Source organism: Desulfatitalea alkaliphila, assembly GCF_022968795.1.
Lineage (GTDB): Bacteria > Desulfobacterota > Desulfobacteria > Desulfobacterales > Desulfosarcinaceae > Desulfatitalea > Desulfatitalea alkaliphila.
Window position 1 is genome coordinate 57672 of record NZ_JALJRB010000014.1, and the last position, 57671, is coordinate 115342.

Annotated in this window: 44 protein-coding genes (1 of these 44 only partly in view); 28 read left to right on the top strand and 16 right to left on the bottom strand. The window is 59.6% G+C overall.

Annotated features, from left to right (window positions below; all coding sequences use genetic code 11):
• The 4 genes from MRX98_RS13070 to MRX98_RS13085 all read left to right on the top strand — a co-directional run.
• Positions 1 to 177: the 3' end of a mercuric reductase gene (locus MRX98_RS13070; RefSeq protein ID WP_246909401.1), read on the top strand. Its footprint begins 1356 nt before the window's first position; only the last 177 of its 1533 coding nucleotides appear in the window; its start codon lies beyond the left edge, outside the window; the stop codon is at positions 175 to 177.
• Positions 178 to 257: 80 nt separating this feature from the next.
• On the top strand, positions 258 to 413 hold the full coding sequence (locus MRX98_RS13075; protein ID WP_246909403.1) for a hypothetical protein: 156 nt from the start codon (positions 258 to 260) through the stop codon (positions 411 to 413).
• A 105-nt stretch (positions 414 to 518) separates the two neighbouring features.
• Positions 519 to 1055, top strand: coding sequence for a carboxymuconolactone decarboxylase family protein (locus MRX98_RS13080; protein ID WP_246909406.1), 537 nt, complete (start codon positions 519 to 521; stop codon positions 1053 to 1055).
• Positions 1056 to 1071: 16 nt separating this feature from the next.
• Entirely contained in the window at positions 1072 to 1977 is a 906-nt protein-coding gene (locus MRX98_RS13085; RefSeq protein WP_246909414.1) for a DUF547 domain-containing protein, read from the top strand.
• Positions 1978 to 2090: 113 nt separating this feature from the next.
• Here the strand turns inward: MRX98_RS13085 and MRX98_RS13090 are convergent, their stop codons facing one another.
• The 5 genes from MRX98_RS13090 to MRX98_RS13110 form a co-directional block, all read right to left on the bottom strand.
• Positions 2091 to 5228, bottom strand: a complete 3138-nt coding sequence (locus MRX98_RS13090; protein WP_246909422.1) for an NAD-glutamate dehydrogenase domain-containing protein — start codon at positions 5226 to 5228, stop codon at positions 2091 to 2093.
• A 104-nt stretch (positions 5229 to 5332) separates the two neighbouring features.
• Positions 5333 to 5875 carry a 2-oxoacid:acceptor oxidoreductase family protein gene (locus MRX98_RS13095; protein WP_246909424.1) on the bottom strand — a complete coding sequence of 181 codons (543 nt, stop codon included), beginning with the start codon at positions 5873 to 5875 and terminating at the stop codon, positions 5333 to 5335.
• Positions 5876 to 5911: 36 nt separating this feature from the next.
• A complete protein-coding gene (locus tag MRX98_RS13100; protein ID WP_246909425.1) occupies positions 5912 to 6721 on the bottom strand; it encodes a 2-oxoacid:ferredoxin oxidoreductase subunit beta in 810 nt (269 codons plus the stop codon).
• A 3-nt stretch (positions 6722 to 6724) separates the two neighbouring features.
• On the bottom strand, positions 6725 to 7876 hold the full coding sequence (locus MRX98_RS13105; RefSeq protein WP_246909427.1) for a 2-oxoacid:acceptor oxidoreductase subunit alpha: 1152 nt from the start codon (positions 7874 to 7876) through the stop codon (positions 6725 to 6727).
• Positions 7873 to 8103 carry a 4Fe-4S binding protein gene (locus MRX98_RS13110; RefSeq protein ID WP_246909434.1) on the bottom strand — a complete coding sequence of 77 codons (231 nt, stop codon included), beginning with the start codon at positions 8101 to 8103 and terminating at the stop codon, positions 7873 to 7875. Before MRX98_RS13110 ends, MRX98_RS13105 begins: the two co-directional genes overlap by 4 nt.
• A 689-nt stretch (positions 8104 to 8792) precedes the next feature.
• On the opposite strand from MRX98_RS13110, the gene MRX98_RS13115 reads away from it, so the two are divergent.
• The 10 genes from MRX98_RS13115 (at position 8793) to MRX98_RS13160 (ending at position 20002) form a co-directional block, all read left to right on the top strand.
• Positions 8793 to 9563 (top strand): putative hydro-lyase, encoded by a 771-nt coding sequence (locus MRX98_RS13115; protein WP_246909441.1) that lies wholly within the window; start codon positions 8793 to 8795, stop codon positions 9561 to 9563.
• 451 nt (positions 9564 to 10014) lie between these two features.
• Complete coding sequence (locus MRX98_RS13120) at positions 10015 to 11052, top strand: TRAP transporter substrate-binding protein (RefSeq protein ID WP_246909443.1); 1038 nt, start codon at positions 10015 to 10017, stop codon at positions 11050 to 11052.
• 130 nt (positions 11053 to 11182) lie between these two features.
• Positions 11183 to 11779, top strand: a complete 597-nt coding sequence (locus MRX98_RS13125; protein WP_246909459.1) for a TRAP transporter small permease subunit — start codon at positions 11183 to 11185, stop codon at positions 11777 to 11779.
• Positions 11776 to 13062: a TRAP transporter large permease gene (locus MRX98_RS13130; RefSeq protein ID WP_246909461.1), complete on the top strand. Its 1287-nt coding sequence runs from the start codon at positions 11776 to 11778 to the stop codon at positions 13060 to 13062. Before MRX98_RS13125 ends, MRX98_RS13130 begins: the two co-directional genes overlap by 4 nt.
• A gap of 24 nt (positions 13063 to 13086) precedes the next feature.
• A complete protein-coding gene (locus tag MRX98_RS13135; protein WP_246909469.1) occupies positions 13087 to 13782 on the top strand; it encodes a DUF2848 domain-containing protein in 696 nt (231 codons plus the stop codon).
• A 69-nt stretch (positions 13783 to 13851) separates the two neighbouring features.
• A complete protein-coding gene (pxpB, locus tag MRX98_RS13140) occupies positions 13852 to 14559 on the top strand; it encodes a 5-oxoprolinase subunit PxpB (protein ID WP_246909471.1) in 708 nt (235 codons plus the stop codon).
• The gene (locus MRX98_RS13145; RefSeq protein WP_246909472.1) at positions 14559 to 15506 is read left to right on the top strand and encodes a 5-oxoprolinase subunit C family protein; all 948 of its coding nucleotides are present in this window, start codon (positions 14559 to 14561) and stop codon (positions 15504 to 15506) included. Before pxpB ends, MRX98_RS13145 begins: the two co-directional genes overlap by 1 nt.
• 10 nt (positions 15507 to 15516) lie before the next feature.
• Positions 15517 to 16293 (top strand): substrate-binding periplasmic protein, encoded by a 777-nt coding sequence (locus MRX98_RS13150; protein WP_246909474.1) that lies wholly within the window; start codon positions 15517 to 15519, stop codon positions 16291 to 16293.
• A gap of 10 nt (positions 16294 to 16303) precedes the next feature.
• Complete coding sequence (locus MRX98_RS13155; protein WP_246909482.1) at positions 16304 to 18577, top strand: ATP-binding protein; 2274 nt, start codon at positions 16304 to 16306, stop codon at positions 18575 to 18577.
• Complete coding sequence (locus tag MRX98_RS13160) at positions 18578 to 20002, top strand: sigma-54-dependent transcriptional regulator (protein ID WP_246909484.1); 1425 nt, start codon at positions 18578 to 18580, stop codon at positions 20000 to 20002.
• A gap of 23 nt (positions 20003 to 20025) precedes the next feature.
• Here MRX98_RS13160 and MRX98_RS13165 read toward each other — a convergent pair whose 3' ends face one another.
• The gene (locus MRX98_RS13165; RefSeq protein WP_246909492.1) at positions 20026 to 20799 is read right to left on the bottom strand and encodes an alpha/beta fold hydrolase; all 774 of its coding nucleotides are present in this window, start codon (positions 20797 to 20799) and stop codon (positions 20026 to 20028) included.
• Positions 20800 to 21072: 273 nt separating this feature from the next.
• Positions 21073 to 23007: a 2,3-bisphosphoglycerate-independent phosphoglycerate mutase gene (gene apgM / locus MRX98_RS13170; protein WP_246909498.1), complete on the bottom strand. Its 1935-nt coding sequence runs from the start codon at positions 23005 to 23007 to the stop codon at positions 21073 to 21075.
• Between the two features lie 197 nt (positions 23008 to 23204).
• On the opposite strand from apgM, the gene MRX98_RS13175 reads away from it, so the two are divergent.
• Positions 23205 to 23822, top strand: coding sequence for a PHP-associated domain-containing protein (locus MRX98_RS13175; protein WP_246909500.1), 618 nt, complete (start codon positions 23205 to 23207; stop codon positions 23820 to 23822).
• Here the strand turns inward: MRX98_RS13175 and MRX98_RS13180 are convergent.
• From MRX98_RS13180 to MRX98_RS13190, 3 genes are read right to left on the bottom strand one after another with little or no spacing between them, the layout of a single operon-like run.
• On the bottom strand, positions 23811 to 26387 hold the full coding sequence (locus MRX98_RS13180; protein ID WP_246909502.1) for a response regulator: 2577 nt from the start codon (positions 26385 to 26387) through the stop codon (positions 23811 to 23813). The genes MRX98_RS13175 and MRX98_RS13180 overlap by 12 nt on opposite strands.
• Position 26388: 1 nt before the next feature.
• A complete protein-coding gene (locus MRX98_RS13185) occupies positions 26389 to 26778 on the bottom strand; it encodes a response regulator (RefSeq protein WP_246909504.1) in 390 nt (129 codons plus the stop codon).
• Positions 26775 to 28487: a sensor histidine kinase gene (locus MRX98_RS13190; RefSeq protein WP_246909512.1), complete on the bottom strand. Its 1713-nt coding sequence runs from the start codon at positions 28485 to 28487 to the stop codon at positions 26775 to 26777. The genes MRX98_RS13185 and MRX98_RS13190 overlap by 4 nt, the downstream gene beginning before the upstream one ends.
• Positions 28488 to 28954: 467 nt before the next feature.
• Here MRX98_RS13190 and MRX98_RS13195 point away from each other — a divergent pair, with 467 nt between their 5' ends.
• Positions 28955 to 29695, top strand: a complete 741-nt coding sequence (locus tag MRX98_RS13195) for a DUF481 domain-containing protein (protein ID WP_246909513.1) — start codon at positions 28955 to 28957, stop codon at positions 29693 to 29695.
• A 62-nt stretch (positions 29696 to 29757) separates the two neighbouring features.
• Here the strand turns inward: MRX98_RS13195 and MRX98_RS13200 are convergent, their stop codons facing one another.
• Positions 29758 to 30657: an SMP-30/gluconolactonase/LRE family protein gene (locus MRX98_RS13200; RefSeq protein ID WP_246909518.1), complete on the bottom strand. Its 900-nt coding sequence runs from the start codon at positions 30655 to 30657 to the stop codon at positions 29758 to 29760.
• A 78-nt stretch (positions 30658 to 30735) separates the two neighbouring features.
• Positions 30736 to 32271 carry a 4-hydroxyphenylacetate 3-hydroxylase N-terminal domain-containing protein gene (locus MRX98_RS13205; protein ID WP_246909520.1) on the bottom strand — a complete coding sequence of 512 codons (1536 nt, stop codon included), beginning with the start codon at positions 32269 to 32271 and terminating at the stop codon, positions 30736 to 30738.
• Between the two features lie 421 nt (positions 32272 to 32692).
• On the opposite strand from MRX98_RS13205, the gene MRX98_RS13210 reads away from it, so the two are divergent.
• From MRX98_RS13210 to MRX98_RS13235, 6 genes are all read left to right on the top strand, one after another.
• Positions 32693 to 33463: an IclR family transcriptional regulator gene (locus MRX98_RS13210; protein WP_246909522.1), complete on the top strand. Its 771-nt coding sequence runs from the start codon at positions 32693 to 32695 to the stop codon at positions 33461 to 33463.
• Between the two features lie 183 nt (positions 33464 to 33646).
• Positions 33647 to 34693, top strand: coding sequence for a CoA transferase subunit A (locus MRX98_RS13215; protein WP_246909523.1), 1047 nt, complete (start codon positions 33647 to 33649; stop codon positions 34691 to 34693).
• Positions 34686 to 35510 (top strand): CoA-transferase subunit beta, encoded by an 825-nt coding sequence (locus MRX98_RS13220; RefSeq protein WP_246909525.1) that lies wholly within the window; start codon positions 34686 to 34688, stop codon positions 35508 to 35510. Before MRX98_RS13215 ends, MRX98_RS13220 begins: the two co-directional genes overlap by 8 nt.
• A 71-nt stretch (positions 35511 to 35581) precedes the next feature.
• Positions 35582 to 36295: an SGNH/GDSL hydrolase family protein gene (locus MRX98_RS13225; RefSeq protein WP_246909527.1), complete on the top strand. Its 714-nt coding sequence runs from the start codon at positions 35582 to 35584 to the stop codon at positions 36293 to 36295.
• A 67-nt stretch (positions 36296 to 36362) separates the two neighbouring features.
• A complete protein-coding gene (locus MRX98_RS13230; protein ID WP_246909529.1) occupies positions 36363 to 39797 on the top strand; it encodes a PAS domain S-box protein in 3435 nt (1144 codons plus the stop codon).
• 220 nt (positions 39798 to 40017) lie between these two features.
• Positions 40018 to 41721 (top strand): OpgD/OpgG family glucan biosynthesis protein, encoded by a 1704-nt coding sequence (locus MRX98_RS13235; protein ID WP_246909542.1) that lies wholly within the window; start codon positions 40018 to 40020, stop codon positions 41719 to 41721.
• Positions 41722 to 41813: 92 nt separating this feature from the next.
• Here MRX98_RS13235 and mdoH read toward each other — a convergent pair whose 3' ends face one another.
• Both mdoH and MRX98_RS13245 read right to left on the bottom strand, forming a co-directional pair.
• Positions 41814 to 43955 carry a glucans biosynthesis glucosyltransferase MdoH gene (gene mdoH / locus MRX98_RS13240; protein WP_246909544.1) on the bottom strand — a complete coding sequence of 714 codons (2142 nt, stop codon included), beginning with the start codon at positions 43953 to 43955 and terminating at the stop codon, positions 41814 to 41816.
• Complete coding sequence (locus tag MRX98_RS13245) at positions 43940 to 45454, bottom strand: OpgD/OpgG family glucan biosynthesis protein (RefSeq protein WP_246909550.1); 1515 nt, start codon at positions 45452 to 45454, stop codon at positions 43940 to 43942. Before MRX98_RS13245 ends, mdoH begins: the two co-directional genes overlap by 16 nt.
• A gap of 166 nt (positions 45455 to 45620) precedes the next feature.
• On the opposite strand from MRX98_RS13245, the gene MRX98_RS13250 reads away from it, so the two are divergent.
• On the top strand, positions 45621 to 49514 hold the full coding sequence (locus MRX98_RS13250; RefSeq protein WP_246909552.1) for a PAS domain S-box protein: 3894 nt from the start codon (positions 45621 to 45623) through the stop codon (positions 49512 to 49514).
• Positions 49515 to 49783: 269 nt separating this feature from the next.
• Here the strand turns inward: MRX98_RS13250 and MRX98_RS13255 are convergent, their stop codons facing one another.
• The gene (locus tag MRX98_RS13255) at positions 49784 to 50830 is read right to left on the bottom strand and encodes a hypothetical protein (protein ID WP_246909560.1); all 1047 of its coding nucleotides are present in this window, start codon (positions 50828 to 50830) and stop codon (positions 49784 to 49786) included.
• 755 nt (positions 50831 to 51585) lie between these two features.
• Here MRX98_RS13255 and trpD point away from each other — a divergent pair.
• From trpD to MRX98_RS13275, 4 genes are read left to right on the top strand one after another with little or no spacing between them, the layout of a single operon-like run.
• Positions 51586 to 52941, top strand: a complete 1356-nt coding sequence (gene trpD / locus MRX98_RS13260; RefSeq protein WP_246909562.1) for an anthranilate phosphoribosyltransferase — start codon at positions 51586 to 51588, stop codon at positions 52939 to 52941.
• 4 nt (positions 52942 to 52945) lie between these two features.
• On the top strand, positions 52946 to 53662 hold the full coding sequence (locus MRX98_RS13265) for an indole-3-glycerol-phosphate synthase (protein WP_246909570.1): 717 nt from the start codon (positions 52946 to 52948) through the stop codon (positions 53660 to 53662).
• A complete protein-coding gene (locus MRX98_RS13270; protein ID WP_246909572.1) occupies positions 53659 to 54342 on the top strand; it encodes a phosphoribosylanthranilate isomerase in 684 nt (227 codons plus the stop codon). The genes MRX98_RS13265 and MRX98_RS13270 overlap by 4 nt, the downstream gene beginning before the upstream one ends.
• Complete coding sequence (locus tag MRX98_RS13275; RefSeq protein ID WP_246909578.1) at positions 54336 to 55283, top strand: extracellular catalytic domain type 1 short-chain-length polyhydroxyalkanoate depolymerase; 948 nt, start codon at positions 54336 to 54338, stop codon at positions 55281 to 55283. The genes MRX98_RS13270 and MRX98_RS13275 overlap by 7 nt, the downstream gene beginning before the upstream one ends.
• A gap of 266 nt (positions 55284 to 55549) precedes the next feature.
• Here the strand turns inward: MRX98_RS13275 and MRX98_RS13280 are convergent, their stop codons facing one another.
• Positions 55550 to 56518 (bottom strand): hypothetical protein, encoded by a 969-nt coding sequence (locus tag MRX98_RS13280; RefSeq protein WP_246909580.1) that lies wholly within the window; start codon positions 56516 to 56518, stop codon positions 55550 to 55552.
• A gap of 626 nt (positions 56519 to 57144) precedes the next feature.
• Between MRX98_RS13280 and MRX98_RS13285 the strand changes: the two genes are divergently transcribed.
• Positions 57145 to 57633 carry a DUF456 domain-containing protein gene (locus MRX98_RS13285; protein WP_246909581.1) on the top strand — a complete coding sequence of 163 codons (489 nt, stop codon included), beginning with the start codon at positions 57145 to 57147 and terminating at the stop codon, positions 57631 to 57633.
• Positions 57634 to 57671 lie beyond the last annotated feature (38 nt).

Genomic DNA, 57671 nt, shown 5'->3' on the forward strand with positions numbered 1-57671 from the left:
GCGGAAGTCACCCTGGCCATGACCCATGGGCTGGGCTTGAAACAGATCGCCGCTACCATCCACCCCTATCCCACCCAGGCCGAAGCGCTCCGGCAGGTGGCCGATGCCTACAACCGCACGCGGCTGACCCCCTTTGCCCGTTCGCTCTTCTCCCGGTTGATGGCCTGGCGGCGCTGAGCGCAAACGGGGAAGGGAAGCATCCACTATCGGCCCGTCTATTCATCCCCGCGAGCACAATGTTGCATCTGGACAAAAAGATGTCCATTTTGAAACACAAGGTGATCGATGATTACCGGAGAGAACGGCTGACCGTCGATGCCGGGGACATAACGGAGAATCCTGAAGACACGGACGCCGCAGGGCTTTCCCCCGAAGCCAAGGAACGCATGAAGAAGTATCTGCGTAAATTGTGACGGTCGCCGCCGATGCAGGCCATCAACCTTGCAATGTAAGGAAAAGGGCCGCCGGGCGACCCAATGGACACAACACCATCACCTATCCATAGAAAGGAGATCATCATGGCCAGATTACCTGTGATCACCAAAGAAACAGCAGATGAAAAAACGGCAAAGACGTTTGAGGCCATCGAGCCCAAATTCGGCAAGGTCCCCAATATCTTCAAAGGGATGGCCAACAGTTCCGTGACGTTGAATGCCTACTTGCAGTTGGACCAACTGATTGCCGGCGGCAGTTTTTCACCCGTCGAACAGGACATCGTGCGCATCACCGTCAGCCAGTATAACAAGTGTACCTACTGCCTGGCCGCGCACACCGGCAGCCTTAAATCCAATGGTGTATCCAAGGAAGAGATTTTGAACATCCGCAAGGGAAAACCCACGGATCCCAAGCACGCGGTGCTCATCGACTTTACCCTGACGGTGATCAAAACCAGCGGGTTTGTCAGTGACAGCGATTTGGACACCTTCAAAAAGGCGGGATATTCGGATGTGCACGCCGCGGAGATCAGCGTCATCATCGCGCAGAAGGTTCTGTCCAACTATTTCAACCACATCAACGACACGGACCTGGACTTGCCGGCCGCACCTGAAATCTAATCAAAGGATGTGCCTGATGCCGGATGCTCAAATCGTACTGTACGGTGGCCAGAGCAACATAATGAATGGATGGATCAGAAAACCACCTTTGGCAGCGGTCATCCTGCTGCTGACGATTTGGGGATTTTCGGGTACCGCTGCCGGCGATCCCTTGGTGCAGCCGACTTTCGCCCCGTTTTCCGATCTGCTGGGCGGATATCTCATTGAAAAGACGACAGCGCAAGGCGGTTTGGTGTCCGCCTTTGACTACCGGGGCGCCATGGCGGATGCGCAGGCGGGCACGTGGCTGCGGGAGCAGCGTCGGCGATTGGCCCGTTTTGACCGGTCCGCCCTGACAACCCGCGAACAGGCCATCGCCTTTTGGACCAACGCCTACAATTTTTTCATGGTGGCCCACATCCTGGATAATCCGAAGGGAGATCGTCCGGTCAGCGGCGTGAAGGACTACGGCAGCCTTTTCAATCCCTACCGTGTGTTCCGGCAGAAACTTTTCGATGTGGGCGGAGAATTGGTAAGCCTGGACCAAATTGAAAAGCAGATCCTGCTCGGCGAAGATTTCGAGCAGAGGGGCTGGAAGGACGCACGGGTGCATTTTGCGGTCAATTGCGCATCCGTGGGTTGTCCGCCGCTGCGCCGGCAGATTTACCTGCCCGGCAATGTGGATGACATGATGACGGAAAACACCCGCATGGCCTTCAACACCCCGCGACATTTGCGGCAGGAAGGCACCGTGCTCCATGTGACGCAGCTATTTGAATGGTATGCCGACGACTTTGCCGAGGCGGCGGGATCCTTCGAGGCGTTTATCCGGCAGTATGCCGACCCCGCGACAAGGGCGCAGTTGAAGGATGCCGTTGACATTCGCTTCATCGATTATGACTGGCGCCTGAACACGCCGGAGAATTTTCCCGAGCTGCGCTGAAAAGCGCCATCAGAAGGCGATACAAGCCACCGGTCTGGCAAAGGCCGGGAGCGGTCGCAATGCGGTGATCGCTCCTGCCTTGCAGGTGCATAAGACACCGCCTTGATCGATTTTTACTCCGCCGCCACGATGGATTGCAGGCCGGCGGAAAAATCGGCGGTCAGCCGTTCGAGAAAGGCGGGCCATTGATCGCCGAAGCGATAGAAGGCCATGGATGCCAGTTTCTTGGTGATGATGGCATCCCGGTAAGGCCGCAAATCGTTTGTGTCCAGCTTTTCGAGGATGGTGGCTATTCCAAGCCGCGTGACCAGAGCGGCGGGGATATACTTTTCCATTACCTGCCGAACAGTATGCATGTCCTGTAAAATGGTCTCCAGGTGCTGCTCGAAGGTGTGCTGCAGATCGAAAATCTGTTCGCTGGTGGTTTCAGAAAGGGTGAACAGGGGCACCGTCGGATCGGCGGCATGGATGCGCAACAGCATCCCGGTTTCCAGCCGGGCGTTGTGCGCCACCCGTGTCATGACATCCCGGATCAGGGCCCAGCGGGTGTCGGTGTCGTCGATCAAGGCGGCCTCGTAGTCGTCCCCCAACAGAAAGGCGGTGAGCACTTCGGCGATGGCGCTTGAGTACACCCCGCCCTTGTTGGCCGTGGTGTCCTTGATCTGCTTGATACCGGTGGCGGCGGCGATATATCTTCGGGCGGCATCGTCGAAGAAGACATTGGCACCTTCCACGATGAATTGCAGCTCCTGAAAGACGGAGAGAAACGGTTTGACATTGCCGCGGTTGATGGTGTCCTTGAACCCGCCGCAGGGGATGAAGGCTCGAATGTCCGCTTGGCGGATGAACCGTCGGTTTTCGGGCGTGGATAGGAAGGTGCGATGGAAAAGGGCGCCGTTTTCCACCACCGTGCCGTCGGGCAGGGTCACATCACGGGCCGCGGCGGGCACCAGAAATCCTCGCGGACCCAGCTTGTCCGCCGGATAGTGGAGCGTGTTGGCCCGCGGCGCGCTGTGCCGCATGAAGGCGATGCGGGTCAGCGCCTCTTGGTCCAGGCCGTCGGGGTCGAACAAAACGCCGCCCCCGTCGATGACCAGGCAGATCTTGCCTTTGTAGCATTGGATTTCGTTGGCGCCCAGGTCGCCGTCCGGCCCGCCGGTCATCATCAGGTTCAGCGCTTCTTGCCGGGCGCCGTGATGCTCGACCAGGCTCCGGAAGGCGGCCATGACCCCGGTGGTGGTCATGCCGCTGGTCTCGATGCGGCCGCCGATGTGGGTGAAAAGGCCCGCCATGTCGGTGGTGACCGCCACCGTCTTGCCGTTGATCTGCAGCTCCGTGCCTTGTTCCTGTCGGTCGAAGAGCCCGAACAGGTCGCCGTTGTTCAGCATCCCGTAGGTGTCATGGGGAATGCCGATGCTTTTGCCGGTGGTCAGTGTGCGCCAGTGGCGGTAGCCGCGGTCACGGGCGCGGCGGGCCACCGCGTCCATGAGGCCGGCTGTGCCTTCGTCGGGGCCGAAGAAAATCATTTCGGGACGACCATGGTGGTCCACGATGGCCGCATCGCCCAACACCAGGTCCAGAATGCCCTCTGTGTAGTCCAGCAGGGCTTGGCGGCCGAGGGTGCTGTAGTCGGCGTGGGGCACCACCACCCCCTTGGCGCCGCTTTCGCAGATGTCCTTGTGCTTGAGCCGTTGGGCCTTGGGGCCCAGGGCGTAGTTGAGCAGCACGGCGTTGTCGATTTCCGCGGGGTGGGTGGCATCGGACACCCGGATCAGGCGTAGCCCGCCGCGGGCGATGTCGCCGGCCCGCATGTGCGTGCCGCGGGCATAGTGGCCGTTGACGAAGAAAATCCCGAACACGAATTGATCGAACACCAGCGGATCCAGGATGCGGTTGTCGCAGCGGAAGGCGAAGGAACGTTTGCCGGGCTTGTAGAAGTTGGTCTTCAAGGTGCAGGCGACCAGCTTGACCATGAAGCGGAAGATGTCGCCGAACACCCCGTTGTCCATGAAGCGGGCGGCCAGCGCCCGTTCGAAGGCGGCGGCTTGTGTTTCGAGCGCCGCGGCGTCGATGGGGCCTGGATGGCCGGGGCGATGGCGCCGCGCGAACAGATCGTGGAGTGTTTTGACCAGATCGGGATGGCTGGTGACCGCCTCCAGAATCACCTTGCGGGTGTAGGTCGACTTGTTGGCCCCGTGAATACGTGCCGCGAAGGCTTCCATGTGGTCCTTGGTGTCCAGGCCGGCCAGGATTTCCCGATCCGTGGCGTTGTCCCGCTCCTTGTAGATGAACATGTGGGTGAAATCCACGGCGTTGATGGCGAAAAGCATCTCCTCGAAGGTCAAGCGGCCGTCCAGGTAGCACTGGCTTATGGGATTGACGGCCAGGGCCAGGAAGGCGGCCAGATCGCGGGTCAGGGCGCTCTCTTCTTCCGCGCCGAGGGATCCCGCGAGGTAGAGGGAACAGATGGAAGACGGCGTGGCGGAGGAACCCAGGTAGGGTTCCCAATAGGCCCGCATCAACACCCGCCCGTGATCTTCGATCAGCTTGCGAAACACCGGCAACTGCGGCACGGCGAAGTCGCTGTTGAACATCAACCGCGTTTCATCGGTTTCGGGCACGCGGCTGACGGTGATCAAGGGGCATACCGCCTGCTCGCAGGCATGTAGAAACGCCTTGTAGCGTTGCCGGGTCGGCTCCGGCGTGGCCAGGTAATCACCGGCCAGGGAGAAGAGAAATCGGGAGCCGTCGAATGCCTCGCGGGAGTAGTCGCGCACCGTTTCGGGGCGGATGATGTAGGTGTAGTACCCATAATCGGGACAGTAGTAATATTCGCGCCGATGGCCGGAGATGGTCTTCTCCAGCATCTTTTCCATGGCATCGCGGGTTTCGCGGGTGGCGATGCGCACTTTCTGCACATTGTCCTTCTGGGCCAGGTCGAAGTCGATGTGGGCCACCCGCCCGGAGAGGACCGGCTTGTTCTCCTTGAAGGCGAGGTTGGCGGCGATGGCCCCCAGGATGTGCTTTAGCGATCCCTTGTCGATGTTCTCGAAGAAATAGGCCGGCAAACCCAGCTCTTCAAGCAGAATGCCGGCCGCAAGGTTGAGGCAGTTGGCCGTCAGCAGCCCTTCGGCGGCCAGGTCCACCACAGCCTCGTAAAGCAGGCCGGGGTCGAGGTTCAATGCCTTGGCCCGGGTGGTGATGTGGGCGCCCTTGGATGGGATCGTGTCCTTGCATTCCGTGGATTCCATGGCAGCTCCTTGGTTATCGATGGGATACCGATGCCGCGGCAGTGCTCGTGCGTATTGACAATGCCCGCAATCCGCCAGCCGGGGATGGACACTTTCTGCTAATTCTAATCATTATGGCCCAAGCGGTAGCCCAATTGCAATGCCCCGCGGTTCATATCCAGAAAAGCAGGCGGTAGCCGTTGCGCGAGGGATTTTTCGACCGCATCCATGCCGACCACGCCGGTCAGGCCGATGAAGGCGCCCAGGACACAGATGTTGAACACAACCGGCTTGCCGATCTTTTCCATGACCTGTTCGTACATGGGCAATTCACGCTGCACCGCGTCCACCTTGCGCTGGGTGGTGACGAAACGTGAATCGGTCAACAGCAGGCCGCCTGGGCGGATGAGGGGCGCATATTTGGCATAGGCCTCCTGGGTCAGGCAGACCAGGAAGTTGGCCTGGTTCACTTTGGGGTAGTTGATGGGCGCATCCGAGATGATGACGTCCGAGCGCGTGGCCCCGCCGCGGGCCGCCGCCCCGTAGGCCTGGGTTTGGACGGCGTTGCGCTGTTCGTGCAGCACGGCGGCTTCGGTCAGCAAAATGGCGGCGGTGATCACCCCTTGGCCGCCTGATCCGGAGAATACAATGCGATGTCGTTGGGTCATGATCCTTGTCCTGTTTTCAAAGGTTTCCGGCGACGGCTAGGTCAAGGCCGCGCCGTCGGTCATTGCAGCTTGCACCAGGTGTTCGTAACGCTTGCAATACTCGGGGCGTTCCCGCTGGACAAAGACGCCGCGCGGTATCTTTTCGGGATCGGCCGGCTGCTTATCCAGCGGGACGGTCCCCTCCTTGTAGCGGCGCAGCATCTCCACCGCATCCCCCTGCTTGTTCTTGCGGCCGAAGTAGGTGGGGCACTGGCTCATCACCTCCACCACCGCGAACCCGGGGTGAACGATGGCTTCGGCGATCCGTTTGCGGATCTCCTGGACGTGGTAGGTGGTGGTGCGCGCCACGTAGGAGGCGCCCGCCGCGGTCGCCAGGGCGACCGTGTCGAAGTCCGGATCGATGGTGCCGAAGGGCGCCGTGGTGGCCGTGGTGGCTTCGCCGGACAGGGGAGAGAATTGCCCGCCGGTCATGCCGTAAATGCGGTTGTTCATCACGATGGCCGTGATGTTGATGTTGCGCCGGGCGGCATGGATGAAATGGTTGCCGCCGATGGCCAGGGCGTCGCCGTCGCCCATGGGAACGATCACGTTGAGTTCCGGGCGGCTGAGTTTGACCCCGGTGGCGAAAGCCAAGGCACGACCGTGAAGGGTGTGCAGGGTGTGAAAATCCAGGTAACCGGCGATGCGCGAAGAGCAGCCGATGCCGGACACCATCACGATCTCGTTTTTGTCCAGGCCGAGCGTTTCGACCGCCCGGACCAGATTGTTCAGTACGGTGCCGTGGCCGCAACCGGGGCACCAGATGTGGGGGAAGAATCGCTCCCGGATATAGTCTTGAACGCTCATGACTCAGACTCCTCTGCCTGCGATGAGGCGCAAATGGGCTTTGATGTCGGTGGGCGTGATCAGCACGCCGTCCATGCGGTTGGCCAGGAAAACCCGGGCCGGGGGGCCGAGGGCCGCACGCACCATCTGGCACATGTGGCCCGTGTTCATTTCCACCACCACCACCTGTTTGGCATGCCCGCATTCGCGGGCCACCTGTTCGGCGGGAAAGGGCCACAAGGTCTGCAGTTCCATCAAGCCGATGCGCTCACCGCGCGCCCTGAGGTTTTCGGTGACATGCAAGGCCGAGCGCGCGGCGGAGCCGTAAGAGATCAACACGGTTTCCGCGTCTTGCAGGTGATATGTTTTGTAGTGCGCCAGGCGGTGGGCGTTGTTTTCGATCTTGTCCATCAAGTGGCGGATCAATCCATGCACCACGCCGGGGTTGTCCGACGGAAAGCCCCACATGTCGTGAAAGAGGCCGGTGACGTTGTAGCGGTGCACGCCGCCGAAATCGCTCATGGGCAGCCGGCCATCGTCCCGCGGCAGATAGGGATGGTAGTCCACCCCTTTGCGGACCGAGGTGCGCAGCCGCTCCACCAGGGGGATGGCGCCGGCTTCGGGCACCGTCAGCCGTTCGCGCATATGGCCCACCACCTCGTCCAGCAAGAGGATCACCGGGGTGCGGTAGGTCTCGGCGATGTTGAACGCCTCCACGGTCATGGCGAACACATCCTGGTGGTTGGAGGCGGTCAGGGCCACGATGGCGTGATCGCCATGGGTGCCCCAGCGGGCCTGGTTGACGTCGCCCTGGGCGACATGGGTGGGATTGCCCGTGGAAGGACCGCCGCGCTGCACGTTGACGATCACGCACGGGATTTCGGCCATCACCGCGAACCCCAGGGCCTCCTGTTTCAGGGAAAACCCGGGGCCGCTGGTGGCCGTCAGCACCTTGCGACCGGTCAGCGAGGCCCCGATGACGGCGCACATGGAGGCGATCTCGTCTTCCATTTGGATGAACTTGCCGCCGTTGGCCGGCAGTCTTCTTGCGAGCAGTTCCATGATTTCGGTTGAAGGGGTGATGGGGTAGCCGGCAAAAAAATCGAGGCCGGCATACAGGGCCCCCTCGACGCAGGCTTCGTTGCCTTGCACGAACTTGGTGGTCTTGGCGGTCATGATGCCTCTTTCTCTTCTTTGGCGGGGGATTTGATGACCTGGATGGCCAAATCGGGACAGCGCTGTTCGCACTGCTTGCAGGCGATGCAGTTCTCGGCGGCCACGACCTCCGCTTTGTCCCGTTGATTCATGACAAGCACCTGCTTGGGACAAAATGCCGCGCAGATGCCGCAACCCTTGCACCAATCGGTGTTGATGCAAATGACGGTGGGATGTTTTGGTTTCATCGGTTCCATATCCGTTGAAAGGTTTGCATTCATGGCCGAAGCACCATGCACGGTGCCCGAGGGCCGTAAAGCGGCAAGGCAAATTGTGTACCAGGCTTTGGTATTCTCGATATCCCTCGCCACCATCCGTTGGGTGCGCCATGCGGGGTCGACGTCAGTGGTTTGGCCCACCGCCTTTTAGTCATAATGGCAACGGTGTATGCGCAGCCCGCAGGGCCTCGCGGCGGTGCATGCATGGAGAGACGCCCCCTGCGGCCATTCCGGCGCAATGCCGCCTCTCGTTTCGCATCAGCGGCAAGCGTGATAACGCGGCATGGCGTCCCCCAAAACGGCCGCCGAATTGCGGTTCGCCGGAATGGGTTCCGACTTTCAGGAACGGATACGGACCGGATTCCGGATTTCCGGAAAGGATTCCGGTTTTTGCGAAATGAATCGGTCGATGTTCGCTTATTCCTGGGGCATGGGATGGGATGATCTGGACAATTTTCAATGGCTTGTTATTTTGTCTTTTACTTTGGCACAAATGCTGCTTTTAATTTGTCGTGCGTATGTTCCACCCATAAGGTGTTGATCCGGCCTTCCGTTTCTGTTTGAATCGCAATAGTAGGGCCGATGGCCTTCAAAGCTGCAACGGATCTGAACTTGGTCGCCTCCCATTGGTTCTCAACCTATAATTAAGGACACGCCCATTGACACCCACGGAACTCAGAGCTCAAATCGCCCGGCAAATGTTCGATAAGCCCACGGCCGGCTACTGCAACGGCTATGTGCAGGCCAACCTGGTCGTCCTTCCCAAAACCCACGCCGCCGACTTCGAACGCTTCTGTCGCGCCAATCCCAAGCCTTGCCCGCTGTTGGAAATGGTCGGTCCCGGCACTGCGAAGACCAGCAAGCTGGCGCCCGGCGCCGATCTGACCGACACCCTGCCGCGCTACCGGGTGTGGCGGGACGGTCACAATGAGCAAGAGGTGGCCGACATCAAACCGTTCTACACACCCGATATGGTCTTTTTTCTTCTAGGATGCAGCTTCTCCTTCGAGGAGGCGCTTGTGAAGGCGGGCATTCGATTGCGCCACGTGGACCAGGCCAAGAACGTCTCCATGTACCGCACCAACCTGCCGCTGGTCGGCGTCGGCCCTTTCCAGGGAGAGATGGTGGTCAGCATGCGGCCCATTCACCGCTCTCAAGTCGCCCAAGCCTGCATCATCACCGGCCGCTACCCCGAGGTGCATGGTGAACCCGTGCATGTCGGCTACCCTGAAATGATCGGCATCACCGATCTGGCCAAACCCGATTATGGGGATCCCGTGGAGATCATGGCGGACGAGATTCCCGTCTTCTGGGCTTGCGGGGTGACCCCGCAGAACGTGCTGGTCAATGCCCGGCTGCCCATGGCCATCACCCACGCCCCCGGGTATATGTTCGTCAGCGATATCAAGAACGAGGCCTACGCCGTGTAGTAAGGTGCCGGCCGTTTTATTTGCGTCTTCCCAGCAGCGGTTGGCGATCCAAAATCGTCGTACGCGTACTCAGCCCCGAAGGGGCGGTTCTCGTACACGTACTCGAAAAGATGCAAAATGTTCGACCATGAAAGACTTGATGGATACCGTAGATGTTTTGATGGAATGCGAAGCGATGGATATAAAAACCGGTAATGATGGTAAGCGTCTTCTTGTTCGTATCGTTGTAGTGTGGGTATAGATGTCATCGGCAGTGATGCAGGTTCGAGAGAGTTTCGAGTACGAGAACGAGTACGAGTACGAGAATGAGAACGCGTACGAGAACGAGTACGAGTACGAATAATTCGGAAGGACGTCGCCAACCAATAGCTGGAGGCGACGCATAAAATCGCGCGCCTCAGGTTGGCGTTGTACACCCTCCATAAATCCTCTGAAAATGAAGGAGATTGCAATGAAACACAAACTGATGATCGCCGTTGTTGTCGCCGCCATGCTGGTCGCCGGTACCGTGGCTGTGGCCGCCGCCCAGGAGTTGCGCATTGTCGGCAGTTGGAACAGCCTGACCTTGTTCAAGAATTTTGAGCAGCCGTTCTGGTCGGAAGTAGTCCCCGAGGAGATGGGCATCAAGACCAGCGTCACTTCCCTCGGCCAGGTGAACCTGCGTGGTGCCGCGGTGTTTCGCCAGATGGACATGGGTGTTTTCGACGTGGTGCACACCGTTATCGACTATGTGGTGGAGGACTCCCCCGCCCTGGCGGGTCTCGATCTGCCGGCACTGGCCCTGGACCTGGAGCTGGCCCGCAAGGTGGTGGACGCTTACATCCCGGTGCTGGATGAATATCTGGCCAAGGATTTCGGCATCAAACTGTTGAGCGTGACCCCCTATCCCGCTCAAATCCTTTTCAGCCGGGACCGCATCAGCAGCCTGAGCGACCTGAGGGGCAAAAAGATTCGCGCCAGTGGCTGGACGACGGCCGAATTCATCAATGCCGTGGGCGCCACCGGCGTCACCCTCAGCTTCAGCGAGGTGCCCCAGGCCATGCAGCGCGGTGTGGTGGATGGTGCGGTGACCGGCAGCCTGTCCGGCTACAGCGCCGGGTGGGGGGAGGTTTCCAACTACATCTATCCGCTGCCCATCGGCGGCTGGGACTATGTCATCGGCACCATCAGCCTGAAGACCTGGGAACGGTTTACCCCGGAGCAGCAGACCAAACTGCAGCAACTGATCAAGGATCGGCTGGAGACCCCCGCCTGGGAAGTCACGGCGCGTGAAACCGTTGAAGGCATAGAGTGTCTCGGCGGCGGCGAATGCCCCCACGGCCGGCCCGGCAACCTGGAAATCCTGGCGCTTTCCGAGGCGGACAAGGCCCGCTCCAATCAGATTCTGCTGGAGAACGTGCTGCCGGCCTGGGCCGGCAAAGTGCCCCCTGAGGTGGTGCAGAAGTGGAACGCCACCATTGGCGAGGTGGTTGGTTTGCAGGCCAAATAGCCCTTTGTCATGGTATTGTAGCAAAGGGCAATTGCCTAAGCAGTGCAACTGAGGATAGGCCGCCGAAGAGATCCGGGGGCGGTGTGGACGCCGTGGATCGCCGCCCCCGGATCATTCTGGAAAGGTTGCTATGAATCTATTGATCCGTATTACGGACCGCCTGGGCACCTGGATGGCATGGGTCAGCGGGCTCCTGCTTTTCGCCACGGCGGTGTTGATCGCCGTGGAGGTGGTGCTGCGCAAAATCTTCGCCATCTCCATGGGTGGCGCCGATGAGATTTCCTACTACGTGCTGGCCGTCAGCACCAGTTGGACCTTCGGTTACGCCCTCTTGCGCAAGGCCCATATCCGCATCGACGTGCTCTATATCCGCATGCCCGCCAAGGTGCGGGTCGCCTTGGACCTGCTCTCCATGGCCTTGTTCGGCCTCTGTGTCTTCATCGCCACCTATTTTGCCTTCTTTGTATTGCAAACTTCCATCCGGCGCGGTTCCGTGGCCAACACGCCGCTGGGCACGCCCCTTTGGATTCCCCAAAGCCTGTGGTTTGCCGGGTTGGTGTTTCTCTGCCTGGTGGTGCTGGTGCTGTTCGCCGGCACCCTCTATCACACCATCAAAAAAGATCCCGCTGGGGCCCATGAACTGACCGGGGCTTCCAGCCTCCTCGATGAGATCGAAGAGGAAACCGCCCGGCAGCCGCGGGTGACGGACAAGGAGGTGGCCCGATGACCGTTGCCGTTACCCTCGGTCTGCTTTTGGCGTTGCTGCTGATCAGCGTGCCGGTGGCCATCGCCTTGATGGTGCTGGGGCTGCTGATCGGCTATCTGTACACCCCTTTTCCGATCCATCGCGCCATGGGCGAGATTTTTTGGTCCGCCAGCACCGATTTCATTTTGCTGGCCATTCCTCTCTTCGTGCTGCTCGGCGAGATCCTGTTGCGGGCCGGCATCGCCCAGCGCACCTACAGCGCCCTGGACAAATGGCTTTCCTGGCTGCCGGGCGGTTTGATGCACGCCAACATCGGCACTTCGGCCATGTTCGCCGCCACCAGCGGCTCCAGCGTGGCCACCGCCGCCACCATCACCACCGTGGCCCTGCCCCAGGCACGGCGCTACAACTACAACGAAAGCCTCTTCGCCGGGTCCATCGCCTCGGGCGGAACATTGGGTATTCTGATTCCGCCCTCCATCAACCTGATCGTTTTCGGCTTTTTGACCAACACCTCCATCCCACAGCTTTTCCTGGCCGGCATCGTGCCGGGCATTTTGCTGGCCGTGCTGTTCATGGTCATGATCCTGGTCATCTGCTTGGTCAAGCCCCACTTGAGCGGGGGCACCCGCTCCGCCACGTGGGCCCAGCGTTTCTCCGGGCTGGGGGACCTGCTGCCGGTGTTGTTCATTTTCGCCGTGGTGATCGGGTCGATTTACGCCGGCTGGGCAACGCCCACCGAATCGGCCGCCCTGGGCGTGCTGGCGGCCCTTGTGCTGGCCTTGCGCTACCGTGCGGTCAATCTGCGTTTCGTGCAGGAGGTGATGGAAGGCACCATGCGCACCACCGCCATGATCATGTTGATTCTGATCACGGCCAACTATCTGAACTTCGTGCTGGATGCCATCGGGCTGGCGGAGATGCTCAAGGATTTTGTCAACAACCTGGGTATGACCCCCCTGAACACCTTGCTGGTGATCATCGTTTTGTATATCGTTTTGGGCTTTTTCGTGGAAACTTTATCGCTGATGGTGATAACAGTACCCATCGTGACGCCCGTGATGGTTTCCGTGGGCTATGATCCGGTCTGGTTCGGCATCATGCTGATCCTGCTGATCGAGATGGCTTTGATCACCCCGCCGGTGGGGCTGAACCTCTTCGTGGTGCAGGGGGTGCGCGGAAGGGGCAACATCAGCGAAGTGATGATCGGCAGCCTGCCCTTCGTCGTGGTGATCGCGATGATGATTGTCGTGTTGATCCTGTTTCCCGATTTGGCTTTGATCTTCGCCCAATACGTACGTTGACCGAACAATTGCGGGAGGTGCGCCGTGGATCGTAGAAAATTACAATTGACCGTCGACGCCCGATCCGGCCCCAGGCCGCTGGCCATCACCATCGACCGGCTGATCGTGGCCGGCTGGGTGGGGCGGGACAAGGCGGCCCTGCAGCATCACATCCAGGAGTTGGGCAAGCTGGGTGTGCCGGCCCCGAGCCGTACCCCCACCTATATGAATTTGTCCCCCATAGTGCTGACCACCAAGGAGGTCATGGACGTGGTGGGCGACGAATCGTCGGGGGAGGTGGAGTGCGTGTTGATCAAGGACGGTGAATCGGTCTATGTCGGCGTGGGTTCGGACCACACCGATCGTGCCTTCGAGCAATACGGCATACCGGCCTCCAAACAGATGTGCGCCAAGCCCATCGCCTCGGTGATGTGGGATTTGGCCGACGTGCGCGATCATCTGGACCAAATCGTGCTGCGTTCCTGGATGACCACCGGCGGCCGCCGTCGGTTGTATCAGGAGGGCCGTTTGGCCGCCAACATCGATGTAATGGACATATTGGCCGCCATCCCGCCCGGGGACGGTCCGGCAGCGGCCCGTATCTGCCTGTTTTGCGGCACCTTCCCGGCCATTGACGGTATCGAGTGCGGCGAGCGGTTCGAATTCGCAATGGAGGATCCGGTGTTGCAACGCACCATTGGTCATGAATATAGTGTGCGTTGTTTGCCGCAATATCTATAACGCACCCCGGGACGGGCAAATCCATTCTGTTTGCAAGGGAGGCGAGATGCCAACGACGACGAGGGCGGAATGAGCGGTCCGATTTTCGATCCACCGCGGTTCAAGGCCAGCGGCGACACGGTGTTGTTGGTGGAGCTGGGCGATGCCATCGACCTGGCCGTCAACGAGGCGGTGCGGGCCTTGACCGAACGGCTGCGCTGGGATCCGCCCGCCGGTCTGAAAGAGGTGCTGCCCGCCTACCGGTCCCTGGCCGTGGTGTACGATCCCCTGGCCATCGCGCCGCAAGTGCTGGAAGCGCATATCGGCGACATGGCGCGTCATCTGGACACGGCCGACATCCCGCCGCCGCGCACCATTGAGATTCCGGTCTGCTACGGGGGCGAATTCGGCCCGGACATCGGCTTCGTGGCCGCCCACAACGGCATCGACGAAGATCAGGTGATCGCCCTGCACAGTGCCGATTCCTATCACATCTACACCATCGGCTTCGCGCCGGGGTTTTGCTATCTGGGCGGTCTGGACCCGCGGCTGCACACGCCGCGGCTGGAAACCCCGCGCACCAAGGTGCCCGCCGGGGCGGTCGGCATCGCCGAATCACAGACCGGTATCTATCCATTGCCCAGCCCCGGTGGCTGGCGCCTGATCGGCCGTACGCCGCTCAAGCTGTTCGACGCCCGGCGCCGCGACCCCTTCCTCTACCAGGCCGGCGACAGCCTGCAATTCGTGGCCATCTCCCCGGAGCAGTATCACGCATTGCAGGCCGAAGAGGAGGCATGATGGCGATTCTGCGCGTCGCGCAACCCGGCCCCTATGCCACCATCCAGGATCTCGGCCGCTTCGGTTACCAGCACATGGGCGTACCGGTCTCCGGCGCCCTGGACCTGATGGCCCACACCACGGCCAACCATCTGGTGGGCAACCCGCCGGAACACGCCACCTTGGAGATCACCTTCTTCGGGCCCGATCTGGAAGTGCTGGCGCCCGTGGACATCGCCGTCACCGGTGCCGAAATGGCGTTGACCATCAACGGCGCGCCGGCACCCCAGTGGGAAACGCTGCGGGTGAAGCCGGGCGATCGGATCGTCTTCGGCCAGGCCCTCAGCGGCTGCCGCGCCTATCTGGCCGTCAGCGGCGGCTTTGATGTCCCCCCGGTGATGGGCAGCCGCGCCACCTTTGTCAGTGGCGCCATCGGCGGCGTGGAAGGCCGGCCGCTGAAAGCCGGGGACCTGCTCGAGCGGGGGGCCGGTGAACTGCTCGACCGGCCGCGGCGACTGCCCTGGCGCCCGCTCTACGGGTCCGAAATCCACCTGCGGGCGGTTCCAGGACCCCAGGAAGAGTGCTTCCCCGAAGCCCTCGACACCTTTTTCTCCGTCCCCTACACCGTGACCGACAAGTCCAACCGCATGGGCTACCGCCTCGAGGGGCCGGTGCTCGCGCGTGATTCCTCGGCCCCCAAGAGCATCATTTCCGAACCGAGCGTGCACGGCAACGTCCAGGTGCCGCCGGACGGTCAACCCATCGTCTTGATGGTGGAGCAGACCATCGGCGGCTACACCAAGATCGCCACCGTGGTCACCGCCGACCTGTTCAAAATCGCCCAGGCCCGTCCCGGCGATCAGGTGCGCTTCCATCCAGTGACCTTGCAGGAGGCCCACCGACTTCACCGGCAATGGCGCGATTATCTGGATCTGGTCCGTGAAGCGGTGGGCGCCGCCCCCGTTTAGGCGCAGCGTCATGGCCCATCGCACATCGCTTTTGCTGGTTCTCGCGGTTCTGCTCTGCACCCTTGCGGTGCCGGCGGCCGAGGCGGATACATACCACTTCGTCACTTTCCATTTCCCCCCCATGGAATATACCGATGACGGTCAAACCGCCGCGGGCGTCGCCGTGGATGTTGTGCGACGCGTGATGCAGGATCTGGGAGAAGCGGTCACCATCACCGTTTATCCTTGGACACGGGCTTTGCAGATGGTCCGCAGGGGGGAGGCGGACGCCATTTTCACCGCCTATCGCAACGCCGAGCGGGAGCGTGACCTCGATTTTTCCACCGAAGTGTTGTTTCCGCAGGTGGTTTTTTTCTATGCCCGGAGTGATGCGCACATCGACTTCGACGGCGATTTGGAAACAGTGGCCGGGCTGCGGATCGGGGTAGTGTCCACCATCAGTTACGGCCCGCGTTTCGATCAAGCCAAATCCGGCTTGTTGATCGACAAAGCGCGCACCCTGGAACACAATTTCGAAAAACTGCTGCGCCGGCGGATCGACCTGGTGCCATCCAACATCCATGGGGCGCAATACACCCTGGCCCGGATGGACGCGGACCCGCGGATCGTTCGACTGCCGCAGATGATCGAGCAGGTGCCCAGCTATATCGCCTTTTCCAAGCAGCGGCGGCTGCTGGACCTGCGGGACCGCTTCGACGCCCGTTTGGCCCAACTCAAAGCCGACGGTGCCTACGCGGCCATCCTGGAACGCCATAACATCCAATTGTTCGAATCCCAAACCCCTTGAGGGATGTCCCATGACCTCCATGTCCTCCAACCCGGCCGCCCGGCCGCCCCGGCGGTCGTTGTCCCAGGCGCTGACCAACCGCTTGATCGTCACGGTGGCCGTCACCTTTCTGCTGGCCACCATGGGCAACTACTACTTCTTTTCCCATCGCTCCAAGACCCTGCACGCCGCCAAGGCTTCGGAATACCTGGTTTATCTGCGCGACAGCCTGGCGGTGCCCTTGTGGAACATCGACAAGGACTGGATAGAAAGCATATGCGATTCCTTCGCCAAGAATGAAACCGTGGCCCTGCTGCGGGTGAGTGATGAAAACGACATGCCCTTTTTCGAGATCGCTTCGCAGAACGGCGCCCAACTGATTCGGCGCACCAGCGAGGTGTACCATCAGGGCCGGCCGATCGGCCGCATCGAAATCGGATTGACCACCCAACTCTACGAGCGCAGCAACATTCAATTTCTGTGGGCCAGCATCCTGACCATGGTGCTGGTAGTCACCGGCATGGCCTTTTCCACCAAAATGATCTTGAACCGGATCATCAACAAACCCCTGGACCAACTCATGGGGCGCATCGATCAAATCGCCTCGGGCCAATACGGGCCGACCCGGGAGCGGTTCGAGCACCGTGAAATATTTACGATCCTTGATAAATTCAATGCCATGGCCGGAGAGGTGAAACGGCGCGAACACTCCTTGAAGACCACCAATCGTCGACTGGCATCGGAGATCGCCGAGCGGCAAGCAGCGGAAAATGCCCTGCGCGAGAGCGAACAGCGCTATCGCCAATTGGTGGAAGATCTGCCGGTGGGCCTTTTTCGGGTGTCGCCCAGCGAGGAGGGCGCCTTTCAAATGGTCAATCCGGCCTTGGTGCGGATGTTCGGCTACGCCACCAAGGACCAACTCGTCGCCCGACACGTTCGGGATCTCTACCGTTATCCGGAGATGCGCAAGCATGTCATGGAAATGTTGCGCACGGAGCATTCCCTGCAAGGGTTTGAGGTGGCGTTCAAACAGCGCAACGGCGCACCCCTGGTTGGACTGGTGACCGCCCATGTGGTAATGGATGCCGATGGCGCACCGCTGCACATCGACGGCATCATCGAGGACGTGACCGAGCGCAAGCAGCTCGAGAGCCAAATCCGGCAACGGCAGAAAATGGAGGCCATCGGCACCTTGGCCGGCGGCATTGCCCACGACTTCAACAACATCCTCGCCTCCATCTTCGGTTTCGCGGAGGCCGCCAAAATGCAATATGCCAAGGGGGGCCCCATCGAGGCCCATTTGGATGAAATTCTCAGCGGCGGATTGCGCGCCCGCAGCTTGATCAAGCAGATTCTGGCATTCAGCCGGCAAACGGAGGTAGCCAAGGGCGCGACGGCCGTAGCGCCCATTCTCAAGGAAACCATCAAATTCCTGCGCGCTTCCTTGCCGTCACTGATTGAAATCCGGCTGCGGGTGAATGCCGCCGATGCCTTGGTGTGGGCCGATCCGACCCAGATCCATCAACTGCTGATGAACCTGTGCACCAACGCGGCCCATGCCATGAAATCCCGCGGCGGACTGTTGGAGGTGACCCTGGATGAAACGATCCTCGACGCCGACGCCGCCTTGCGCCACGGAGAGATAGCATCCGGGCCCTGCATACGGCTAACCGTGCGCGATGAAGGTCACGGCATCCGGGAGGAACACATCGAGCGCATCTTCGAGCCCTTTTTCACCACCAAGGAGCGGGGAGAGGGCACAGGTATGGGGTTGGCGGTGATTCACGGCATCGTCAAGGACATGGGCGGCGTGATCGATGTGGACAGCCACCCGGACAAGGGCAGCACGTTCCAGGTTTTGCTGCCCCGCCACCAGGGGGTGTTGTCGCCGGCCGAGGTCGTGTTACCCACTCCCGGCAAGGGTCGGGGTGTCATTTTATTCGTGGACGACGAAAAAGGATTTCTGGCCTCGGGCAAGGAGATACTGGAGCAGATCGGTTACGAGGTCGTCACCGCTTCCGACGCACGGGAAGCATTGACGCTGTTTGCCGCTGCTCCCGAAAGATTCGATCTGGTGATCACCGACCTGGTGATGCCCCGGATGACCGGACTTGAACTGATCCAGCGGTTGCGTAAAATGCGTCCCGATATCGCCGTCATCCTGTGCAGCGGGTTCAGTGACGACATCATGTCCATCAACAAGCGGTCGACCGGCATTGCCGATGTGGTCATGAAGCCGCTGCTGGCCGGCGAATTGACCGGCGCCATCGAACGCGCGCTGAACCGGCGACAAGCGGGGGAATAAATGGCCAGAGTGCTGATCATCGATGACGATCCCAAAATTTGCAGCTTTCTCGTGCTCTTTGCCCGGGAGTGGGGCCATGCCGCCGCACAGGCCGGGTCGTTGCAGGATGGCTTGGTAAAGGCACAGCGCGAGCCCTGGGATTTGATTCTGCTGGATCTGGACCTGCCGGACGGCAACGGTTTGCAAATTCTACCGGAATTGGTGGACGGCCCATCACGGCCCGAAGTGATCATCATCACCGGCACCGGTGACATCAACGGCGCCAAGTTGGCCTTTCAGCACGGTGCATGGGATTTCGTCACCAAACCGTTCACCATGGAGGAGATCGCCCTGCCGGTATCCCGGGCGCTGGCCTACCGCAAAGAAAAGAGCGCCCGGCAGGCCCCCTTGACCCTGAAACGGGATGCCATCGTGGGATCCTCCCAGGAGATGCGCAACTGCCTCGATGACCTGGCCCGCGCGTCGGCCACGGAAGCCAGCGTGCTGATCATGGGCGAGACCGGCACCGGCAAGGAGTTGTTCGCCCGGGCCATCCACGAGAACAGCAACCGGGCCGCGGCGCCCTTTATTGCGGTGGACTGCGGCGCGGTGCCCGAATCATTGGCCGAGGGGCTTTTCTTCGGTTATGAAAAAGGGGCTTTCACGGGCGCCTCGGCGCGTCGGGAGGGCATCATCGCCCAGGCGGCCGGCGGCACCCTGTTTCTCGACGAGATCGGCGATCTGTCGCCCAATATCCAGAAAGCCTTGCTGCGCGCCCTGCAGGAGCGCCACATCCGGCCGTTGGGGGCGGCGCAGGAGGTTGCGGTGGATTTCCGGGTGGTGGCCGCCACCAACCGTGATCTTGCCACCATGGTTGCGCAGCAACGCTTCCGTGAAGACCTGCTCTTTCGCATCCGGGCCTTCGAAATCAAACTGCCGCCCCTGCGGGCGCGCAAAGAAGACATCGAAGAAATCGCGGTTAAAAAAATCCACCAAATCTGCCGCCACTACGCCATCGGCATGAAAGGCATCTCGGCGGACTTCATCCACAGCTTACAGGCCAACCGCTGGCCGGGCAACGTGCGGGAATTGATCAACGTACTGGAGTATGCCCTGGCCGCCGCAGGTGAGGACCCGAGCCTGCATCCCAAACATCTGCCCCCCGAGTACCGGACGGCGACGCTGGACCTGAAACCGCCGCCATCGCCGCAAGGGGTGCCCACAGACGGTGCAAATAGCGGCGGGCAAGCACCGTTTCCAACCCTGGCGGCCTATCGCGCCGATGCCGACGCACGCTATTTGCAGATGCTCATCGCACGGGTGCGCGGCGACCGCGACATGGCAATGGCCCTGTCCGGCATGTCCCAATCCACCCTTTACAGCTTGATGAAAAAGCACAACCTCTCTTTGTCGGGCCGTGCACCGGAAGCCGATGAGAAATGGTGACCCGTGATGGATACTGCTAAGCCCTAAGGCGCGGCTTCCGCCGCGGCGGGGGTGTAGTAGCAGTTGCTGTCCAGAAACATACGCCACAAGGCGAGAAAGGTGGGGTAATCGTGGCCGCCGTCGAATGTGTATACGGCATCGGTCGGCAGGACGGCTGAAAGCAGTTCCTGGCCACGGCGGTAGGTGTCTTGGGTGCCGAAGCCCAGTTGAACGTTACATGCCGGGTCATCGGCGATGTCGGTTTTGAGCCAGTGCCACAACATGCGCTGCCAATCGTCATCGGGATCATACGTGCCCGGTTCCCACAGCCGCACCCCGCCGGCCGCCGCAATCTCCTTGGTGATGGCGCCGTATCCGAGAAACGGAGCGATCAGACAGACACCGGCGATGTCTTCCGGGTATTCCATCCGATACAGCAGGGATCCCAGGCCGCCCATGGAAAATCCGATCAACCAGATTTCCCGATACCCCTGTTCCCGGGCGGGGTCGATCACATCGGCTTTCAGCCGATCCACCAGGCTGCGTCCGCTGTAGTACCCGAAGTGGGCATTGGGCGCCACCATGTCGAAGGGCAAGCCACGGGCCCGCACATCGTCCACCAGCCCCTCTTTTTCAAAAGAGTGGTGGCTGCCGCCCATTCCCCGCATGAAGACGAAAAGCCGTTGTTTGGGCGTCCCGTTCAAATCGGCCCGGTAGCGCAGCACGTCCAGCGGGGCATTGGTGGGCAGGGCACAGGCGGTCAGCAACACCACCAGTAGCAGGCAGAGGGAGTAATCGACAAGCCGGTTTTTGCGCATGGTGTCCTATCCCTTATTCAAAGGCGATCATTGATTTCGGCGACAGGCACCCACTTTACCACACACCCGGACCGCGTGGCGATGGTTATCGCGCATCCCTGCTTGTCATTCACCGCGTCTTGTTAGGTGTCACCCCAGGTACCCCCCAACGGAAATCGTAGCTGTCGCCGTGCGCTTGCAATGCGCGGGTGGAAAAATGAAGCGCCGGGTGCCGGGACCATCGTAGCAGATAGCAGCGGCTTTGAAGCAAGCGGTCGTTCAGGCCGGGTCGGTCTATTCACTCGCGTTGCGGTGCAACCGCTGCAGTCGCTCGGCCACTTTCCAATCTTCGATCAGGGGAGGAACGGATCCCGGCACCAGGTGTTGCCAGGGGCGGCCTGATATCAAACGCCGGCGGATGTCGGCGGCGCTGATGCCCTTTTCGTCCGGCGACACCCGCCACAGCACATGGGTTTTCAATCCCAGGGATTGAAAATTGCCGAGTTTGCGTTTGCCCCAATCATCGTAGATGGACAGCAGGAACACACCGTCCATGGGAACGTAGTGGGCATAGAGCTCGGGCAGGTTGATGGGAAAGGGCACCACGGAAAAATCGTGGGGCGCCAATCCGGCTTCCCGCAACACCGCCCGCACCATGAGGGCCCGTTCGTAGTAGCTCAAGGGGTTGGCCGACGGGTCGCTGCGGCCGCCGTCATTATCTTCCGGCTTGGTAAGTAGCGGGTCGGGATTGGTGATGCCCACCACCAGGTGGCGACAAAGGGCCTTGCCGGCCAGCAGGTATTTCAAATGGTCGTTGTGCAGGATTTGAAAACGGCCGTGGATGACCCCTGTGGGATAGATGAGCGATGGCCGATTATGAGGTTGGTTGGGCGCCGCCGCGGCGGGCCGTTCTGTTCCGGCAAGACGGAAGGGGACGGTGACGCCCGGCCAGTAAGGCTGGTCCCGGGGCGTGTCCATCAAACCCTGCAGCTTGATGCGGTCCAGGTGGTTGAGCACCAGGTAGATCAACTCGTTGCCGCGCACCATGCCCAGGGCGCCGGCCGGCGCGCTGATTTCGTCGTAAACGCGCACATGATCGCGGCGCAGGCCGGGGCCGTGGAAGATGATGGGGACCGGTTCGCCGCTGTGGACCAGCGGGCCGCCGCTGGGCGTGGAGTGATCCGCGGCGATGACCAATAACAGCTCCGGTGTTTGCAGCAGCGCGGGCAGGGCGGCGCCGATGCCGCGGTCCAGCGCCTCGATGACCTGCTTTTTGTAGACGGGATCCTTGGTGTGGGCCGCTTCGTCGGGCATCTTGGTGTGCACATGGATGAAGTCGTGGTGCGCCAAGGCTTCCCTGGCCAAATCCAATCGTTGGGTCATGTCGGCGGCCGGATCGTCGGTGTCGGCCGCTTTTACGCAATCCAATCCAAGATAGCGGGCCAGTCCGTGATAGACGATGCCGCCGGCGATGCTCAGGCCCCGAATCCCGAAACATTCCGTGAAAGGTGTCACCCGACGCAGGCGGCCGGCCCGCTGGGTGACAATGCCGTTGAGCAGCGGTTGCCCGGCGGCTTCGCGTGCCGCGTTGACCGGGTGTTTGCCCAGGGTGCGGTGAACCCATTCCAGGTAGGCGGCCAGGGCCTCGGCGGTATCGCGCGCGGCCACATTCCGGGCATGGGAGGCCCAGGGCTGCGGCGCCATGACCGGCCGATCATTGAGGATCGGATCGGTGTCCGTTACGAAAGGCGCCACGTCGCCGGACATAGTGAGGATGGCACGCAGACCCTGGGTCGGGTGCAGGCGCATTTCAACATCCCGGTGCGCATAAGCGGCCACCGCGTCAAAAAGCATGCCGGCTTCCTGCGTGGTGGCCCGCGGTTTGCCGTCCACATGCAACAAGGCCCCCTCTTCGGTCTCACGGACGGTGGCAAAGTGGGCCAGCAAAGCCACCTGGTGGTCGCCGAGGGGGATGCCGGCACCCAGGGCCTCCAGGGCGCCGCGTCCGGGAAACTGGTCCATATCGTAACCGAAAATTGCGAAGTGGGCGTTTTCGCTGGGCAGCGCCTGGCCCAAACGGGCCGCATGAAAAAGTCCGTTGGCGCCGTCGCGGGCCAAGCGGTCCAAGTGGGGGGTTTGCGCCGCCTGCAAGGGGGTTTTGTGGTCCAGTTCAGGAAAGGAGCGGTCGCCCAGTCCGTCGAGCAGTATCAGAATGCATTTGCCGGGCATGTTCGGCGGGCCTCCCTCCTGTGGTTAAGATGCAGCCTTGATGGTGGCAATGCATCAGAATATACGCCAAGGCCGAAGGGGGTGTCAAAGTGCAAATCGATGTCTCAAAAAGGGTCAATAGATAATATCGATGGATGGACAATCCTTGATTGAAACAATGAATTTGCCTTACCGCGAGAAGGCGTTACCATGTCAGCATGCTGTTCGACATCCACGTTCATACCACCTTGTCCGCCTGCAGTTGTTTGACGTTGAACGAGATTCTCGAAAACGCCGGGCGGCTCGGTCTTCAAGGGGTCTGCATCACCGATCATCAGACCATGGCGGTGCGTCGCCGCCTGCGGGAAGGGGTGCAGCCCAACGGCCTGTGCGTGCTGTTCGGCATGGAATACAGCACGCCCCAGGGGGACTTTCTGCTGTTCGGACCGCATGATAACCTGCCCGCCGGTCTGAGCGCCGGCGAGTTGATGCGCCTGGTGCGGCAAAGTGCGGGGGTGGCCGTCGCCGCCCATCCCTGCCGTTTGTCCCGTCCGTTGGACGAACGGCTTTTGCGCAGCGGGTACCGCCCCATCATCGAAACCCTCAACGGGCGCAGTACCGCCGCGGAAAACGCCGCGGCCGCAGACTTGGCCGCGCGACATGGGTTGACAACCACCTGCGGCGGCAGTGATGCCCATGCACTACAGGAGTTGGGCCGCTTCGCCACCCGCTTCAGCGCTCCCATCCGCTCCCGCAGCGACTTGATTCAAGCCCTCCAGGGCGGCAAAGGCCGGCCGGTTGCAATGAGTGACACATCCCTTGCGCTAGCCGTTTAAGGCCATTCGTACTTTGCTTGCCAATTCGTGCAGAGAGAAGGGTTTTTGCAGAAACAGCACCCCTTCGTCCAGAACACCCCGTTTGGCGATGACGTCGGCCGTATAACCGGAGATGAAGAGACATTTGATGCCCGGATTGTGGGCGTGGAGTTGCTCGGCCAGGTCGCGGCCGTTCATGCCGGGCATCACCACATCGGTGACAAGCAGGTCGATGGCGTGATCATGATGGGTTGCCAAGCGGATTGCTGCTTCGGGGGAGTCGGCCGCCAGCACCTTGTAACCGAAACGGTTGAGCATGGTCGTGCCCATCTTCAAAAGGACCTTTTCATCTTCGACCAGCAGGATCGTTTCTCCTCGACCGGCGGGGGGTTGTTTCTTTTCCGCCAATCGTACCGCGTCACCGGTCCGGTCGTGGCGTGGAAAGTAGATGTGGAAAATTGTTCCTTTGCCCGGTTCGCTTTCCACATGGACGAACCCATCGTTCTGTCTGATGATACCGTAAACTGTGGACAAACCCAGACCGCTGCCCTGGTGGACCGCCTTGGTAGTGAAGAAAGGCTCGAAAATCTGGTCCATGAGTTCCTTGTCCATGCCGCAGCCGTCGTCCCTCACCGCCAAAAGAACGTAATCGCCCGGCACTGCATCCTGGTGAACGGCGCAATAGGTTTCGTCAATGGTCGCATTTTCGGTTTCAATGGTGATTTTGCCGACACCGCCGATGGCGTCCCGGGCATTGACGCACAGATTGGCCAGCAGTTGGTCCACCTGCGAAGGATCGATGCGGATCGGCCATAGGCCGGCGGCGGGCAGCCAGGCAATGTCCACTTCCTCGCCGATCAAACGCCGCAGCATTTTGAGCATGCTTTCTAGTATTTCGTTCAGGTCGAGCACCTTGGGCGCTATGATCTGCTTGCGGGCAAAGGCCAGCAACTGACGGGTGATCTCCTTGGAGCGTCGGCCGGCATTGAAAACCTCCGTCAGGTCATCATGCAGCGGCGTGCCGTTGCCGGCCTTCTCCATGGCCAGCTCCGCATAGCCCAGGATGACACTCAACATGTTGTTGAAATCGTGGGCCACGCCTCCGGCCAGGCGCCCCACCGATTCCAATCTTTGCGTTTGAATCATCTGTTTGCGGAGCTTTTCGTGGTCCTCCTCGATGCGGCGGCGTTCCCGGTCCATTAACAGCATGCGCACCGCGTAGGCGATATCTCCTGCCATTTCTTCAAGTAATTGTCTCTCTTCGGGATCCACCACGGTGACGCCCTTTTCAGCGACGGCAATTAAAAAGCCGATGGACACACCGTCGTCCACCAATCGCAAGTGTAGGCAGAGTGCGTTTTTGCCGGTGTCGGGCGCTGGGCAGACATGGCAGGCGGGATCGGATGACGGCGGGCCGGGACCGCACTGTTTGCCGGTGGCCGTATGGTCGGCGCACGGCGGTAGCTCTCCCTGTTCCAGCGCTTCAATCATCGGTGTGAAGCCCGGCTCAGTGCCGGATCGGGCCCAGGTGGTGGGACGGTCGTTCGCGCCTGTGAGCACAATCATAGCCGCTGCATAACCGCGGTTGTCCACGATCAACCGGCACGCCCCCCGAATCAGGGCGTCGATATCCCGCTCCCGAATGATGAGCTGGTTGACGTCCTGAATGGACTTCAGTACGGCGTTCAGATGCTCATAGCGTTCCTGGTCCTGTTTGGTTTTGGTGATGTCGAGGCAGTGACCGATGTAGCCGTTGAAGCGGCCGTAGCTGTCGTAGCAGGGCGAGCCGTCGTCCTGAAACCAGCGGTATTCACCGTCGTGCCGGCGCAGGCGGTAGGTGAGGCTGTAGGCGTCATGGCGCGCTCGGGATCGGCGCAGCACCTCCTTGACGTGCGGCTGGTCTTCGGGATGAACGCTCGCCACCCAGCCCTCTCCGCGCTCCTGCTCCAGGGGGCGGCCGGTAAAGGCGAGGTACGGGTCATTGAAATACTCGGCCAGATAATCGGCATTCAGGGTGTAGATCAGGGCACGGCTGGAGTTGGCCAGATTGCGGAAATGCTGTTCGCGTTCCCGCAGCACCGCCTCGGCGTTTCGGCGCCCCTCGACCTCTTTTTCCAGCTGCAGCATTTTGTGTTCCAACTTGTTGACCAGGCGCTCGTTGTAAAGCTTGAGCACTCCTTCCTGCTGATTGGACGGGGCAACCGTTGGCGGCGATGGTTTGGCGGTGACCATCACCTCATGCATGGTCTCGATGAAGCGGTCCGGTTCGCACGGCTTGACGATGAACCGATTGGCGCCGATCTTGAGGGCCAAATCTTCATCCCGGCTGTCGGTGTAGGTGGCCGAATAGACAATGAAGGGAATGGTGTGCAGACGCTTGTCGGCCCGGACCCGGCGGCACAGTTCGAAGCCGTCCATGACCGGCATGAGGATGTCGCTGATGATCAGGTCGGTGGCTTCGCCCTGCAGGTGTTCGAGCGCTTGCTCTCCGTCGGCGGCGACCACCACCTGGTGGCCTTGCCCTTTGAGCAAAACTTCGAGCAGGTAACGGTTTTCCTCTTTGTCGTCTACAATGAGGATTTTCATATCACGCCTCCTGATTGTCCCGGCGCCGCGGTAAATATCGAATGATTTGGTCGACGAAGGTGTCCGGATCGATGGGCTTTTCGATATACCCTGTCGCGCCGGCGGCCAGAATTTGTTCCCGATCGCCGGCCATGGCGTAGGAGGTGACGGCGATGATGGGGGTGCGGGACAGCGCTTTATTCCGTTTCAACTCCCTGGCAACGGCGTACCCGTCCATTTCGGGCAGTTGAATGTCCAGCAGGATGGCTGTGGGGAGGTGCTCAATTGCCATGTCGATGCCCTTGCGGCCATTTTCCGCACCGATGATGTGGAACCCGTTCTTTTCCAGTAAAAACCGCATCATGTAGAAATTTTGTTCGTTGTCCTCGATGATCAGCAGTGTGTCGCTCATGATGCTTCTCCTTGATGTTGCGGCAAGCGCACGGTAAAGGTGGTGCCCGAGCCCGGCTTGCTCTCCACGGTGATGATGCCGCCCATCATGTCGACGATCCGCTTGCAGATGGAGAGTCCCAGGCCGGTGCCTTCCGCCTTGCGGGACAGCCCCGTATCGATCTGGTGAAACGGTTGGAACAGGTTCGGCAGATCCTCCGCACCGATGCCGATGCCGGTGTCGGCAATGGCGATCCGGTAATGGTCGTTTTCATTGCGGCAGACCATGCGCACCCGCCCCTTTTCGGTGAATTTGACCGCGTTGCTCAGCAGGTTCAGGAACACCTGTTCCAACCGGCGCGGATCCGTTGTGATGGCGCCGATATCCCGATCGATTTCAAGGTCGATCGGTAGGTTCTTCTTTTCAGCCAGAGGCGTCACCAGTTGGACCGATTTTTCCAGCGACATTTTCAAATCGAAGGTGGAATGGCTCAGTTGCAGTTGGCCGGCCTCGATCTTGGAGATGTCCAGCACGTCGTTGATCAGCGCCAACAAGTGGCGGGCGCTGTTTTGCACCATGCCCAGCTGTTTGCGCTGTTCCGGGTTCAGTTCGCCGGCCAGTCCCTGGAGAAGGATGCCGGTGAAGCCGATGATGGAATTGAGGGGGGTGCGCAACTCGTGGGACATGGTGGCCAGGAAGGCGGATTTGATGCGGTCGGCCGCCTTGGCCTGTTCCATGGCTTGGGCCAGTTCCGCCGTGCGCTGGATGATCCGTTGGTCCATCTCCTTGTTGATCGCCTGTAATTCGCGGGTCCTGATGTCGACCTGGCGTTTGAGAACGGCGCTGCCGACCAAGGCGATTAAAAAGGCGGCGCCGATGAGACCGCCGAGCAGTTTCGCCCAGCCGGGCAATCGAAACCGCACCTGTTCTTCGGTCCAGGCACGCAGGGATTGATAGTAAATCGATCCGGCGTCCCTTTTCATCTCGGCCAGATGGGTGTCGATGGTTTCCAGAAGGTGCGGATCGCCGTTCAGAGGCGCGGCGAAAAAGAGGTCGGAAGGTTCGAACACCACCGTGGTGTCTTCAAGGCCGTGCGCTTTGGCGTGCATCATGCCGTAAAACCGGTTGGTCACGGCGGCGTTCGCCTGTCCATTGGCCACCATTGCGAACATGGTGTGGTAATCGGGCACGGAAATCAGCTCTGCATTGAGGCCGAAGCCGGCGCTGAGTCGCATGAACGCGCGCTCCTGAACAGAACGCTCCAGCACCAGGATGCGCTTGTTTTCCAAATCGAAGATGGAATGGATGCCACTGCCTTTAGGTGCATACACCTGGTACCAGGAGGAGAGGGCTGGAATCTGGTGATAGGCATAGCGCTTGGCGCGCTCGGCCGTGTAGGCGACATCGGGCATCAGGTCGATCTGTCCCTCTTCCAGCCGGTCCAAACCTTCGCCCCAGGTGCCGTGCACAAAGTTCAGACGCCAGCCCTCCCGGCCGGCGATGTGCGCCAGGATGTCGATGAAAATTCCCTTGGGGAGGCCTTCCGCATCGGTGAAAACCTTGGGCGCGTTCTCATACAGGCCGACCGTGACCACGCGGTCGGCGGCGCAACCCGGGCCGGGGGTCCAACAGAGCAGGGTCAGCAGCGCGAGGCCAAGCAGCGCCGTTCGTCTTCTCCACCTGCTGATGCACTTGCGGCGTTCTGAAGGGCGTTTCAAACCTGATGCCATTCTTACCACCCTCCGATCGGCCCAATCCGGCCCAAATCCGGCGCCTCATTGCCAATTTTTTGTACCGCGAGTTCTTAATGCAGACGCTCGTCATCGCGGATTGGAAAATGATTACAATCGTCCAACTTCAAACTGCAACAGGTCTTCGACTGACTGTGGAACCGGGTGGTGCTTGAATACAGCTTCGCGGGTAAGGTTGTGTGCTGCCCCCGGCCATATAGCAACCGGCCCGGTGGATGGCAAGCCGCAAATGGATTCATGTGATTGCCGCCCCTTGACCAAATGCAACACGGAATCTGAACTTATGCAGGTTGCATGCCTCAATCTTGCACAGGAAACAGTGCCTGCTTGGAGGTGGAAAGGGCGACGGATTGTCGCGACACGCGTGGTCATCCCAACCATGCTGTGTTGATGGCGTCTTCATGATAGGATACAAAATGACCCACGAACATCCAAAGGAGGCCCAAATGACCCTTTTTCGCGCCGTCGCGGGCGTGTTTGTCATCATGGCCATCGTTGTCGGTCGGGCGCCGGCGGCGTGGTCCGAGGAACAACCGCGCTGGCAGGACACCGCCGAGCTCTCTTTCGTGCAAACCGGCGGCAACACCGACGTGACCACCATTGCCGCCAAGAACCTGCTGCAATACCGCCTTTCGGACAACTGGGCCATGCAGTGGAAAGCGGCGGCCCTGCATGCCGAATCCGACGGTGAAAAGACGGCCGAGCGCTATGAGACCGACCTGCGGACAGATTACAAGGGCGGCGAACGGATCTATTACTATGGGTTGGCCGGCTGGGTGCAAGACACTTTTGCCGGTCTGGACCAGCGTATCTACGGTGGTCCCGGCATCGGTTACCGCTTTCTAATCGGGCCGCGACACCAATTGGTCGGCGAGCTGGGTGCCTATTATGCCCGCGAGAAGTACACCGACGGTTCGGCCGACGATTTAATGGAAGGCCGCGCCTACGGCAAATATCAATTCAAGTTCAGCGAAACCGTTCAGTTCTCCCAGGATCTGGAATATCTTCACAATTTCAAGGACAGCGCCGCTTACAAACTCATCTCCGTCTCCGCCTTGCAATCCAAGCTCAACGAGTGGTTGGCCGTCAGGGTCGCCTATGAGCTGCGTTACGACAACCGGCCCACGCCGGCGGACTTGAAAAACAGCGACAGCCTGTTGACTGTTTCGCTGGTCTTGAATTTATGAGGGCTGTCTTGCAGGGCCGGAAACGCCGATACGGCATTCCGGCCCTGATGGATGGCGAGCCCTTAGGGGAGTCCCGCGCCGGGTACCGCCACCGCCACGCTCCAGACGGCGGCTTCGCGGGCCGCGGTGCGCCGTTTGGCGTCGAAGTCCGGGGCCACGCACAAGAACAGGGTGCGGCGCTCGGGGCCGCCGAGCATGCAGGCGAAAACCCCCTGGGGGTCGGTGCGGATTTCATCGAGGATGCGCCCGCCTTCGGCCACCCGCAACACCCGTTTGCCCATGGCGTCGGCGACCCACACGGCCCCGTCGGCGTCCAGGGCGCCGCCGTCCGCCGCCACCTTGGCCTGGGGCAGCAGCATTTCCATGGTACGGCCTTCGGGCGCCGGACCGAAACAGGCCCAATCCCGTCGCGGCCCCAGGGTGCCGTCTTCGGCGATGGAGAAGGCCGAAATGCGGTTGCCGAAGGTTTCGTTGACCAGCAGGGTCTTTCCATCGGGCGTGATCATCGATCCGTTGGGGAAAAAGAGCCCTTGGGCCGCCACCTGCGCTGTTCCATCGGGGTGCACCAGGGCAAGGTCCGCGGTTTGCAATTCCCCCCGGCCCATCAGGTCGAAACCGAAGTTGCCCACGTAGGCGCGGCCTTTGCTGTCCACCACCATGTCGTTGGCCGGTCCCCGGGCGATCTGGCCCAGGTCGGCATGCACCTCCAGGGTGCCGTCCGGCTCGCGGCGCAGCACGGTGCGATCCCCCATGGAGACGATCAGCAGGCGGCCGTCGGGCAGCCATCCCAAACCCGAGGGCTGATGCGGCACTTCGGCGATGGTTTCGACGCGGCCCTGCATGTCCACGGCGATCACCTGGTGGGAGTAAAAGTCGGACAGCCACAGGCGGTCTTCATGCCAGCGCGGCCCTTCGAAAAAGGTGTAGCCGGAAACCAGGGTGGAAAAAGCGGTGGGATTCATGCTGCACAAACCTCCTTGGAAAAGGGTGTGGGAACTTTGTTGTGCCGTTTGCCGGGTCCCGGCGTTGCGCAAAGGGCGCTATTTCAGCCCGACCGGAATGCTTGCGTAGGATTCGTCCACCGGCGGCATTTCCACATCTTCTGCGGAAAGCAGTTTACCGTAAATCGGATTGTCCTGCCAGCCGTCGATGTGGGCGGCGCGCATGGCGGCGGCCTTGAGGGTGTCCCAGTCGGCGTTGCCGTACAGGTGCATCTGCTGGGCGGCCATGGAACCCTCGCCATGGATGGTGTCGATCTGCCAGTAGTTGCAGGTGACGTCCTTGATCAGGCGCATCAGGCGCAGGCGATGCTCTGTGGGCACGCCCTCCTTGGCGCCGAGATATTTGTCGATGTAAGGCTGGATGTCGGGGTTTTGCCAGTCGCGGTAGGCCGGCACGGTGGTGCAAAGACCGCCGGCGATGTCCTGCAGATGCTGGCACATCTGGTGGAAATTGCTGGCGAAGGTGAACTTGGCGGCGTTGATGGACATGGGATTGGGCATGGCCACATCCAGGCCGAACTCCTTGACCGGGTCGAGGCAGGCGGCCTTGCCCAATTCGGCCACCATGTGGGTGATCATGGCCATCCAGGCGAGCTTCTTGCGAATGTGGTCGGCGTGGGCCACGCCGTTGTACTCCGCCACCAGGGCGGCGGCGCCGGTGATGGCCTCCAGCTTGCCGATCATTTTGCAAGTGCCGAACAGGCGATGATAGCTGCCGAAGGCATAGGCCAGCATGCGGGAGTACTGCCATTCGCCGCACATGAAGACCCGTTCCCAGGGCACGAACACATCGTCGAAGACGATCAGGCACTCGGTGGGCTGCAGCGCGCTGGTCTTGGGATAATCGAAACGGCCTTCGGCTCCGTAGGTGCGGTTGACCGGCTCCACGGCCAGCATTTTGACGCCCTTGGCGTTGCACGGCACGGCGAAGGCCAGGGCGTAGTCCTTGTCCTCCTCGCCGTGGGTGCGGCAGGGCGAGCAGAGCAGTTCGTTGGCACAGGGCGATGCGCTGATGTGGACCTTGGCGCCGCGCACCACGATACCCTCTTTTTGGCGGTCCACCACCCGCAGGTAGTAATCGGGGTGCTGCTTCTGGCGGGAGGGGCGCAGACCGCGGTCGCCCTTGACATCGGTGATGGCGCCGGTGATGCCCAGATCCTGTTTCATGAGCAGTTTGCGGTAGTTCTCCACCCGCTGCGAATAGTCGGTGCCCAGCGCTTTGTCCATGGCATTGGCCGTTACGGTGAAGGCGGCCAGGGCGTCGGCCCCCATGCAGTGCAGCAGCACCCCGCCGCCGGTGCGCATGGCGGTGGCGAAGCACTCCCTTCTGCGCAGCAGGTCCTGGGCGCTCTTGGGAGAGGTCAGCAGGTAGTTGACCGCTTCGCCGTCTTCGTCTTGGGTGACGAAGAGGTGGCGGTATTCCGGATGGTGGGGCAGGACGTAATCCAGCGCCGCGGTGCGGATGATGCCGCTGATGGTCGGGTGGGTGCGCACATCCTTGACCCGTTCCCCCATGCACCACATTTCACGTCCGTCGTCCAGACTTTCAAGGTATTGCGCGACCGTCCTGATCATTTCTCGGCACCTTTCATCGAGTGGATTAAAAGAAGATACGGACCGCCGGTCGGTCGCACTTCCCGGCACCCTGGGCGATGGGTTTCGGGGTGTCGGTTGACAGGCAGGCCAGCTTGAACATACTGCCTTGACCATACCACAGGGATCAAATCTCCGGCAACGCGCAAGACCGGCAAACCAGGGCAATCGCATGTAGAAATCAAGTGGAAAGGATTTTGATCAGGTCGCCTGCCCCTGAGGGGCAGTTTTAAGTTTTAAGTTTTAAGTTAATGAATTCTGTCATTTTTCACAATGTGGAAGGAAAAAATCATAAAATGGAATTATTTTATTGACTATAACCTAAATTCCATTCATCCTTTGAATCCAGTATGGATCTTGCGCTCCAACACTTGGAATTTCCCTTCGGTTGGTGGAGGCCTGAATGCTGGTGAATCTTTCCGCCAAAACCACTCGCGAGTCCGGTGGCAAGCAGGCGGGTGTGCAGAGCATCCGCCGGGCGCTGGCCGTTATCCAGGTTGTGGCCGACCACAATCGCTCCGGTGTCGGTTTGTCGAAAATTGCCGGCGAAGTGGGCTTGACGCCCAGCACCACCCACCGCATTGCTGCCGTTTTGGTGGATGAAGGCATTTTGAGCCACAATGGGGCCACTAAACTTTACCACCTGGGCATCGGCCTCTACCTGCTCGGATCGTCGGCGCGCCAGTACCAGGTGCGCGACATCTACCGTGACACCTTGGAAAAGATCGCCGAGCAGACCGGCGACACCGTCTTTCTGATCATGCAGTCGGGCTACGATGCGTTGTGTGTCGACCGGGTTGTGGGCAACACCCCGATCCAGATTCTTTCCCTTAATATCGGTGAGCGCCGTCCGTTAGGGGTGGGCGCGGGCAGCCTGGCCATCCTGGCAAGCCTGCCGGGTGACCAAAGAGAGAGGATCATGCGGCACAACCGGCGGCGCTACGCCGCCTACCCGGGCTATTCCCCCGACGACTTGGCGCGCATGATAAAGATGTATCGGGAGCAAGGTTTCGTGGTCAACACCGTTACGCCCTACACCATCGGCGTCGGCACATGTGTGCACGACGAAGAGGGGACGCTGATCGGGGCGGTGAGCGTGAGCGGTATTGTTTCGCAAATGGACCGCAAGCGGCAGAAGCAGATCGCGGCTTTGATCAAGTCGGCCATCCAATGAATGCTGTGCGTGCGGACAACCCCCGAGGCGCCGTGGCCTGCGCGCTGAGAAGCCGGCGCCCCTTGCCGAAACAAGGGCCACCGTATTTATGTGGACTTTCAGGCGCCGAACCGTTGCGCAGGACCTTCGGCAAAAATCTTCCCAACATTTACAGCCGGCGCCGCCGGCACAGGAGGTGCGTATTTGAACGACAATGGCAATAAAGTGATGAGCGCCAAGGAGGCCGTCGAGCGATTCATTCATGACGGCGATGAATTGATCATCGGCAACTACACCGTCGGCACCTGCGTCGAGCTGATCTCCGAGATCTGCCGGCAGGACAAGAAAGGATTCACGCTCTATTCCCAATCGGGCATTCTGGACGTGGATATGTTGGTCAACGCAGGGTGCGTCGACCGTCTGATCAGCACCTATGTCATGCGTTCCGGGGGCAAGACAGGCGGCGGGGCCGTTGAGCGGGGCCTGCAGGACGGCACCCTGGAAATGGAAGACTATACCAATTTCAATTACAATGCGCGGTTGATGGCCGGCATGCACGGCCTGACCTTCATCCAGGTGTTGGAAGGGGTGATGGCCACCGATCTGTTCCGCAAGCGCAGTTTCATGGGCGAAGACAAATACCGCGTGATCCAATGCCCCTACACCGGCAAGCAGTTGCTCACCGTTCCGGCCGCCAACCCGGACGTGTGCATCGTGCATGTGCAACGGGCCGACAAGTTCGGCAACGCTCAATATTGGGGCGCCCTGGGCAGCGTGGCCGCCGCCGCCCTGTGCAGCAAGCGCATCATTGTCTCCTGCGAAGAGATCGTGGAGCACGATGTGATCCGCCAGAGTCCGCACTTCACCATCATACCCGCCTTTCGCGTCAACGCCGTGGTTGAAATCCCCTGGGGCGCCCACCCGACGGAGGTGCTGGGCCATTACAACCGGGACCTCTTCTTTTACGGCATGTTTACCGAAGCCAACAAGCGGGCCGAGACCGTCAAGAAATGGATGGAGGAGTGGGTGTACGGATGCGCCGATCGGGAAGCGTACATCGATCGCTACTCTGCCCGGTTCGGCATCGGCATGCTGGATCGTCTGCGCGCCAGGTCTTTCTACTCCGCGCCCGCCAACTATGGCGCGGCCTTTACCTCGGCCTGGGACGTGCGGGGCAGGGAGCGTTCAACGGGATTGACCTTGGAACAGTTGGAACAGCGCATGGCGGAAAGGGGAATGCTCTATGAATAAGGGCTACACACTCAACGAACTGCTGATCATCACCTGCGCCAAAGAAATCAAGGACCACCAGAACGTCATTCTCGGCGTCGGGTTGCCCACCACCGCCGGCGCCCTGGCCAAGGCGCTCTACGCGCCCCATGCCACCTTGATGATGGAATCCGGCATCATCGATTTCGAACCGCTGGTGCCCCTCAATCACATCGCCGATGCCCACTCCTGTCGCGGCTTCTCCTATGCCACGGACCTGTTCACCGCCTTCACCATGACCTATCGGGGCTTTGTGGATGTCTGTTTCCTGGGCGTGGGACAGATCGATAAATTCGGCAATCTGAACACCACCTGCGTTGGCGATTATTACCGACCCAGCTTGCGGCTGCCCGGCTCGGGCGGCGCCGCCGACTTCATCAGCTATGCGAAGAAAACGGTTCTGACCCTGCGCGGCGGTCAGTTTGTCGAGAAGCTGGACTATTTCACCTCTCCCGGCTATCTGGATGGCGGCGACAGCCGGGACCGGTCCGGGCTGTTTCCCGAAGGGTCGGGGCCCTCCATGCTGCTGACCACCAAGGGGGTCTTTCGCTTCGATGAGCAAACCAAGGAGATGTACCTGGCCCAAATCCATCCCGGCGTGTCGGTTGAGGAGATCCGCAAGGACATCCCCTGGGAGCTGAAGGTGGCTCCCGATTTGAACCAAACCGAGCGGCCGACGGACCGTGAAATCCAATTCGTGCGTCATTTCGCCCCCACCGAAAGCATCGGCCGCAACATGCGTGTTGAACTGGCCATCGCCAACACCATGCAACGGGCGCAGCGCAGAGGCAAATCATAATGGCGAACAGTTGAGTTGAACCCCTATCAACCCCGAACCGGTGTTACGCCGCAACGTGTTGGGGACGATTCATGAAACCGGACAAGCGTTTTGCCTTTGCCCTTCTCATGATGCCCCTGCTGCTTGCGCAGGCACTGCGGGTGCGCCGGGTAACGCCCAAGCTGCCTGAACCGCCGGGAGACCGCGCGGGCATCTTCGGTTGCGGACCGGCGCTGCGATTGCTGATCGTCGGCGACTCGGCCGCCGCCGGCGTGGGCGCCGCCTCCCAAGCAGAGGCCTTTTCCGGACGGATCGTGGCCCGTCTCGGGCGCCATTTCAAGGTCCACTGGAAGCTGGAGGCGCAATCCGGGTTGGCCGTTCAGGACGTGGTGGCCCTTCTTGACGCCGCTTCGCCCGTCAAGGCCGACGTCATCGTGGTCTCCGCAGGGGTCAATGACGTCATCCGGGGGACCACCATAAAACAGTGGATTGCCCGCAACCGCCAACTCGTCGCCATCGCCGCCGGTAAGTGCCACTGCCGTCATGTCCTGCTGTCCGCCGTTCCACCCATGCACCTGTTCCCGGCGTTGCCGCAGCCGTTGCGGTGGTTTTTGGGCGAACGGGCCAAGCGCCTGAACCAGGCGTTGCAACTGCACGCGGCAGAATGCAACCGCTGCCGTGTGGTCTTTCCCGACTTTCCGCCGGATCCGGCCTTGATGGCCGCGGATGGATTTCACCCGGGGCCCTTGGCCTATGCCCAGTGGGCGGGGCACCACGCAGCCATCATCAAAGGCATTTTGGGTTGAGTCCGTCCATTCGCGCCTTGCGCGGTATTGGAAGATAATGAAAGTGATCCTGGATGGAGTGTAAGTGATGACCATAAACCAGAAAAGACCGGAGCACATCACAGCGACCGACCCGTCGGTGATATCCATCATGGACGCGCCCATGCCCTATCAGGCGCTCAATGAGCAGGGCGAATGCGTCGCCGTCAATCAAACCCTTCTGGATGTTCTGGGATACGCGCGGCGGGATCTTATCGGTAAAAACTTCGCGGAGATCATTCATCCGGACCGAGTGACGCATTTCAAGCGCAAGTTCTCAAATATCAAGGCCATCGGAGAGCTATACGAAGATGAATTCGAGATGGTCAAAAAAGGTGGCGGGACGATCCTTGTATCGTTCAATGGTAAGATTCAACGAGACGCCCAGGGCGGTTTTATAAGAATGCACTGCATTTTTCAGGATATTACCGAGCGTAGGCGAGCAGAAATCCAGCTTCGGGAAAAAAGTGTTCTCCTGCAGAATATCACCGATCACATGTTGGACATGGTCGGCATCACCGATCTCACGGGCGTCTTCACTTACATGGGGCCTTCGGTGCATCGCATTCTTGGATACGAAGCGGAACAGTTCGTTGGAACGAGCGTATTTGATTATGTTCATCCTGATGATGCCGAATATATTGCAAGCGAATTTGCGGCCTTCACGGCCGACCCGTCGCCCGACACAACGCGAACGGTCGAATACCGCCAGCGCTGCGCGGATGGATCTTATCTCTGGTTGGAAACCAAGGGGAAAATCCTTTTTGACGACCATGGATCCCCTTACGCTCTCTTTTTCAACAGCCGCGATGTAAACGAGCGCAAGCACGCGGTGGATGCCTTGCGAAATACCGAATCGTTTAAACGCAAAATGGTCGCCAACATCGGAGATGTGATCGTGATCGTCGATGGGCAAGGCATTATTCGCTATAAAAGCTTGAACATTGAGAAATGGTTTGGATGGAAGCCGGAAGAGCTGGTGGGCACCGGTGTGCTGCAAAACGTGCATCCCGAGGACATGGGGGCGGCGGAACAAATTCTCGGTTCTCTTCTCGATGTGCCCAACGCCACCCGAACCATGGAGTGCCGATATCGCTGCAAGGACGGCAGCTATAAATGGATCCGGATCACCGGTGTGAATCTTCTGCATGAGCCTGATATTGGCGGTATTTTGGGCAATTATCGCGATATCACCGAGCGCAAAAATGCGGAACAGATGTCCCTTGAGCGCGAGCAATATCTGAAATCCATTCTGCAGACGACGGTGGACGGTTTTTGGGTGGTCGACAGACATGGGAAGATCATCGATGTCAACGAGGCCTATTGCCGTATGTCGGGCTATACGCAAACGGAATTGCTGGCGATGGCCATTAACGATCTGGATGCGATGGAGACGCCCGATGATACCCGAGAGCGGATACGGCGCATCATGGTCAATGGATCTGCCATCTTCGAGACGTGTCACCGGCGAAAGGACGGCAGTTCATTTAAGATCGAAATGTCCGTAACCTTTATAGATATCCAAGGTGGTCAGTTTATCTGTTTTGGCCGGGATGTCACCGAACGCCAGGAAGCCTTCGAGGCACTGCAGGAAAGTGAGGCGCGTTTTAAAACGATCATCGAGAATCTGCCGGGGGGCGTGTTCGCGCACGATTTTACCGGACGTCTGTTGATTGTCAACGCGGCCGCTGCAAAGAACACCGGGTACACAGTTCAGGAGTTGCGATCGCTGAATGTCGCGAATATCGATTCCGGCGGGTACACGCGCGATGACCGGGAACAGTTATGGAACAGCTTGAACTTAGGCGAGGTGTTGACCATCGAGTCGTCGCACACCCGCAAGGACGGCTCACAATACCCAGCGGAGATTCACCTGAATGCCATCATGCTCGACAGGCAGCCCGCCATTTTGGCCATTGCCTTTGACATATCCGAGCGCAGGCAAGTCCAAGCGGCGCTGAGCGAAAGCGAAGAAAAGCATCGATCTTTGTTCAATCAGTCGGCAGAAGGCATCTACCTGCACGACGTAGAAGGAAAGATCCTGGATGTCAATCAGATGGCTTGCATGCAAACCGGGTACACCAAGGAGGAGCTGCTGCGGTTGACCGTCTTTGATTTGCATCCTGCCGAACCCGGCACCATCAATCTGCCAAAGGAAGAGGTGTTGCGCATGTGGCAGCAGTGGCAGCCGGGGCAAATCGCAACCGTCCAAGCCGAACACCGGCGAAAGGACGGAACGCCATTTCCGGTGGAGGTCTCCATCGGCCTGATTCAGTATGGTGAACGGTCGATCATCCAGTCCATCGTAAAAGATATCTCGGATCGCAAAGCCCTGGAAGCGCGATTGCTTCAGGCCCAAAAGATGGAGTCCATCGGCCGACTGGCCGGCGGTGTGGCCCACGATTACAACAACATGCTCAGTGTGATCGTGGGTTACACTGAAATGGCTTTGGAAAAGATCCGGCCCGAGGACCCGCTCTATGCTGAACTGATGGAAGTTTACCAAGCCGGCAAACGCTCCACCGACATCACGCGCCAGCTTTTGGCCTTTGCCCGCAAACAGACCATCGACCCTAAGGCCGTTGATTTGAACAATATCGTGGAAAGCATGCTCCGGATGCTGAGTCGTTTGATCGGCGAGGATATTGATTTGAACTGGCGTCCGGGCAGTCAACTGTGGCTGCTCAAGATGGACCCGGCCCAGGTGGACCAGATTCTGGTCAATCTTTGCGTCAATGCCCGTGATGCCATCGGCGGGGTGGGCGAGGTGACCATCGAGACCCGCAACTTCACCATCGATGTAGATGATGTGCAGGCCCACAAGGATGGGGCCCCCGGCGATTATGTGATGCTGGCGGTGAGTGATAACGGGGTGGGCATGGATAAGGCGACGCTCGACAATATCTTCGAACCCTTCTTCACCACCAAGGGAATATCTGAAGGCACGGGTCTGGGGTTGCCCACTGTGTATGGCATCGTCAAGCAAAACAACGGGTTCGTTACTGTTTACAGCGAACCCGGCGGGGGCACGATCTTCCGAATCTACCTGCCGAGGCTTTTTGAAGCGCAACCCCAGCGGGCCTCGACGGACCGGACCGCCGCCCCAAGCGGTCGTGGTGAGACGGTCCTGCTGGTGGAGGACGAGCCTTCAATCTTGCGCCTGGGGGAGATGATGCTCAAGCGTTTAGGGTATCAGGTGCTGGCGTCCGGTACGCCGAGTCAGGCCATTCAAATGGCATCCAAAAGCAAAATCCGAATCGACCTGCTGATGACGGATGTGGTGATGCCGGAAATGAATGGTCGTCAATTGGCTGAACACCTCAACGCGCTTTTTCCATCCATCCGTACACTGTTCATGTCCGGATACACAGCCGATGTGATCGCCCATCGCGGTGTGCTGGATGAAGGGATGCATTTCATCCAGAAACCATTCTCCCTGCACGATCTGGGTGTCAAGGTAAGAGCGGTGCTGGATGACAATTGATCGGAATCGTTCATTTGTGCCGCAGACGACCTGGACGGCGATTTTTCCCGCCGTCTTGCTCATTGCCGTCGTTTCGACCTTCTTGGGCTTGTTCATCGCCGTGGCGTGCCGTTGACAATTTGCGAAATCGGACCCTTGTTCTTGCTGAAACCGTAAACCTTTTTTGAAAGTGCGTACTGACCGGCAGGTTTGGGGCGCAGGAGCAAAAACGGAGGGCACAATGCTGGATCGAAGCGAAGGGCGTTGCGACCGCCTGAAATTCGCGGGAAGACCGACATGGCCCACCGAAAGACCGGTGGGGATGGCTATCGGATTTTTTGGTCGCTTTTGTTTCGTGCTGGCTTGTCTTTTTTGGGCGCCCTATGCGTTTGCAGCGCCGGGGAATGCATTGCCCGCGGGGCAGATCCACGCCGCCGCCGGCAGCCCGACCGGTCACTTGTCCGCCTCGGACAAGCATACACTCACCTTCGGGACCGCCGAACCCTTTTCCTTTGACGCGCTCAAGGCGCAGGCGCGCACACTTGCGGCGCGCCCCTACCAGCCTCCCGCTATTTCGGACGCCGATCTGCAGATTCTCGATCAGATCGGTTACGACCAGCACAACCGGATCCGTTTCCGGGCCTCGGCCACTTTGTGGGGCGATTCGCGACCCGGGCCGGCGGTGCGCTTCTTTCATCCCGGGCGATATTTCAAGGAGCCGGTGGCGCTCCATGTTCTTGAAGGTGACGCGGCGCGAAGGATTCACTTCGCAAGGGACCTTTTCGACATCCCCGAGGGGCACCCGGCGCGCAAGCTGTCGTCGGATGTGGGTTTCGCCGGTTTCCGCGTCCTGGATGAGAAGCAAGAACGGGATTGGATGGCCTTTCTTGGCGCTTCCTATTTTCGTACATCCGGTCCTTTCGATCAGTTCGGCTTGTCGGCCCGCGGATTGGCCATCGACACGGCCACCGCCGGCGCGGAATCGTTTCCCCGTTTTTCCCGCTTTTGGCTGGCGCGTGACGGCGAGGGCGGGCTGGTGACATATGCCCTGTTGGAGGGTGCGGCTGTCACCGGTGCCTACCGTATCGCCAGTCGGCGCCGGCACGAGGAAGGTGTCGTCCAGGAGATCGAAGCGGCCCTCTATTTGCGGGGCGATGTGCAGCGACTGGGTATCGCGCCCCTGACGTCCATGTTCTGGTACGGCAAGCCTTATCGCGCCATGGCCGTCGATTGGCGACCGGAAATCCACGATTCGGACGGTCTGGCCATTTGGACCGGCGCGGGGGAACACATTTGGCGACCCCTTAACAATCCGCCCCGGGTGATGGTCAATGCCTTTCTCGATAAGGATCCGAAAGGCTTCGGCCTGATGCAGCGCGAGCGGGATTTCGAGCAGTACCAGGATGATGGGGTGTTTTATGAGAAACGCCCGAGCCTGTGGGTCGAACCGTTGGCACCATGGGGCGGCGGTGCGGTGCAGTTGGTCGAAATTCCCACCAATGATGAGGTCTATGACAATATCGGCGCCTTCTGGGTGCCGGCGGCGGCCGCCACCGCGGGTCGTGAATACCTTTTGCGATATCGGCTGCACTGGGTTGCGCAGGCGCCTGTGCCTGTCAGCGTTGCGCGCGTAATGGCGACCCGCACGGGGAATGGTGGGGTGCCGGGCCGATTGCGACCGGAGGGCGTGATCAAATTCGTCGTTGACTTTGACGGCCGCGGTTTGGAGGGTTTGGACCGCGACAGCGGTGTCGCGGCGGTGATCGAGGCCGGCCGCGGCAAGATCGACAATGTGGCGGTTTTCCCAGTGGTGGGCACTTCACGCTGGCGGGCCATGTTCGACCTGGACGCGGATGGACCCGAACCGGTGGATTTGCGCATGTTCCTGCGCCATGAAGGGAAAACCTTGAGCGAGACCTGGGTGTTTCAGCACTTTCCCGAGTAAGAGGAGTAAGAGGGGACGCCCTTTATATTTTTATATTTCTGCCTCTTTTCGGGCAGAAATATAAAAATATAAAGGGCGTCCCCTCGTTGCTGTTAAGGGCGTCCCCTCCTGGCGCTTTGATCGTCCGGCAGTTGCGTAAGTCGTTCGAGCAGGGTGGCATCGGCGGCGACCCTCAGCCGTTCGTCCGGTGTGAGCCATTGCATGGCTTCCGCCAGGGTGTGGGCGTCCGCCAACTTGGCGGCCGCCGTCAGGCGGTGTTCATCGGGAGCGCCGCGCGGATCGGGCGGCGGGGGCAGATTGCAGGTGATGTGGTTCAATCGCGCCTGCCGGTCGCGTGCCAGATGGCGCAACCCGTCGCCGGGCAATGGTTCTGTGCCCCGGACGATCTCATCGCGGCGGCGGATAATTTCGGGTAAATGGGTTTCTTCGGCGATGCGCAACAACCCGCAGCGCGCCAGCCATCGTCCCAAAAGCGTACTGCCACTGGCCTTGGACAGGGGGACCGCCAGCACCAAACCGACCAGGGTCGGTGACAACCATGCCAGCAGCACGGGTGAGAGCCAATAGGCGACGCCGGCCGTCCCCAAGCCGATTAGTGTGTGCTGCCAGTGAAAGGACCATGCCTCATGCCACGCGATCCCCGTGGCCGCGCGCCGTTGGGAGCCCCATCCCGAATCCCGCCCGGTGAGGATTTGAATGATATGCTGGGTCTGCACGAGCATCATGATCGGTGCGAACATCGCGGCAAACAGGGTTTCCACGATGCTGCCGGCCACAATGCCGAACACACCGCCGCTGCCCCGGCGCAGATGCCCCGTAAAGAGTGAATGCACAATACCCAACATTTTGGGCAAAAGCAGCACGATCATGCTGAAGATGAACAGTTTGACCATTCGGACGGCATCGAACCGCGGCCAGTCGGGGAACAGTTGAAACTCCTGGATGAAATACTCCGGCGGCATCAATGTCGCTTGCAGGGTTAGCGCAAAACCGGTCAGCAGGAGCAGCAGCCACAAGGGGGCGGAGAGGTAGCTCATGATGCCCATGAGAAAATGGACCCGGCTGGCGATGCGCAATCCGCTTGCGCCAATGACTTTTGAATGTTGGAGATTGCCTTGCGCCCAACGCCGATCACGGACGGCGGCTTCGACAAGCGACGGCGGGCTCTCTTCCCAGGATCCTCCAAGATCGCAGGCCATGCGCACCTTCCACCCCGCGCGGCGCATCAGAGCGGCTTCGACGAAATCGTGGGACATCACATGGCCGCCGAAGGGTTGTTTGCCCGTGAGCACCGGCAGCCCGCAGGCTTGTGCAAAAGCGGCAAGGCGAATGATCGCATTGTGGCCCCAGTAGTTGCCGTCGTCACCGGACCACGCCGCAACCCCACGGGCGATGATGCCGCCGTAGATGCGCCCGGCAAACTGTTGCAGACGGGCGAACAGGCTCCATTGGCCAACCAGCGCCGGCACCGTTTGCAGCAGGCCCAGCCGTGGATCGGCTTCCATCCGGTTGACCAGCGCAAGCAAGGTTTCGGCGGCCATAAGGCTGTCGGCATCCAGCACGACCATATAGTCGTACCGGCCGCCCCAGCGCTCGACGAACGCCGCGATATTGCCCGCCTTGCGGCCTGTGTTCCGCCACCGCCGACGGTACCAGACCGGCATGGTTTGTGCCAGCGCGCGCCGCAGGTGGTGCACGGCGATGGTTTCGGCAACCCAGACATCCACCCGGGTCGAATCGGAAAGCACGACGATTTCGAAGTGCTGCGCTGCGCCTTGGGCTGACAATGCCTCGGCCATGGCCTGCAGTGCGGCAGTGGTTTGCAGGGGGTTTTCGTTGTAAACGGGCATCACCAAGGCGGTCCTGCTGTCGCCCGGTGAATCCGAGGCGCTGAAACGGGCCCGGGGAGTGAACATGCCGACGACGGCACCGGCAGCGGCAAAGGCGATCCACGTGAAGGTGATCGCAAAGAAGACGAGCATCACCCCCTGCAGGATCGTCATCCGCAAGAAATCGACGACGCCGAGCATTTCATAAATGCCATATCCTGCCATGCCCGCCGTTATGGCGATCACAAGCAGGCGGGCGAACCATGATCGCACACTTCTGGTCAACGCAGGCGCCGCTTCAGGTGCGCGATGCAGGTCCTGTCGGGGCATCGGGCGCGGCGCTTCCGGCGGCATTGCCATGGCGTGCTTCGGCCGGGTGCCGATGGACGTTACGGTGCTGTCCATCGGTATAACCACGTTTCGCTGACCGGCATCTCGCCCTGTAACAGGACCAGTCGCAGTTCGGCAAGGTCGGCACCTTCGGGGTCGAACACAAAGGATGCGCGCACGCCGCCGGTGGTGGGATTGAATTGCAGCGCCTGGCGGCTCAGGGTTCCGGCAGAGCTGGTCGCTTGCATGCGCAGGCTGTCGGCCGATGGGGTTGCCGCATCGAAGTCCACAACGAATGCCCGTTGGTCGCCGTCGGGGGTCGCGCCGGTGCGTGTTGCAACGACCCGCCCCACCGACTGCGCAACGCGTGGCGTGGAAGTCCAGCGAAGCCGATAGGCCGCCTGCCAGGGTGCCCCGGCGGCAATGGCCTCGGCCGGACGCCATAAGGCGATGATGTTGTTGTTCGATTCACTATCGGACGGGATCTCGATCAGCTCGACCGAGCCGGCACCCCAATCCCCCAGCGGTTCGATCCAGGTGCTCGGCCGGCGGTGGTAGGCCGCCTTCAGATCCTGAAATGCCTCTGCCTGCCGCGTGCGCTGTACCAGGCCGAATCCGCGTGGCGCGGTGGAGGTGAAGCTCGAAACCTGCAGGCGTGACGGATTGGCCAGGGGGCGCCAGATCTGTTCGCCGGATGCCGTTACGATCTGCAAACCCTCGGCATCGTGCACGGCGTCACGATAATCATCGATCACGGCCCGGTTGGTCCTGTTGAACAGGAACATGGCGTTGAGAGGCGCGATACCCACGGCGTCCAACGGTTCGCGTGGGAAGAGGGTAAGGGATATGTCCATGACCGTCTCGGGGCCGGGTATGATCCTGAACAGGTAGGCACCGGTGGTCGAGGGGCTGTCCAACAATGAATGGATCACGATGCCGACCGCATTGGCGGCCGGTCGCTCGATCCAGAAATGGGTAAATGCCGGAAACGCTTCACCGGTCGGATGCGCGGTGCGAATCGCCAACCCCCGCGCGGAAAGTCCGAGGGGCGCGCCCCGGCCTGCGGCCCGAAAATAGCTGGCCCCCTGGAAAACCAGCAACGGGGCCCACTCTTCCGAACCATCGAGGCGAGCGCGGACACGGAACCCGGAAATCGGCAACGGCCGGGAGGACAAGTGCCGCACCTGCTCGCCGAAGCTGAACATTTCGGGAGTGGCGGACACCTTGCGGGCGACCCCGTTCTCTACGATATTGACCGCCACCGGCGTTTCGTACACAAAACCCGCGGGCAGCAACTCCACACGGAAGGGTACCCGCTCCCTGCGCCATATGCCCTGTTCGCTGTCGACATCAATATCATTGTATTGGTCATGGGTCAGTTGCCTCAGCGGCGACTCCGACGATAATCGCCGGGGATCATACGGGGTGGCCGCCAGGCGCCGGGCCTGTTCCAGGACCACCTGGTGGCCGAACCGTTCCTCTTCCGGATGCAAGGGATCGGCACTCTGTCGATGGTCCACGGGAACAACGGCAATCAACACGGCAATCGTACCCAGGATCAGCCAGGGCTTCATGCGAAGTGCTCCTGTTCATTGAAACCAAAAAAGGAAATGGCCGCGCACAAGATGGTACGTGACCAAGGGATAAGGGCATGCCCTCCGTTCAACAATTCACTTACTATTAAGTACTGGCGGCACAGGTGTCAATTGGTACCGTGACCTTGCACGCCAAGTTCAGGGCATGCCGTCCACCTGCCCCGCCGGCACCGGCACAAGTGTCGACTGGGCGGTTACCCGCACCATCCGCGACCGTATCCGCCTGCCGCTCATGCTTGCCTGCGGCCTGCATGCCGACAACGCCGGGCAGGCCGTGGCCGCCATGCGCCCCTATGGCGTGGAGGTGATCAGCGGGGGTGGAAAACAGCATCGGCGGCAAGGATCCGGCCATGGTGAAAGCGCTCATCCAGGCCGTTACGCACTCGCCCCCGTCAGCACAGTGAAACCCGACGCACCATTTTGCAAAAACCCTGGATTTTATGCAAGTTGCATATTATGCCAAGTTGACAAGCGAAATGTGTGGTACGCTATCATACCATCATCAAGCCATTATTGGATAGAAGCCGAACACTGCGCGGCTTTTTCAAAGCCTCTTCGGCGGTATTGGTCAGCCGGGCCGTTTGCCACAAAATGCCGCGCGATAATCAAGACTCGGAACCACGAGGAACCCTCCATGCCTGAATCAATCGATGTTCGCAACAACAGCGGCTCTGCGGTGGAACACACAACGGCCAATCAAAAACTGAAGCGGCTGGAGTGGATGCTGTCCGGAAGGCCGATTTCGGACATTGAAGCCCGAACAGAGACGCATGACCAGGGATATGGCGACCTGACACAATTGAATCGTGACGGGATGATCCTCAAATCCATAGGGCCCGAACGCCTGGCAATTTTTGCCAATGATTATCTGGAACTGCTCGGGACCTCGTCCGCCATTTACGAGGTGGACGGCGATTACGCCCTCGGGATTTTCTCCTCGGGGTGGTGCCGAATGATGGACCGCGCTTCACGCAATCTTTGCGATACCGCCGATAACGCCGAAGCCTTGGATTCCGGTCGATGGTTGTGCCATGAATCCTGCTGGACGGCATGCTCCAAGCCGGCCATTGCCGAATGTGCTCCCAAGGACATTGCGTGCAACGGCGGCATCCGAATGTACGCGGTACCGATCCTGGTGCATGGGAATGTCGTGGGGGCCATCAATTTCGGCTACGGCGACCCCCCCAAGGATCCGGAAAAACTGCGACAACTCGCTGAGGCCTACCATCTTGATTGCGATGACCTGGTCGGCGCGGCCAATGCCTATGAGTCGCGCCCGCCATTTATCATTGAGCTGGCCAAAAAACGGTTGCATGCCACAGCCCGGCTCATCGGGGCCATGATTGAAATCGAACAGGCCGAAGAGGCGCTGCGCAAGAGCGAAGAAACCCTGCGCGCCACGCTTCACTCCATCGGCGACGCCGTGATTTCAACCGACATGGAGGGTCTTGTCGTGGCCATGAATCCGGTGGCGGAAGCGCTGACCGGCTGGAGCGACAAAGAAGCGGCCGGGCAGCCGATTGAAACCGTCTTCCGGATCATCAACGAACAAAACCGGCAGCCGGTCGAAAGTCCGGTCAGCAACGTCCTCAAAACCGGTCATGTCGTAGGACTCGCCAATCATACACTGCTGCTTGCCAAGGATGGACGGGAGGTTCCGATTGCCGACAGCGGCTCTCCGATCCGCAATGATGCCGGTGAGATTACCGGCGTGGTATTGGTGTTTCGGGATCAAACCGAAGAACGCAATACGCTGCAGGCGCTGGCATCAAATTATGCATTGCTTCAGATCGCCGGTGAAACGGCCCTGTTCGGCGGCTGGACCGTCGATCTGGAAAATAATATCTGCACCTGGTCGGATGCTGTGGCGGATATCCATGATGTGCCCCGTGGGTATGCGCCGCCGGTGCACGATGCCATGCGTTTTTACGCGCCCGAATGGCGGGAAAAGATCAAACAAGTTTTCAGCGCCTGCGCCAATGAGGGTATTCCTTATGATGAAGACATGGAGATCGTCACCCGGAACGGAAAACGGGTATGGGTCAGAGCAATCGGCAGGGCCGTGAGAAACCAAGAAGGAAACATCATCAAAGTGCAGGGTTCCTTCCAGGACATCACCGAGCGAAAGAAAGCGGAAGAGAAACTGAAAGAAAAGACGCAATTATTGCAGGTTATCACTGATAACATGTTCGACCTTGTTGCGTTGACTGATTTGGAAGGCAACTACATATTCTTGGGCGCCTCGCACCATATATTGGGTTATGACATCGATTTCCTGATTGGAAGAAATGTTATGGAATTCGTCCACCCGGAGGATGTGGATGAATTATCAATCTCTTTTCGTGACTTCCTGTCCGGATCCGATGACAGCCGAAAGGAGGAGTACCGTTATCGATGCGCTGATGGGCGCTATGTCTGGTTCGAGACGGTCGGAAAATTTATTCGAGATGATAGTGGCGATCCAAAAGAAATTATATTCAGTACAAGGGATATCACCGAACATAAGCGGATCGAGCGCGAACTGAAAGAAAGCGAGGAGCGTTTCAGGGCGTTGCACAACGCCTCTTTCGGGGGAATCGTCATTCACGACAAGGGCTTGATCCTGGAATGCAACCAGGGGTTGTCCGAGATCACCGGGTACGGCTATGATGAACTGATCGGGATGGATGGGTTGTCGTTGATCTCCGACGGCACGCGGGACAAGGTTGTACGCAATATTAACGCCGGTTATGAAAAGCCCTATGAGGCGGAAGGTGTCCGCAAAGACGGCGGGACATATCCACTCCGGCTTGAAGCCAGAGGTATCCGATACAAAGGCAAAGATGTCCGGGTAGTGGAGTTCAGGGACATCAGTGAAAACAAGCGGGCGGAGAAGGAGAAAGAAAATCTCGAAGCCCAACTCCACCAAGCACAGCGCATGGAATCCGTAGGCCGCCTGGCCGGTGGTGTGGCGCACGATTACAACAACATGCTCAGTGTGATCTCAGGCTACACGGAAATGGCCCTGGAAAGGCTCCAGCCCGGCGATCCGCTGCATTCCGATTTGACAGAAGTTTACAAAGCTGCCGCGCGGTCAACCGATATCACCCGGCAGCTCCTGGCGTTCGCCCGCAAACAGACCATCACCCCGAAGGTGATCGACCTGAATGCCATTGTGGAAAGCATGCTCCAGATGCTGCGGCGGCTGATCGGTGAGGATATCGATTTGGCCTGGCTTCCAGGCAAACGATTATGGGCCGTCAAAATCGATCCATCCCAAATCGATCAGATTCTGGCAAACCTTTGCGTCAACGCCCGGGATGCCATTGCCGGTGTCGGCAAGGTGACCATCGAGACGGGCAACATCACCATTGATAATGCCTATTGCGAGGTTCATTCCGGCTTTTTGCCGGGGGAATATTTGTTGCTGGCCGTCAGTGACAACGGTTGCGGCATGGACGATGCGATCAAGGAAAATATCTTTGATCCCTTTTTCACTACCAAAGGGGTGGCCGAAGGCACCGGACTGGGGCTGGCCACCGTTTACGGCATCGTCAAGCAAAACGATGGATTCATCAACGTATACAGCGAACCGGGCGAGGGGACGACCATCAGGATATATCTTCCCCGTCATGTCGGCGACGCGCCTCGAAGCACGGCTGCCACCAAACCACAAACGCCAGGGGGCAAGGGGGAGACCGTGCTTCTGGTCGAGGATGAGCCATCGATCCTGCAAATGGCGGAAATCATGCTCCAACGTCTTGGCTATCATGTGGTTGCCGCCGGCACGCCAGGCCAGGCCCTGGCACTGGCAGAGCAAAAGGCCGGCAGGATCGACCTTCTGATAACCGATGTGGTGATGCCTGCAATGAGCGGACGTATGCTTGCCGATCAAATCCGTTCCCTTTGCCCCGAAATCGAAACTTTGTTCATGTCCGGGTACACAGCCAATGTGATTGCCCACAACGGTGTCCTGGATGAAGGGGTCAATTTCATTCAGAAACCATTTTCGCTGCATGACTTGGGCATCAAGGTGCGAATGGTGTTGGATGAAAAGTAGGTGGTGCGCAAGCGGCCGGCTTCCGTGAGCCTTTTCGAAACGGCCCCGAGGATGAAATCGATAGTAAAGGGTCAGCAGGTCCCCGGGCCCGAACAGATGGCGATGGTAGCCCATTTTGCGTACCACAGCGGTCATCAGAATATGCAGCTGCAAGGGGAAACCGGCCGGCAGCCGCCGCTTGAGTTCGAGCCAAAGGGGAGAATGGATTTGTCCAGCTTCGATTCACGGAAGGGAGGAGGGCGGAAGCCCTCCTCCTGCCAATGAATGGATCAGTCGCTGAAGCCAGCCCAGTTGATGTAAAGGGTTTGATCAGGAGCGCCCTGATTAAAGCCGTTGGAATAAAGTTCAAGCGCTAACACTCCGGTATCGGATGGATACAGCGCCATATTGGCGGTGCCTGCTTGCCCGACACCATCCGGTGCGCCTACGGCGCCGCAACCATCCTCGCGTAAAAAGCCCCAAAAATCTATTCCGTTACCGGAAACAGGCACAGAATCGACAAACTCAAAATCAGCAAGGTTTCCTCCTGGAGGGCTCCCGGAGATTTCAAACAATTCCCGGTTTGCGACGATAACACCGTAGATAGAGTCGGGGTCGATGCTATGGTCACCCAGCATGAAGGTGCCCTCATCCCCATCGGGATCAAAACTGACGCTCAAGAAAAAGCATCCGAATCTAATCTGATCCGAATCTTCGGATAAAGTTAATGAGGCGTCGGGATCAACGTCTCGTCCTCCGAAGCGAAAAAACAAAGTTGTTGAACCGTTGGTGGGAGTTCTGGACACGCGTAGGAGAAAGTTGCCCAGAATGTTGAAAGTGTTGGTGTCGCCATTATCCGATTCCATTACATCCAAATTCAAGGTCATTTGTGTGATCAGAGATTCCGATCCCTCAACATCATCGTTATAGATGGCCTCGGTAAAACCGAAGTCACCGGTGACCGGATCGTTTGAGATGATGCAATTCTCGAGGTCCAAGAACACGTTGCCTTGATCCCTTAAATCGGACCACGTGAGGGTGGCTGTTCCGCCGAGTCCTTGACAAAGAGCATCATCGAGCGATGCGCTTCCGTCATCAAAATCGCCGTCCGTCTCAATTGTGTCGATTATTAGCGCGATGACTCGGCTCAACTCCGGAAATAGCATGAGCAGGTCAAGACCGATAAGTGCGGCATCCTCCATGTTGTCCTCAGTGAATTGAAGACCGACGATGTTGGTAGACGGCCCTTCGTTCACGACATCATCACTGCCCCCGCCGCCGCAACCAACAAACAAGACCAAGATTCCTAACAGGCTGAAAAAAATTACTTTTTTCATGCTCGCTCTCCTTTCGTGAGGGTTTTTTTGCAACCACCTTTTGTGATTGCGGAGAAGGTTTGAAGAATGGATAAGCGAGATGGAAAGTTCAGGCAGGCGGATGATCGATTGAGGCAGCAGGGGTTGTGAAGGCGCAGAAAGAAGCCGACGCAGCTACTATGGTGCCGAACAATAAGAGGCAACGAAAAGGTGTGTGTTTCCACTCGCATCAGGCCATCTCAGGTAAACTCTGAAAGCAGGTGGAGCATTGTTTAGTTTAACGGAGCGAGGATCCAAACCAAATTGGCACTTTGAAAGGCAGGCTGTGAGCTCACCGGCGAGGCGTCTCGTCTGGAAAGCTCCTTATAGTTGAATCTAGCACAGAAAAATCGTCGTTTCCATTTTTTTTTTCATCCAAAAGAGGCACGTCCTTTATATTGACACATTTACAAATCCTTATGCAAGGGATCGGCACTCTGTCGATGGTCCACGGGAACAACGGCAACCAACACGGCAATCGTGCCCAGGATCAGCCAGGGTTTCATGCGAAGCGCTTCTATTTATCGGGACCAAAAAGGAAATGGCCGCGCACTGATGGTACGTGACCAAGTGATAAGGGCATTCCGGTCACCCCCTGCATCCATCCGTTTTTCGGCTTTTCTTCCAACCGTATTTAAGCTACGTATTCAATACAACAAAGGATCCGCCCGCGCTTGGCAACATGGGCGAAGCGTGGCGGCACAATGGATCACCCACCCGGACGGAGGATACCCGGCATGATCACCGCACTTGTGCTGTTTAAAGTGGAAAGGGGCAAAATACCGCGCCTGGCGAACCAGCTCGGGGCCATCGAGGAGGTCGTGGAGGTGCTCTCCATCACCGGAGAACATGACCTCATGGCCAAAATTCAAGTGCGCGATTACGAGATGCTTTCCGACATCGTGACGGAAAAGATGCAGGGCATCGACGGCGTACTGGAAACGCGCACCATGATGGCCTTCAAAACCTACAAATTCCATGAACTTGCCGCCGGTGCGCCCGAGGTGGAGCTCGCGCCGCCCCCGGACCCGCAAAGCGCCGCGGCCTTGGAAACCGGTCGGCGTGCCGTCAAGCCAGTCCTGGCGAGGCTCACCGAGAATTTCGATCTGGAAAAAAGCGAGATCGACGGCATCATCGAAGCGATTCATGCCGGGGAGCTCAATGACGTCCAGATCGCGGGCTTTCTGGTCGGCCTGCTGTGCAAAGGCCCCAGCATCAAGGAGGTGGCCTATATCGCCCAGGCCATGCGCAATCACTGTGTCCCCATCCACGTCTCGGTCAATTCGGAGTTGACCGACACCTGCGGCACCGGCGGCGGCATGACCACCTTCAACGTGAGCACCGCCAACGCCATTTTGACCGCCGCGGCCGGCGTGCCGGTGGCCAAGCACGGCAGCCGTTCGATCTCCTCTCCGTCGGGCAGCGCGGATGTCCTCGAAGCCTTGGGCGTGAACATCGACGGCTCACCGCGGCAGGCGGCCCGACTGATTGAAGAGATCGGCATCAGCTTCATCTACGCGCCCAATTTTCATCCGGTCATGCTCAAGGTGTTCGGCCCCGAAAGCCAGCTCGGCATCAAGACCATCTTCTTCACCGTGATCGGACCGCTGATCAACCCCCTGCGCGCCCGCAACCACACCATCGGCGTCTACAAGCCCGAACTGGTCAACATGATGGCCGACGTGGTGGCCGAGATGGACTTCAACCATGTCATCGTGGCACACGGCATGGACGGTCTGGACGAAATCTCCTTGATCGGCAAAACCGCCATCGCCGAAGTGCGGCAGAAGCAGATCAAATACTACACCGTCACCCCTGAAGACTTCGGTCTCAAGCGCTGCACCCTGGCCGATATCGCCGGCGGCACACCCGATTTCAACGCCAAGGTGATTCGCGACATCTACACGGGTGCCGACCGCGGTCCGCGGCGCGATTTCCTGGTGCTCAACAATGCCGCCACCCTGTATGTCAGCGGCAAAGCCGCCGCTATTCGAGAGGCCATCGACCTGTCCAATTCCCTGCTGGACTCCGGCGCCGCGCTGCACAAACTGGAGCAGCTCGTGGAAAAGTCCCACACCATCGGAGCGGATTAGCGCCATGTCCCAAATCGCCAAGCCGACCTTATCCGAATCGATTCGGCAACGCCGGCGGGAAGGATATTTCCCCGTAATTTCCGAAGTCAAGGTGCGTTCTGACAAGGAAGGTGAATTGCTGCGAGGGCGCGACCCCGTGGCTTTGGCCTGCGAGATGGCACGCAATCCGGTGGCCGGTATCAGCGTGGTCACCGAGCCGACCCATTTCGGTGGCAGTCTGGACCTGCTGCGCGCGGTGGCCGCGGCCGTGCCGCTGCCCGTGCTGCACAAGGATTTCATCACCACCGAAGAGCAGATCGAAACTTCGGCCGCCTGCGGCGCGGCCGCCATTTTGCTGATCACCGCCATGCTCGATCCCGCGCGCCTGGCCCGGCTGATCGAAGTGGCGCGCGCTTGCGGTCTGGAGTCGCTGGTGGAAGCGCACAGCCTGGCCGAAATCCAACAGATCACCCATCTGCCCTTCGATCTGATGGGCATCAACAACCGCGACATCACCCTTTTCGAAACCGACGACAACGATGTCGGCAATACCGAAAGGCTGGCCGGCCACTGTCGGGGCGGGCGCATCCTGATCAGCGAGAGTGCCATCCGCGGCGCCGAGGATGTGCGACGCGCAGGGCATTGCGGCGCCGATGCCGTCCTGGTGGGCACGGCCGTGCTGCAAGCAGCGGACACCGGCGCCTTTCTGAAGCAACTGACTTCGGTGGGATGGCTGGTATGACCCGCGTCAAGATCTGCGGCATCCACCGCGAAGCGGACCTTCATTTGAGTGTTGCCTGCGGCGCGGACGCGCTGGGATTCGTGGTGGAATATCCCATGGACGTGCCCTGGAACCTGGACCGCGCAGCCGCCGAAACCTTGATGTACGCCACGCCGCCCTTCGTGTCGCGGGTGATCGTGGTCGGCGACGATCCGGCCCTCGTAATCGCGCTGACCAAGCGACTCAGGCCCCATGCCGTTCAGCTGCACGGCAACGAACCCATCGCCGTGACGGCCGAAATGGTCACCGCGATCCACGGGCTCGGCGTGCAAGTGTTGAAGCCCCTGCGCTTTTCCGTCGAGACCGGCCGCTGCCACGCCGAAAGTGCCGACCCTTTCGAAGCCGCGCGCCAAATCGAGCAGGCCGGTGTCGATGCCCTGATCCTCGATTCGGTGAGCGACACCCGCCCCGCCGGCACCGGCCAAAGCGTCGACTGGGCGGTCGCCCGCCAAATCCGCGTCCGCGTCCGCCTGCCGCTCATCCTGGCCGGCGGCCTGCATGCCGGCAACGTCGGGCAGGCCGTGGCCGCCGTGCGCCCCTATGGCGTGGATGTGATCAGCGGGGTGGAAAACAGTGTCGGCGGCAAGGATCCGGCCAAGGTGAAAGCGTTCATCCAGGCCGTCACACAGTCTCGGTGTTAAAGCGCCGCGAGCCGTATCGCCGCTGCCGGGGAGAACCACCTGTTCGCCCGCTGCATCGTTATCGATCAACGTGTGACGATTCAACAGCGCATGGATTTTGTAACGGGAGGATTTCAGCGTTCCTACCGCGCATATACATTCCTTCAGGATATGACGGCTTAACCCGCCTGCCGCTGGTTGTCGTTATTCACGGAGCTTTCACTACGGCGAAAGGCGTGGAAAAATTTTCCGGATTCAGTCACCTCGCCGATCGGGAAAATTTTATCGTCCTCTATCCAGAGGGTATTGGGATCTTAGGCTATTTGCAGCATTGGAATGCAGGGCACTGTTGTGGAAAAGCCGCTAACGACAAGATTGACGATGTCGGGTATCTCGCCGATGCGATAGGGGATATCTGCAGTCGTCTATCGATTGATCGAGACCGTATCTATATGGCGGGTTTTTCAAACGGTGGCATGATGGCCTTTCGATTTGCAGCGGAACACACTGAAATGCTCGCTGCAGCTGCCCCGATCGCCGCCAGTATCGGTGGCCGTCCAAATATGGACGCACCGCAATGGCGAATCCCAGCGCCCCAAAAACAGCTGCCCATACTCATTATGCATGGCTTGAATGACAACCACGTACCCTTTGCGGGTGGTGTCTCGACGCACCGCAAGGGCGAACGAACCTATCTTTCCGTTGAAGCGTCGGTTCAATTTTGGCTTGACGCCAATGGTTGCCAGGGCGCGCCAGTCGTTTCAAACGCCAACCACGGTGCGGTTGAGATAAATACCTGGGATACCTGTGCTGGTTCATCAATGACGGTTTTGTGCAAGATCAGCGGCTGGGGACATCAATGGCCGGGGCCCTATTTCACTGTCAAACTATCTGAAGAGGATCCCCTTTACAATTTTGATGCTGCAGAAATGATTTGGTCATTCTTTAAGCAGTTTCCATGAATGGAAGCACCAACCGCATTTCAACAGGTCATCGCCCAAATCGACCGCTAAGTAAACTCGGCCACTCGGCCTTTATCCTAATCAACGGCTACGAGAACCCTAAGCGGTCATCGGAAAAGCACCATTGGTCCTGCAAGGGCCGCGGTATCGGTGTTCCCAAAGGAAAGGTACGCCAGCTTCCGTAAGCCTTCAGCATCGGCAGCAACGGTCGCCTACCGTGAAATCACGATACGCCTTCACTCGCGATACGTTGGTCACCGCTGGTGTCAACCTCTGCCCCGCCGCAATCCCAAATAACCTGCCACGATCTCCCGCGATGTCGGCGTGGATGCCCGCCGAACCAGTGGATAGAGGCGCCGGCAATCATCCAGGGACAGTTGATCGGTGACGCTGCCAACCTCCAGTTCGTCGCGGGTGTGGGGGTAGGTGTCCGCATCGGCGGCAATTTCTTCCTTGAGGATTAGTTTGTTGTATATCAGTGCCCGGGCCGCGAAAAGGTCTTCGTTATCGAAGCGGTCCCGAGGATGAAACCGATAGTAGAGGGTCAGCAGGTCCCCGGGCCCGAACAGATGGCGATGGTAGCCCAGTCTGCGCACCACAGCGGTCATGAGAAAATGCACCTGTAAGGGGAAACCGGCCGGCAGCCGCCGCTTGAGTTCGAGCCAAAGGGGATAATGGATTTGTCCAGCTTCGATGTAGACCTTGCCCGAATTCTGAACGAGGGCCACCATCGCCTCGGCCCGCATTTGATCTCGCAGGGCGAATCGCTGGGCATCGGCCTTGGCAAAGCGTTTGACAGCATCGAGCGTGGCATCGAAGTCGTCACGGCCGGATGCGCGGTAAAAGTCGATCAGGGCCTTGGTAGCCAAGTGTTCGGCCCGGTAAACGCGGTACATTTCGGTACCCGCCGGCAGATCCTGGGGGCCCTCTCCGTTGGCGAAACGATCGTGAATGGACAGGAGTACCTCGATGAAAGGTTCTATCTGAACCAACCGGGAACCGGCCCGATGGCGTTCGCGCAGGACCCGCGCCATCTTGTGGCTGAATTCCGGATATTCCAAGTCCTGGTCTTCGAGATAGGTGTCAATGGAAATCTTTCCGTCGAGCATGGGATCGAAGCACTTTTCGGGCGGCTCTTCCAGAAGGATCGTATCGTGGACGGCCATCAGCTGCCGGGCCAGCGGAATGATCTCTGGGCGGTGATTGGCCAGAACGAGAGTCGCGGAAACGGTCATGGCGTCCTGCTCTTGGGATTCTTTGCCGTAAGATAGCGCCAATATCGGCGCGGCGGATTGCAAGGTGACACTGTCGCCGGAAATGATCTATGGGTTTTAAGCGGGTGCCATGGCAATCTCCGCTGTTCGTTTTGCATGTCCATGGGTGATGAATTATAATGTAAGGCATGCCAGGGCAAACTGAGTGGTTTCACCGCCATCGGTTGTTGATGGATGGGTTTTCCAGCCACTATGGTCATCCTAACCGTGTTCTGCGGCGAGCGTAAAGAAAAATGATGGGACGGCCGCGGGACCCCGGGACGCCCTTTAAATTTCTACATTTACAAATCCCTTCGTGGATCATTGAGGAAAATTGGTAGAACGCTGGTGTGGGAGTAGGTGTGAACAACCGGGGCCGCAAACGGGACATTCTATACCCCTTATGTCAACCAAAATTTCTTTTGTGGCGGCTACCGCAGGGGCTGTCAGGTCATGAAATCCCGCTCATCCATTAACTGGGGCAGCGATACCGGGCCGTTGGTTTATATACCGTAGACGGGAAGGGGGGTAGGAAATGATCATTTTACACGCATGCGGACATTTTAGTTGGATGGCTTAAATGACGTCTCGCTTAGGATGGAAATGATATGGAAGCATTCACGGTCGTTCTCTGGATGCTTGCCATTGTGCTTGTGGCCTTGGGTGTGGTCGGACTTGTGCTGCCGGTGATTCCCGGCCCGATGATGATCCTGGCCGGATTGGTCATGGCCGCCTGGGCCGAGGGCTTCGTTTATGTCGGTGGCGTTACCATCGCGGTCCTGGTCCTGTTGGCCCTGCTGGCCACCGGTGTTGATGTTCTGGCGGGTGTGCTGGGCGCGCAGCGGTTCGGCGCCAGCAGAACGGCCATGATCGGCGCGGCGGCCGGGGGTGTTGTGGGCATGTTCTTTGGCATCCCCGGAATTATCCTCGGTCCCTTTATTGGCGCAGTCGCGGGCGAACTTTCCCAGCGAAAGGGCCTGCGCGCCTCCGGCCTATCGGGCATCGGGGCGTGGGTGGGCTTGGTGGCCGGGGCAGTGGCCAAGGTGGCCGGCGGGTTCGCCATGATCGGGATTTTTTTGATGGTGCGGCTCTTGTGATGGCGACGTTTGCTTCCCGGAATCCGCTTCCAGGAATA

Coding starts and splice junctions, on each gene's coding strand:
- MRX98_RS13270 (WP_246909572.1), top strand. CDS start 53,659: ATGACCCGCGTCAAGATCTGCGGCATCCACCGCGAAGCGGACCTTCAT.
- MRX98_RS13265 (WP_246909570.1), top strand. CDS start 52,946: ATGTCCCAAATCGCCAAGCCGACCTTATCCGAATCGATTCGGCAACGC.
- MRX98_RS13220 (WP_246909525.1), top strand. CDS start 34,686: ATGAATAAGGGCTACACACTCAACGAACTGCTGATCATCACCTGCGCC.
- MRX98_RS13080 (WP_246909406.1), top strand. CDS start 519: ATGGCCAGATTACCTGTGATCACCAAAGAAACAGCAGATGAAAAAACG.
- MRX98_RS13225 (WP_246909527.1), top strand. CDS start 35,582: ATGAAACCGGACAAGCGTTTTGCCTTTGCCCTTCTCATGATGCCCCTG.
- MRX98_RS13130 (WP_246909461.1), top strand. CDS start 11,776: ATGACCGTTGCCGTTACCCTCGGTCTGCTTTTGGCGTTGCTGCTGATC.
- MRX98_RS13230 (WP_246909529.1), top strand. CDS start 36,363: ATGACCATAAACCAGAAAAGACCGGAGCACATCACAGCGACCGACCCG.
- MRX98_RS13095 (WP_246909424.1), bottom strand. CDS start 5,875: ATGACCCAACGACATCGCATTGTATTCTCCGGATCAGGCGGCCAAGGG.
- MRX98_RS13255 (WP_246909560.1), bottom strand. CDS start 50,830: ATGAAAAAAGTAATTTTTTTCAGCCTGTTAGGAATCTTGGTCTTGTTT.
- MRX98_RS13155 (WP_246909482.1), top strand. CDS start 16,304: ATGACCTCCATGTCCTCCAACCCGGCCGCCCGGCCGCCCCGGCGGTCG.
- MRX98_RS13200 (WP_246909518.1), bottom strand. CDS start 30,657: ATGAATCCCACCGCTTTTTCCACCCTGGTTTCCGGCTACACCTTTTTC.
- pxpB (WP_246909471.1), top strand. CDS start 13,852: ATGAGCGGTCCGATTTTCGATCCACCGCGGTTCAAGGCCAGCGGCGAC.
- MRX98_RS13150 (WP_246909474.1), top strand. CDS start 15,517: ATGGCCCATCGCACATCGCTTTTGCTGGTTCTCGCGGTTCTGCTCTGC.
- MRX98_RS13165 (WP_246909492.1), bottom strand. CDS start 20,799: ATGCGCAAAAACCGGCTTGTCGATTACTCCCTCTGCCTGCTACTGGTG.
- MRX98_RS13245 (WP_246909550.1), bottom strand. CDS start 45,454: ATGAAGCCCTGGCTGATCCTGGGTACGATTGCCGTGTTGATTGCCGTT.
- MRX98_RS13120 (WP_246909443.1), top strand. CDS start 10,015: ATGAAACACAAACTGATGATCGCCGTTGTTGTCGCCGCCATGCTGGTC.
- MRX98_RS13250 (WP_246909552.1), top strand. CDS start 45,621: ATGCCGTCCACCTGCCCCGCCGGCACCGGCACAAGTGTCGACTGGGCG.
- MRX98_RS13285 (WP_246909581.1), top strand. CDS start 57,145: ATGGAAGCATTCACGGTCGTTCTCTGGATGCTTGCCATTGTGCTTGTG.
- MRX98_RS13110 (WP_246909434.1), bottom strand. CDS start 8,103: ATGAAACCAAAACATCCCACCGTCATTTGCATCAACACCGATTGGTGC.
- MRX98_RS13190 (WP_246909512.1), bottom strand. CDS start 28,487: ATGGCATCAGGTTTGAAACGCCCTTCAGAACGCCGCAAGTGCATCAGC.
- MRX98_RS13180 (WP_246909502.1), bottom strand. CDS start 26,387: ATGAAAATCCTCATTGTAGACGACAAAGAGGAAAACCGTTACCTGCTC.
- trpD (WP_246909562.1), top strand. CDS start 51,586: ATGATCACCGCACTTGTGCTGTTTAAAGTGGAAAGGGGCAAAATACCG.
- apgM (WP_246909498.1), bottom strand. CDS start 23,007: ATGCCCGGCAAATGCATTCTGATACTGCTCGACGGACTGGGCGACCGC.
- mdoH (WP_246909544.1), bottom strand. CDS start 43,955: ATGGACAGCACCGTAACGTCCATCGGCACCCGGCCGAAGCACGCCATG.
- MRX98_RS13100 (WP_246909425.1), bottom strand. CDS start 6,721: ATGAGCGTTCAAGACTATATCCGGGAGCGATTCTTCCCCCACATCTGG.
- MRX98_RS13195 (WP_246909513.1), top strand. CDS start 28,955: ATGACCCTTTTTCGCGCCGTCGCGGGCGTGTTTGTCATCATGGCCATC.
- MRX98_RS13125 (WP_246909459.1), top strand. CDS start 11,183: ATGAATCTATTGATCCGTATTACGGACCGCCTGGGCACCTGGATGGCA.
- MRX98_RS13235 (WP_246909542.1), top strand. CDS start 40,018: ATGCTGGATCGAAGCGAAGGGCGTTGCGACCGCCTGAAATTCGCGGGA.
- MRX98_RS13160 (WP_246909484.1), top strand. CDS start 18,578: ATGGCCAGAGTGCTGATCATCGATGACGATCCCAAAATTTGCAGCTTT.
- MRX98_RS13105 (WP_246909427.1), bottom strand. CDS start 7,876: ATGACCGCCAAGACCACCAAGTTCGTGCAAGGCAACGAAGCCTGCGTC.
- MRX98_RS13090 (WP_246909422.1), bottom strand. CDS start 5,228: ATGGAATCCACGGAATGCAAGGACACGATCCCATCCAAGGGCGCCCAC.
- MRX98_RS13210 (WP_246909522.1), top strand. CDS start 32,693: ATGCTGGTGAATCTTTCCGCCAAAACCACTCGCGAGTCCGGTGGCAAG.
- MRX98_RS13085 (WP_246909414.1), top strand. CDS start 1,072: ATGCCGGATGCTCAAATCGTACTGTACGGTGGCCAGAGCAACATAATG.
- MRX98_RS13145 (WP_246909472.1), top strand. CDS start 14,559: ATGGCGATTCTGCGCGTCGCGCAACCCGGCCCCTATGCCACCATCCAG.
- MRX98_RS13185 (WP_246909504.1), bottom strand. CDS start 26,778: ATGAGCGACACACTGCTGATCATCGAGGACAACGAACAAAATTTCTAC.
- MRX98_RS13280 (WP_246909580.1), bottom strand. CDS start 56,518: ATGACCGTTTCCGCGACTCTCGTTCTGGCCAATCACCGCCCAGAGATC.
- MRX98_RS13075 (WP_246909403.1), top strand. CDS start 258: ATGTCCATTTTGAAACACAAGGTGATCGATGATTACCGGAGAGAACGG.
- MRX98_RS13175 (WP_246909500.1), top strand. CDS start 23,205: ATGCTGTTCGACATCCACGTTCATACCACCTTGTCCGCCTGCAGTTGT.
- MRX98_RS13205 (WP_246909520.1), bottom strand. CDS start 32,271: ATGATCAGGACGGTCGCGCAATACCTTGAAAGTCTGGACGACGGACGT.